Genomic DNA, 56,171 nt, shown 5'->3' on the forward strand with positions numbered 1-56,171 from the left:
CCGTCTACACGAACATCGCGTTCATGGAGTCGGTGCACGCCAAGAGCTACTCCTCGATCTTCTCGACGCTCGCCTCCACCAAGGAGATCGACGAGGCGTTCCGCTGGTCGACCGAGAACGAGAACCTGCAGCGCAAGGCCTCGATCGTGATGGATTACTACCAGGGCGATGACCCGCTCAAGCGCAAGGTCGCCTCGGTGTTGCTCGAGTCGTTCCTGTTCTACTCGGGCTTCTACCTGCCGATGTACTTCTCCAGCCGGGCCCGCCTGACCAACACGGCCGACCTCATCCGTTTGATCATTCGTGATGAAGCGGTGCACGGCTATTACATTGGCTACAAGTTTCAGAAGGGTCTCGAGAAGGAGACGCAGGAGCGTCGCGACGAGATCAAGGACTACACCTTCAACCTTGTGTTCGAGCTGTACGAGAACGAGGTGCAGTACACGCAGGACCTGTACGACGAGGTCGGCCTGACCGAAGACGTCAAGATGTTCCTGCACTACAACGCCAACAAGGCACTGATGAACCTCGGCTATGAGGCGATCTTCCCGAAGGACGTCTGCGACGTGAACCCGGCGATTCTCTCCGCCCTCTCACCGAACGGCGACGAGAACCACGACTTCTTCTCGGGCTCGGGATCGTCGTACGTCATCGGCAAGGCTGTTGTTACCGAAGACGACGACTGGGACTTCTAGGGACACGCACAAGGACCCCGTTGCCACCTATCCAGTGAACCTGGCTGCTGGCAACGGGGTCCTCGGCATCTCTCGCCCGATGCAAATGATGCTCCAGTTTTGTCACAGACAGCGAACAGCTCGGGACGTCGGCACGAACCTCCGGCCGCAGCGGCTGACGGAGTAAAGGAAGGCCTACTTGCTTGACAGCTTGAGGAGGCCGCAGAACCGTGCATAGCCTTGGTTCGTTAAGTCACAGGGTGAGTCAACCATTTCATGCGAGAGCGCTTCGCTCAGGCTGGAGCGACTGAACGATGACAGAGCCCAACCCAACGGGGGGACGATTGTGGGACGGGTGGATGGTGCGACGACAACGACACCATCGGGAATTACATCGTGGAGGTCTTTCTGAGTTTCAGCGCACTTCGTTTCGCCGTCCACAGCGGTCTGCTGCTCCGCCGGCGTTCCCGCGTGCGAGCCTCCTGGTGTCGGGCAGGATGCCGCCAGGCTCGCGGTGATGCGCTGAACCCACGCGTTCTGGTCAGATTGCTTCCCTTTGGCGCTGAATCCGACGATGGGCACCAACGGTTCTGCGGTAATTTCTGACACCTTGTCCGCTAGGTCGAAGCCAGCTCCATTTCGAAGGAAGAGCAGGATCGGCATCGCATAGGCACCGACTTCGGGGTCTACCGTGGCGTTGTAGCCGCGAATCGCGTTGGCGATATCGGGTGCAATGTCGGAAATTGTGCCGAGCCCGGAACCTTCCGCATATCCGCCGTCGATGAGCTGACTGTCGGTGCCCGCTGTGCACTCAGCAGTACCGCTCGGCAGTCGACCAGCAGGCGTGATAATGGGAAACCGCCCGGAGAGCATCGCCGCAGCCGCCCAATCGAGGGAGAGTGAGCATTGGTCACCGTGCATGAGGTCCAGAGATCCGCTGGCAGCTGGTTGGCTGGCGGACGACGAGCAGTCCAGGGGAGGATCGACCTCCAATCCAGTGGAGTCACCTGCTTTCGGAGTGCCCGTGGCCGCAGACTCGTCTGGCGCTGTCAATTGGCTGACCAGAACGCGGCACTTCGACCTGGCGTCCGTCGAGTTGAGAATGATGAAGCCTGTCCCATCCCGAGGGTCCCGGTCGAACCGGTCGCCGAGTTCAGGGACTGAACCAATCCAATTCGCTTCGATGAGCGAAGCGCGGTCCCGCCACATACCACTGCCAATGCCTCCCGCAGACGGAATGTGGATTCCGAGAGTGGAGGCAATGAGATCGCTCGAGAGAAGACCGGACACCGCTGTCGCTACGGTAGCTGGGCCGCCGAGCTTCTGGAGCTTGGTATCCCATTCTTTCGAATCGCGCACGACGTGAGTGAGAGCGAGTCCGACGGAACCACCGCTCACGCCGCTGGAGACGAGCACCGCCTCAGAGAGGCATCCGCCGTGAGCGTCCAACTGAGCGAGCACTTCGGTCGTCCAGAACGCGGCGCGGATGCCCCCGCCCTCGGCCGCAACGACGACGACTGGTTTGACTACTCTGCCATCAGGCGTGGTTGCCAGACATTTGGTCTTTATGAGCCGTTTCAGCAAAGGGGACGGTTCATTGGTGGCGGTCGCGACCGCAGCTGCTGCACCTGCGGCAGGAGGGCTCTCGGCCATGGTGCGGACGGCATGTACCGTCGGGTCTGCTCCCCCAGTCGTGTACAGGGCCGAAAGCGCGAGCGGGATCGTAATGGCAAGGGTGAGCACCGGAGCAGCCCGCAGCCGCAGCAATTTAAACAGTGGGTGAAGTTGATAGTCCTGCAGCACCACGGTGAATGCTCCCAGGATCGCAACCCACGCACTCAGGAGCAGCACGGTGACACCGACGCCTCCGAGGATGCGAGGAATGTCGAGGGGAAGTACGGTGACCGCCAGGATAATTAACGCCCCGACGCAGAGAATGCCGAATAACCACCAGCGCGCGGTTTGGAGGTGCTGCTGTGACCGCACGGGCACTGGGTTGTTGTGAGCGGCAAGGCTCTGTAACCACTGTCGCGGGTTGAGGTTGGACCTGACCCACAGTGCCTGACGAGCCGTGAAATATTCTGGATTGAGACTATTGAGTAACCGCGGTGAGTAAACCGCGACCAGGATTCCGACCACAAACAGCAAAACGGAGAAGGGCCACTTGTCAGGCTCCAGCCCCAGGAAGACCGGACCAGTGAACGAACGAACGAGTCCGAGGCCGCCGACAGACAGCACGACGACAGCGAGAACGTCGCCGACCAGCCAGGTGTAAATTGCCCGTTCAGGATCGGAAACCGCATTCGCTTTGCCCCGGGAATTTGGGAAACGCTTCATCAGCAACACGACTACGAGCACGAGAGGTATCGACAGGAAAGTGATCGTCATGTGCGGGTTGAATTGGGCCAGCCCTGCCGACCATGCGAGGCCCTCGACGAAGGCGACTGTCCCCGTTATCATCGCCGCGACGGCCCAGGCGCCGACAGGGATAAGCCACCACAGCCATTGCCGGCCTGGGGCCTTGTTGCTGTCGAGAATCATCCGCACCCTCGTGTCGATGCTGGCACGGGTGCGTTGCCGACCGAGCACGAAGCTCACCAGTGATGCCAGCATCAGGGCGGCTGCGGCAACGATCAGGTGGACCAAACCGGTGCGCCAATCGTCAAGCCACTGGCGCTGCAGGTCAGGAAGCTGGTCGAGGACACCATCCGAAGGGACGCAGGACAGGCCGATGAGTACGACGACCACTACTGCCGTCAAACGATGCACCCAGATTGCCTGTAGGACGCGGGAACCAATACGCGAAAGCGTTGAGCGCGTTCCAGAATTGCGAAGAATTGCAACTGCGAGCAGGATGGCAAGCGCCCACTTTATCGTCGCGACAAGGGCCACGGTAAAGGGTATAACTGTGAACGAAAGGGCGGGAAAATAGATAAGTATCAGCGCGCCACAGAGGACCAGGATTAGCTCCACAAGCTCGGCCACAACGAGCCAGCCGAGGAGGAGCCCGGATATTCGAACGCCGTCCCCGACTGCGCGGTGCAGTAGTCGCTTCAGCAATTGCACGTAGGAGAGCACGAAGACGGCGTCAATCACCAGTGAAGCGATGATCCAGCTGCCCGTCCCAGCGGGAAGTTCACTTGATGCCCAGCCCGCCCAGGCCGACTGCTCGGTAAACGCAAGGGGACCGATCACCACGTTCAGCTGATGGCTTCGGCCGTCAGAGCCCATCACGCCCGCAATGAGACGATCAATCTCCCCGAGAGCGATCAGGGTAGCCAACGCCACCATCGCCCATTTTAAGAAGACCACCCCACGTCGAATCCGGCCCCTCACGGGAGTCGCCATTGGGGCCATGACTTGCGGCCCATAAACTCGTGGCCCGTTGACTTGCGACACCTGCGGCTCCTTTGCTCACGCGCCGATGTCGGGCACCAACCGGGTGCGACAGACCCGCGTATTATCGTGTCTGGTTGAGTCAGAGTCCAGCTGGTAAAGCAGCTCATTGGACATCCGCTTGATTTTTCGTGACCACGCCCTGCATAGCTACAGCCGGGCCTATTCCCCGCATGCCGGGGCGTACGAACGAGATCCCAAGAACTCCGCCCAGTCCTGCTGGGTGAGTACTCGTCCGGCGATCTGACACGTACGTTCCTCCCGCACCGCCGGTTCGGCGACGACCTTCTGCCAACGCCCGTCGGACTGTTCGAGGGCTACGGTGCGCTCATTGCACACCCGTTCTGTCTTCACGCCGGCGCGCGAACGCGGCGATGCCGGCCTCGCGCATCCGCCCCTCTGCGGTGAGCTTCTCGACCAACGCAATGTTGACGCTCGACCAGGTGCTCGCGGACTTACGCGGAGTCCAGCGCTGGCGCCGCGCATCTTCGTCGATGTGCTGGGCTACGGAATCGATCCAGCCGAAGCACGACGCTTCGAGAACGGCCTGCTCCCAGGTGAGCCCGCCGTCGGGCACGTGCTTCTTGTGAAGGCCCCTCCAGAGTTTCGCCGCGGTGGCATGGTTCGCCTCAAGCCAGTTGCGAAACTCCTCGGGCGTGGCGAAGAAGATCGCCGGCCGCTCTGGCGTGCCGCCCGGGGTGGCGATCGTCGTGGTCATGGCCTGAGTCTGCCAGAACGCACCAGATTGTGGCTCACACCATTGTCCAGCGATGAAGTGAAAATGGGCACTGGTGCGATCGCGCCGACCGAGACTAACGTGAGGGCGTGCCCGCTGCTGTGGTTGACGCCAAGAGCGCTCACGCCGCCGGCGTGCAGCGCCTTCTGCAAAGCTATCGCGCCGTTCCCGCGACGGCACCGATTCGACTGGCCAAGTCCACCTCCAATCTGTTCCGCACACGCACTAAGAACAGCGCGCGGGGCCTCGACACGTCTGGTTTGACCGGCGTCATCGCCGTTGATGTGGCGGCGCGAACGGCGGATGTGGCCGGCATGTGCACCTATGATGACCTCGTGGCTGCGACGCTGCGCCACGGGTTGGCGCCTCTGGTCGTGCCGCAGCTGAAGACCATCACCCTCGGCGGCGCGGTGACCGGTCTCGGCATCGAGTCGACGTCGTTTCGCAACGGTCTGCCGCACGAGTCGGTGCTGGAGATGGATATTCTCACCGGCGCCGGGGAGATGATCACCGCGTCGCCCGGCCAGAACGCCGACCTGTTCCGCGCCTTCCCCAACTCCTACGGGACGCTGGGTTATGCGGTGCGCCTGCGCATCGAACTCGAGCCCGTCAAGCCGTTCGTCGCGCTCACGCAGGTGCGGTTCCACTCGCTCATAGACCTGGTCGCGGCGATGGACGGCATCATGGCGACCGGCCGCCTCGACGGCGCTGCCGTCGACTACCTCGACGGCGTGGTGTTCAGTGCCGATGAAAGCTACCTCTGCGTGGGTCGTCAGACCAGCGCGGCCGGCCCAGTCAGCGACTACACCGACCAACAGATCTACTATCGCTCCATTCAGCATGAGCGCGGGGCGACGGATGACCGCCTCACCATCCACGACTACCTGTGGCGCTGGGACACAGACTGGTTCTGGTGCTCCGAGGCGTTCGGCGCACAGCATCCGCTGATTCGCAGGATCTGGCCCGGGCGCTACCGGCGCAGCAGCACCTATGCAAAGCTGATGAAGCTCGAACAACGGTTCCACATCGGCGAGCGCATCGAGAAACTGAGCGGCAGGCCGCCCCGCGAGCGAGTCGTACAAGACGTGGAGATCCCGATCAACCGGTGCGCGGAGTTTTTGGACTGGTTTCTGAACACCGTACCGATCGCGCCGGTCTGGCTGTGCCCGCTGCGCTTGAAAGACGATGACCGTTGGCCGCTCTACCCGATCCGGCCCCAGCAGAGCTACGTCAACGTCGGCTTCTGGTCGACGGTACCGGTTGGATCCAGCGACGGGGCGACGAACCGGCTGATTGAACGCAAAGTCGGCGAACTTGACGGGCACAAGTCGCTGTACTCCGACTCCTACTATTCCCGGCCGGAGTTCGACGAACTCTACGGCGGGGACAGCTACCGAGCCCTAAAAAATCGATACGACCCCGAATCACGTCTCCTCGACCTCTACGCGAAGGCGGTGCAACGACGATGACCACGTTTAAGGATCGGGCAACGGATGCAGCGGATGCAACGGATGCGGCGGCGGGAAGGCTCAGTCTCGCCCAGGTGCTGGAGATTTTGGCCGGGGGCCGCCTGCCGGTGCGATTCACCGCCTACGACGGGAGCGCAGCCGGACCGCAAGGCGCGCCGTTCGGGCTGGATCTGCTGACGCCGCGCGGCACGACCTACCTCGCCACGGGTCGCGGCGACCTCGGACTGGCCCGCGCCTATATCGCCGGCGACCTCGAGATGCACGGGGTACACCCCGGTGATCCCTATGAACTGCTCAAGGCGCTTGCCGACAGCCTGGTCTTCACTCGGCCACCGGCGCGGCTGATGGTGGACATCATCCGTTCTATCGGTGTGGGGCAGCTGCGCCCGATCGCGCCGCCGTCGGAAGAAGCACTACCGCGCTGGCGTCGCGCCATCGGGGGGATCCGGCACAGCAAGGGCCGCGATGCCGAGGCGATCCACCACCACTACGACGTCTCGAACCGGTTCTACGAGTGGGTGCTCGGGCCATCGATGACGTACACCTGCGCCTGCTACCCAGGCGACGAGGCCTCCCTCGATGAGGCACAGGAGAACAAGTATCGGCTCGTGTTTGAGAAGCTTCGGTTAAAGCCGGGCGACCGGTTGCTCGACGTTGGGTGCGGCTGGGGCGGCATGGTGCGTTACGCCGCACGCCGCGGTGTGCGGGCCGCCGGAGTGACGCTGTCGAGCGAGCAAACCGTGTGGGCGCAGCGCGCCATCGCCGAGGAGGGCCTGAGCGATGTCGCGGAGGTTCGCCACGGCGACTACCGCGACATCGCAGAAACCGGCTTTGACGCGGTGTCGTCCATTGGGCTGCTCGAGCACATCGGAGTGCGCAACTATTCGTCGTACTTCGGTTTTCTGCGTTCCAGGCTCCGCCCCGGCGGTCTGCTGCTCAACCACTGCATCACGCGGCCAGAGAATCGAAGCGAAGCGGCGACCCGCGGGTTCATCGATCGCTACGTCTTCCCCGACGGGGAGCTCACCGGCTCGGGCCGGATCATCAGTGAAGCGCAGGATGCGGGGCTCGAGGTGCTGCACGAGGAGAACCTGCGTCAGCACTATGCGCTGACGCTGCGCGACTGGTGCACCAACCTCGTCGCGCATTGGGACGAGGCGGTCGCCGAGGTCGGCCTCCCCACCGCGAAGGTGTGGGGGCTGTACATGGCGGGCTCACGGCTCGCGTTCGAGAGCAATGGGATCCAGCTGCATCAGGTGCTGATGGCCAAGCCCGACGGGGGTGCCGGTCTCGGCGAGCTGCCGTTGCGGCCGTGGTGGACGCCGTAGCCCCCGATCCGTGAAGCAGTGGGGATGCGCCGGCCGCGGCCTGATCGTTTCACCGATCCGACCGTCGTGATGACCGTTTGGCGCAGCACGAAGACGCTCGTCGACCAGTCCGTGAACCCGCAGGATACTTGGTCAGATGATGTTTTACGAAATGGGTACTCAATATCAAAACGGGACCCAAGAGCGAAATGTCGCCGGTCTGCTCATCGAGCGGGACCAGCCGCGTGTCGTCCAGGCCTGGTTTCAGGGGATGAACCCTCAGCTTGAAGACACGACGCCGGCGCGGCGCGATGGGCGTCCCGCTCGATCAGTATTGGGCCATGGTGGTCGCCGACTGGGATCAGACCGGAACCATGCGCGCCAGATGGCTATCGAAAACGTGGCGCGATGACCGCGTTCTTTATCGCCCGAGCCGGCACTGAGTGGCAAGTCTCTACTGTCAGAAAACGCGGATCGCGATCTCGGCCGGTGCTGCGAGCAGCGATTCGATTTCCTCGTCGAGCTTGACGAGGGTGATCGACGCGCCTGCCATGTCAAGCGACGTGCAGTACTCGCCAACGTAATTACGCCCGATGGTGATGCCCGCGCTGACTAGTTTCTCGTGTGCCAGGCCGTACAGCAGGTAGAGCTCACTGATCGGCGTGCCGCCCAGGCCGTTGACCATGACTGCAACACGATCGCCGGACGTGAACGGCAAATCCGTGATGACGGCTCCGAGAATGTCATCCACGATTTCGTCTGCCGAGACGAGATTGCCGCGCCTGCGCCCGGGCTCACCGTGAATGCCGACGCCGATCTCGATCTCGTCCGGGCCGAGATCGAAAAGGGGTGACCCTTTCGAGGGCGGTGTACAGGCCGTCAGCGCGACGCCCATCGTACGCGTAACCGAGTTGACCTTCTCGCCTATCCGGATAATTTCATCAAGGTCGGCACCGGCTTCCGCGGCCGCGCCGACTGCCTTCATCACGAAAAAGTTGCCGGCAACACCGCGACGACCGATCGTGTAGAGCGAGTCCTTGACCGCGACGTCGTCGTCAATGAAGAGCGTCTCGACCCTGATGCCGTCGGCGCGTGCCATTTCCTGCGCCATCTCAAACGCCATTCGGTCTCCGGTGTAATTGTTGACAAGCAGCAGCACTCCCTTCGGTGAGGCGAGCAGTTTCGTCGTCTCGTACACGTAGTCGACGGGAGGCGCAGCGAAGACATCTCCGGGGCAGGCAGCGTCGAGCATTCCTCTGCCAACAGTCATGACGTGGGCGGGTTCGTGGCCTGACCCGGAACCCTGGATGATGGTCACCTTATCTGCGTTGGGTGCATCGGCACGGTGGATGAGGTTGTACTCCGGGACGTACCTCAACGTGTCAGGATTTGCGAGTGCAAGGCCCTTGAGCATGTCCGGGACGAAATTCTTCGGATCGTTGATGAACTTCTTCATGGTTTCTCCACGTCTTTGTGATGTTGGATGGGGTTTGGGTTCTAGTGGGGCAGAAAAGCCTATGGGTTAGCGGGCTCGCGGTAGTGTGGAGAGCCGCTCGAGGATGACGGCCACGGCGATCGCACCGGCATCGGGCGAGCCGATACTGCGCTCACCGGTGTAACTGGCGCGTCCACGTCTTGCCTGTAAAGAACTGGTCGCCTCTGCTGCTTCGCGTGCGGCTTTCGCGGCTTCCTCGACTGTCTTTTCGAAAGACGAGCCCTTTGCGACGGCTGCCTCGACAGCGTCAGTCGCCGGGACGAGCGCGTCGAGCAGCGTCTTGTCGCCGACATCAGACTTGCCGCGTTCCTTGATGCCCTCGATCGCCGCTCGCAGCATTGCGACGACATCGGCTCCGCCGACCGTATCGAGACCGCGCACTGCGCTGGAGGCGCGAAGGAAGGCGGTACCCCAGAGGGGGCCGGAGGTCCCACCAAGACGGCTCGTGATTGTGCGCGCGATTTTCTGGAGAAAGACGCTCGAGTCGGTGCGGTCGTAGACGTCCCATTCTTCGAGTACTTTCTCGAAACCGCGCGCAAGCGAATATCCGAAATCGCCGTCTCCCACGACGGAGTCGAGTTCGCAGAACGCGGCTTCGTTTTCGATCGCGGTTTCGGCGATTGATCGGACAACGAATTCGGTGTCGATGATGCTGCGCGTCTTCATTGGGTCTCCTGAGGTTTGGGGCGAGAGAGCGCCGCCACATGGGCGAGATCGCGCAGCGTAATGAACGGCCCTGGATCGATGTTGTACGGGTCCGCGATCACCCGGGTCATCTCGCCGGGATTCGGGTCGCCCAGTGAAGAGACCACGAGGGAAGCGGCGGAGAAGTCCTCGCGAAAGGTGTAGCTGCTTACCGTCACGACGGTTCGCAGACCGGCCGTCGTCGCGGAGCGCAAGCCGTTTTCGCTGTCCTCTATAACGATTGCTTCTTCTGGCGAGATTCCAAGCTCAGCGAGAGCGTGCAGATAGATGTCGGGCTCCGGCTTCTTCTTCGCCACGATGTCGCCCGCAAAAACCGCGAACTGTGACGCGTGCTCGGGACCGACGGCGTGTGTGAGGACTGCGCGAACGGATGGCTCCGCCGATGTGGACGCGACCGCGAGGGTCCATCCTGCCGCACTCGCCTCCCGCACGATTCGATCGATACCGGGTCGTGCCGGAACGACACCGCCCTCAATGAGATCCGTGTAGATCTCGGTCTTCCGGCGATGCCATGCCGCTACGAGAGCGGTGCGTGCCGTCGGGTCGTCGGGGATTTCTATCAGTTCAGCAAACTCGGGCGTGACCAAGCTCATCAACCGTTCCTTGCCTCCACTAATTTTTACCTTGTCGGCGTAGTCCTGGACACTCCACTGCACGGGCAGCCCGAATTCGCGAAAAGTTTGGTTGAACGCGGGTAGGTGACCGTACTGCTCCGTGTCGGCGAGTACGCCATCGCAGTCGAAAATCAGAGCCGGCATCGCTTCACCACGCCTTATTAGCGCTGCCGAATTGACCTGCCAGATCGACGACGAGGTGCATGATGTCGGCCCGAGTGCTTGCAAAGAGCGACGGCGGATCCCATTTGTCGCGCTTCTGCGCCTCAGTGAGGAAGGCGAAGCTTGACTTCATGAAAGTTTCCTTGAGGGAGGTCGATATGTTGACCTTCGCGCAACCTCGCGCGATCAGATCACTGAACTGTGCTGAGGTGAGACCGCTTCCGCCATGTAAGGCGATTGGGATTGGATGGCTCCTCACAATGTCACTTACCCGACCGAAATCGAGGACGGGTGTGGCCTTGTACGTGCCGTGCGCATTACCAATCGACGGGGCAAAGACGTCAACACCAGTCGCCTCGATAAAACGCAGCGAGACTTCGAGCGACTGTCGCGCCGTTTCCTGGTCGGATCCGTGGTCGTCTTCGACACCCGTGATGGCCTCGATCTCGCCCTCGACGTGAGCGCCGTAGAGCCGGGCCTCTTTCACGACTTCGATCGTCTGCCGCTGATTCTCTTCGACGGGTAGTGCAGAGGCATCAAAGAGCACTGAGTTCCAGCCCTGCTTGAGGCACTCTGTCACCACTGCGCGATCCGGGCAGTGGTCTAAGTGTAATGAGACCGGAACCTCTATTCCCTCGGTCAGCGACCGCCAGAGACTGGCGAACACGCCAGACCCGATACTCCGAACGGTCTTCACTGAGGTCTGAACAATCACTGGCGACCTGGCCTCCACGGCCCCAGCGAGCACTGCTTCCAACGTTAAATCGTTGAAGACATTTATGGCAGGGACACCGTAGCGCGCACTGAATGCGCGATCGACGATGTCTTTCATTGGCACGACACTCACAGCAACCTCCGTGTTTTGGGTATCTTTACGATAGGGCAGGTCGGACGTGATAAGCCATACAGGATTCCCCCTCCTTTTCGAGGTGGGGAATCCTCTAATGCTCGGCGATCGCGGCTTCCGAAGCGTGCGCCCTGTTCATGTGCACGAGCATCGTGCGATTGTGGGCGCCGGTTTTTCGGAGCAATGATCCGACGTGCTTTTCGACCGTCTTGACCGAAATGAACAACATGCTGGCGATCTGCTTATCTGCCATGCCCTGCTCGACAAGTGGGCGCACCTGACGCTCCCGTGGAGTGAGAGTGTCATCGTCGGATCCGTGTGAGGAGAGTACTGTGAGGTGGTCGAGAATGTCGTTTTGAAGCAGCGCTTCGCCACGACATGCGGCAATGATTACGCGTGAGATCGTTGCCGCGTCGGATTTGAGGCTGAGGAATCCGCGCACGTTTGCTTGCGTTGCTGAACGGATTTGGTCAACGGTCGGGTTTTCTGTGAGGACAACGATTGTGGCGTTTGGGTCGAATTCACGGATCTTCGCGAGCGTGCCGAATAGTTCTCCGTTGAGCGCCCGGAGGTCGACGATGAGCACGTCCGGGCGGAGCATCTCGTAGGCATCGACCAGCTGACGGCCTGAACTCAACTCCGCGGTGACCTGGATTGCAGGTTCGCTCAGGTGCAGCAGCCGAACGAGTCCGGCGCTGATAATCGGCTGGTCGTTCGCAATGAGAACCTTCCAGCGCGGCTGCGGGACGATTTCGCCGGTTCCGGAAATATACGGGATAGTCGCTCGGATCTTCGTTCCCCATCCCGGAGTCGTATCGATGACGAGCTCGCCATCAAGGTGACTTGCGCGCGACATCATCCCGTGGAGCCCGAGGCACCCGGAAGACAACGACGAGAAGTGCCCGCCGTGGGCCTCGGCGAGGTCAAAACCTCGCCCGTCGTCATCGATTAAAACTGACAGCACCTCGGTGTCGTAGACGAGTCCGACTCGAGCGCTTCCGGCACTGGCATGCGAGACAACGTTGCTGAGGGCCTCTTGGACGATCTTGAATGTCTGGTGTGCAATCTCTGGCGCGAGAGGTCGCGGCGTGCCGACGATAACGAGTTCAGTCGTTGTCATACACATGGACTCCACCCAGGCAAGCTCTGTATCGATCGCTGCGTCGAGCGTTCGGCCCTCCAGCGATGCCGGGCCAAGGCCGAGTGCCGTACGGCGCGTCTCGGTCAAGGCGTCATGGGCGACCGTGCGGGCGCTGCTGATGAACACTGCGGCAGGTTCGCCGTTGCGGTTCGCCCTGTCCGCCTCGTCGAGGTGGAGGAGCAACGATGCAAGCGACCTTCCGACTGTCTCATGGACGTCCCGTACGGCCCGTTCTCGTTCTGCAGCCACGGCTGCCTCGCGAGTGCGGTCGGCGGCCTTTGCATACAGTGTTGAGTTCGCGAGTGCAATCGCCGCGTGATGCGCGAAGAGTTCGGCGAGTTTGGCGTCTGTCGTCGTGAACACACGCCCAGGAGTGGCGCTAAAAATGACGCACGTTCCAACGATGCTGTCATCCCATTTAATGGGTACTCCGATGACAGCGCAGTGCAACCGCGGGTCATCTGCTGCAATGTGACCGGCGCGCAGTACCGACGCGTACTCGTCGAGGATGACGGTTCCACGACTATGGACGACTTCGCCAGTGACGCCCTCGTCGAGCGAAAATGTCTGCCCTTCGTGACAGCCGACCCCGAGGTCAACTTTTTTGGTATACATTCTGCTGGCCTCGTCGTCCAGCGAGATCGAACCACTCTCACAACCCAGGAGCGCAATCGCATGACCGAGGATGCGTTCAAGCAGCGGCGCCAACTCGAAGCGTCCCGCAAGGTCCCGGGCGAGATCTGTCACAGTGTCCAGCTGGTCGCGCAACCCGACTGACGAATCGATTACGAGGTTCTCGGGAGTGTGCATATTACGTCCTCTCTGACGAATGGCAAACAGCCCGACTAGGCATCAAGGACAACATGTGTCACTGCACCTGCGTGCCGGGGCCACTGCCAAGTAGATCATGTTCGATGCTGGTTTTCCCTACGTCCTTTCCCTACGCCGACGTGTGGGAAGTCCTCATAGTCTGTTTGAGGGGCGCATGGTTGCCTAGGAAGTGTCGGTGACGGCTCCTGATGGTGAGCGTGGAGGATCAGGTATTGCATCATCGCACCACATGAAAAGGAGACGCGACGTGGTAGGTGAAGCGCAGTGGCCCACATCGGAATTCTGACCAGCGGAGGTGACTGTCCCGGTCTTAACGCTGTCATCCGTGCGTGCGTACTTTGCGGTATCCGCCGGAGTGATGACACTTTCATTGGGTTCGTCGATGGCTGGCGTGGCGTGCTCGATCGCAACACAATCGATCTGGATTGGATGAGCGTACGCGGAATATCGAAGCTCGGCGGCACGATCCTCGGTACGTCCAGGACGAATCCGCTGGGCGAGGGAGGGGGCATCGAGCACGTTCGAACGAACCTGAAGGCGCTCGGAGTAGACGTCCTCATCGCGATCGGTGGTGAAGGAACGCTCGCCGCCGCGAAAATTCTCAGTGACGCTGGTATTCCGATTATCGGCGTGCCCAAGACGGTCGACAACGATCTCTCGGCGACCGATTACACGTTCGGCTTTGACACCGCGGTCGAGATCGCCACGGAGGCGATCGACCGGCTCAAGACGACCGGTGAATCACACCACCGGTGCATGATCGCCGAGGTAATGGGTCGAAACGCCGGATGGATCGCCTTGCACGCCGGAATGGCAACTAGTGCACACGCGATTCTCATTCCCGAGCAGCGGTCCAACCTTGCTGAGATCTGTGAGTGGGTGCAAAAACCGTTTCGGCGTGGCCGCGCGCCGCTCATCGTCGTCGCGGAAGGTTTCATCTCAGACGAGATGGCACAGCCGCACTACGCGCGAGGACTTGACGCGTTCAACCGCCCACGGTTCGGCGGGATCGGCGAGCGCCTCGCGCCCATCATCGAAGAGCGAACCGGTATTGAAACCCGCGCAACAACGCTTGGGCACATTCAGCGTGGCGGCGTCCCCAGTGCTTCCGATAGGGTCCTTGCAACCCGTCTCGGCATCGCTGCGGTTGGGGCCGTTCACGACCGCGATTGGGGCAGCATGGTGGCGGTGCGCGCGACGGACATCGTTCGCGTCAACCTCGCGGAGGCGCTCGACTCGCTCAAAACAGTGCCGCAGCAACGCTATGACGAAGCCGCGATTCTGTTCGGGTAGCCCACGGCAGGGCAATGGTAACTACGAAACTCCAACAGGGGGAATCCGCCGACTGGTGGCCGGTGGATACCCCTGCGCTGGTATACCTGGGTATGTCGTGAGCCTAGTGGTGGGCCTCGTACTTGACTGGTTCAGGCAAGCCTGCCTCAGCACGGATTTGACGAGACAGGCGCTCGACCGAGATGAGCGCGTACATGACGCTCTCCGCCGTGACCTCGAACGACATGTTGTGAATCGTCTCGCCTTCTGCCGTGGCCGCCTCGGCGACGATGCGCAGTGTTTCCGCGTCGTCAACGTCGATACCAACCTCAGTCAGGGTGGTCGGCAGTCCGACGCGGGTTGTGAACTCCACAAACGCCCGAATGTCGGCGAACGGTGCTCCCTCAAGGACGAGCTGCGTCACCGATCCAACATTCACCTTGTAGCCGTGCTGAACACCCCTGGTCTGCGGCACGGCAGTGAGACCGTTGTGGATCGCGTGCGCTGCCGCCAGACCGCCGGACTCAAACCCAAGACCGGAGAGCAACGTGTTCGCCTCGATGACCTTCTCTAGAGCCGGTGTGACGACATGATCGCGCACGGCGGCGATAGCCGGAATGGCGTTTTCCCACAAGACATCCCACGATAGACGGGCGAGCGCCGTGCCGGTGAGGGTGGGAAGATCTCCCGCGATCGTGTCGGAGAAAGACCCTGCGACAGCCTTCGCCTCAAGCCAGGTAGCGAGCGCGTCACCGACGCCGGCGATAAGGAACTCGGCCGGGGCGTTCGCGACAATCTGCGTGTCCACCAGCACCAGATCAGGGTTGCGAGGAAAATAAAGATACTCAAGGAATGCGTGGTCCTCGGTGTAGATGACACCCAGCGTCGAGGTCGGCGCGTCGACCGATGCTGTGGTCGGTACGGTCACCCAACGGATACCAGCGTCATGGCCGGCGGCCTTGGCCGTATCGTGCGTGCTTCCTCCACCGACAGAAACGTCAATGTCCGCGTTGTGCTTTTTGAGGAGCTCTACGAAGCGCCCGATTTCCTTCGGGTGCGGGATACCGTTAAATTTCTCGCGGAACAATCTCCTTTGACTGAATACTCCAGGTAGCGAGTGGCGACCTGTAGCCGACGCTACGCCCGGCACCACACACGGAACAATGGGGAATTCCTCGTTGTACGTGGGGAGTTTCCCCCGTCATCTCCCCATAGCTGGGCGCGAACTTCTGACGGAGGCAAACGCGATTCACCTGCAGGGCGCCGAGGGGGCGAGGTCTGCGCAGTTGTCCGGGCTACGCGTGCGGGCTCGAGTCGGATGGCGTCGGCCTACCGCCGCTGGATCCTGCAGCGCGCGATCAGGCCGGGTCCCAGGGCAGGGCCTGATCGGCCGGAACCGGGGCGAGCGGAATCACCACCACCGGACGATGCTGACGGTGCGCCAGTTGCGCCGCCACCGAACCGTTGATGAACTCCTGCAGGCTGGCCCGCAACGTCGCCTCCCGGGTTCCGACTACGATCATCGCGGCATTGAGAGTATCGGCCAAGTCGCCGAGGGCCTGGGCCGGATTGCCTGCCAATGCCCGGGTGCTCCAGGGGAGAGCGCCTCCGTCGAGGAGCGCGGCCAGGCGCGATGCGAGATCCGGGTCGAATTTGTCCTCCGCAATTTCGGGCGAGTCCGCGCTGAACGGCAGACTCGTCATCGTGCCGTCGCCCAGGTTGTAAACCCGGTACTGGCTGGCGTCCACGGAGGCGCACACCAGTTCCGCATCGAAACGTGCCGCGAACACGGCCGCCCGCTCCACGACGGTATCCGGCTGGCCGGGCACCACCCCAACAATCACGTACGCGCTCATGCTGTACTCCTTTGATTTCGGCGCCCGGCAGACCGACAGGATCGACGGTCGTCTCGGCTCACGGCCAGCATGGCAGATTCCGCCCCCAGACGCCGTTTGCCAATGCGGAGACTCTCATTCATCGACGAAGAAAATGTCACGTTCAGGTGTTCGGCAGGGCGGACGTTTCTGTTTGGCGTCCGAACAGGTCGACCAGGGCGAACACCAGGGCTACGGCGAGGAGTACCAGCGCGACCAGGATTCCGTTGAGAAAGCCGTCACGAAACACCTGCACACGGTCAGGCTGGCTCGCCTCCGCATACAACGTTGCGTAGAAGGTCGAGATTATCGCCGCGACTCCAATCGCCGTTCCCACCCGCTGACCTACCTGCGCCATTGACCCGGCGACGCCTCCCTGAGTGACCGGAACCTCGCTCAGGGTGAGCGTCTGGTTTGGCGAAATGACGAGACCACCGCCGGCACCGGTCATTGTCATGGCTGCGGCGATCAGCCATGGTGCGAGGTCCACCGAGGCGAACAATCCCGCTAGTAGAACGAGCACAAAACCGATCATGACGGTGACCAGGCCGAGGGCAACGAGCTGGCGGCCCCAACGAAAGACCAGACGACCGCCGATCCACGACATGACCGCGGAGGCGAGGGCAAACGAGATGCTCACCATTCCGGCGAAGACGGGCTCAAGCCCGAGGCCCTGCTGCAGAAAAAGGGTGACCAGCAAAAAGTACGGCGGAATTGCCGCAAAATAGGCCGTCGAAATCAGGATCCCGTTGCGATAGGACGCCGTGCGAAAAAGCGCGAAGTTCACAACGGGTGATTTACCGATTTGCTGGTAGCGCCGTTCCCACTTGAAGAACGCGGCGCCGGAAAGACCGAACACAATCAGCCAGAACCAGCGGCGGGGGTCATCCGTTGGAGCGCCGGTTGTCAGCACGAACGGAAGCATGAGGCCGAGAGTGGCAATGCCCAGAAACAGGATGCCGACGAGGTCGAGCCCCGTGCGTTCTCGCTCATGAGTCTGGCGTTTAGGAAGCACTCGCATCGCAAAGTAAAGCGCCAGAAGGCCCAGTGGCACGTTCATCCAGAACGATAGACGCCAGCCGATATCTGGGCCGCCGACGGCGATCAGGAGGCCGCCGAGGGTTGGTCCGAAGGCCGTCGAAACGCCGATGACCGCTCCAAACAAGCCGAAGGCGCGCCCGCGTGCCGCGCCCTGGTACAGCTGTTGGATTAGCCCGAGAACCTGCGGCATCTGAATTCCCGCAGCAATTCCCTGCACGATACGCGCCACGATCAAAAATTCGATCGTGGGCGCGAGCGCGCACAGGATGCTCGCCGCAGTGAACGAGCTGAGGCCGACGATGAACATGAGTCGCCGGGAATGAATGTCGCCCAGCCGACCGGACGGTACCAGCGCCAGCCCGAAGGCGAGTGCATAACCCGCGACGATGAGCTGGAGTTCGGTGGTGCCGCCGCCGAGCGACTGCTCGATGGCCGGCAAGCCAACATTGATCTTGGACAGGTCGAGGATGGTGAGTGAAGCAACTCCGACGCACACCCAGAAGGCTTGCCGCTTTAGCCTGTCGGCATGTTCGGAGGAGGCAGGAGTGCTGTTCGGCATGGTCCAATGATTCTAGATGCGGGGCCACAGGCCACCACGGTATTCGGCACGCGGACTGCCTTGACTGGCTCCTAGGTGCCGCCGCGCAGGGCCGTGATCGGCTCGATGTTGGAGGCGCGCACCGCGGGATAGGCGCCGGCGGCGAGCCCGACGACGGTTCCGAGCAGGGCGGCGCCGATGGCCACGAAGGGGTCGAGTATGGGCGTCCAGCCCTGCAGCAGCGACACAACGACGACCGCGAACACCCCGACTGCCGAACCGATCAGGCCGCCGAGCAGGCCGATCACGGCTGACTCCACGATGAACTGGCGGGCAATATCGCGCTTGGTCGCGCCGAGCGCGCGGCGCAGGCCGATCTCCCCGACCCGTTCCAGTACCGAGAGCAGGGTGACGTTGGCGATGCCGAGACCGCCGGCGAGCAGGGCGATAATACCGAGCGTGAGGAAGACGATGTTGATGTCGGCCTGGATATTGTCTTGGAGCGACGACGCGGCGGCGGGCGCCTGCACCGTGAAGTTTTCGGGCGCGTTCGGGTCGAGTGCGATCGGTGCTTGCCGGGCCACGAGCGTGCCGGCGCCGACATTGATCTGCACGTGCAGTTCGGTCGGGGCGCTGAGTCCGAAGTCGGCGCGCGCGGTGCCGAGCGGCACAATGACGGCGTCGAGCAGGTTGGCGCGGCGCTCGACGCCGTCGATGATGCCGATGACGGTGTACGGCACCTCGCCGATGAAGATCGACGGCTGCGAGTCGACCCGGTTGATGCCGAGCGTTTCCGCGGCCCGGGCCCCGAGCACGACGACCCGGTCGGCGCGCTCGTCGTGTCCGACGTCGAAGTAGCGCCCGGTGATGACCTGCCCGCGCACTGCGGCGAGCAAGCCTGGCGAGGTGGCGATTACGGCGGGGCTCAGGGTTTGCGCGGCCGAGGGGTCATTGACGGGAACGGAGGTCACGAGCTGGTCTTCGACGTCGACCTCGGCTACGAGACCCGCGCGTTCCACCCCGGCAAGGCGATTCACCCGCTCCGGGGCATCCCACGGCAGCCGCCCGGCCGCCTGTTCGTTGCCGCTCGAATTGCGCGTTGAGGCCGGCTCGATCATGACCTGGGTCGCCGAGACGGCGTCGAACTGGTTGGAAATCTGCCCGGCGGCGGTCTGCGCGAATCCAATGGTGACCACGAGCGAGGCGATGCCGAGCACGGTACCGAGGGTCGTCATCACGAGTCGGCTCGGGCGGGCGCCCACGCCGTAACTCGCCTCGACCATCAGGTCCTGCACCGAGAACCGGTCGGCGCGACGAATGACCGGAACGATGCTGGGCGTCAGTTCAGCGGATGCCGTCAGCTCGGTATCAGGGACCGCGGCGACGCGGGAACGGCGGCGCAGCATCCGCTTGAAGAAGGCCTTCATGACAGCTCGCTCAGGCGGCCGTCGGTGATGCGCACGCGGCGTTCGGCCCGATCGCTCACGGCGTGGTCGTGCGTGATGACGATAAGCGTGAGGCCGTCGGCGTGCAGCTCTTCGAACAGGTCCATGACCTCGCCGCCGGTGGTCTCGTCGAGGTTGCCGGTTGGTTCGTCGGCGAGCAGCAGTTCGGGCGAAGCAACGACAGCGCGTGCCACGGCCACGCGCTGGCGTTCGCCGCCGGAGAGGGTGCCGGGCAGAAAATCCAGCCGATGGTTGAGGCCCACCCGGTCGAGGGCGGCGCGGGCGCGGTCCTCGCGTTCGGCGCGCGGCACACCGCTGTACAGGGTGGCGAGCAGCACGTTGTCGAGCACGGTGCGGTGCGGCAGCAGGTGGAAGGCCTGAAAGACGAAGCCGATGGTGCCGCCCCGCACGATCGCGCGCTGCTTCTCATCGAGCATGCTCGTTGAGGTGCCGTCGAGATGGTACTCGCCGACACTCGGCCGGTCGAGCAGACCGAGCAGGTTGAGCATCGTGGATTTGCCCGAGCCGCTCGGGCCGACGATCGACAGGTAGTCGCCGCGCTCCACCCGCAGGTTGACCGATTTGAGCGCCTGCACCTCGGGCGGGCCGGGAAACGACCGGGTGACGTTGACCAGTTCGACGACCGGGGCTGTCATCACCGGCCCACCACGACGAGGTCCCCGACGCCCAGCGAGCCGTCGACGGCCGTGATCTCGACGAAGCCTTCGGCGGCGAGCCCGGTCGTGACCTCGACCAGCACCGTGTCGGCGGAGCCGCCGGGAGCAAACTCGACGCGGGATTCGCCGCCGGGCCCCGCAGTCAGCGCGGCGAGCGGGACGGCGAGTACATCGCCCTCGGTTGAACTGACCGGGATGCGCACGCGCACGTTGCTGCCCTGCACGGCCTGGATCTGCTCGTCGGTGAGGGCGTCGGGAGCGAACAATACGGTGAAGCGGCCGCTTGCGGCTTCGCCACTGGCCGGTTCGGTGGGGAGTACCGAGGAGATCGTCGCGGGCTGGTCGCCGTCGGGCATAGCGAGTATGGCCGGGGCGCCGACCGTAAGCAGGGCTGCATCGCTCGCGGTCGCCGAGCCGGAGATCACGAGCGTCGCGCCGGAGACCCGCATGACCGGCCCGGTGATACTCGATCCACGTTTGACGCTGATCTCGTCGACCCGGCGGGGGAGGCCAGGCAGGTAGAGCACTTCGCCGGACGGAAGATACGCGAGTGCGCCGTCACGGGCGTCGCTCAGGGTCTCGTTTGCACGGGTCAGTTCGGCCTTGGCCGCGGTGACGGCGGCTTTTTCAGCGCTCGCGTCGCGTGGCGCGAGAGCCTGGGCCTGGCGGGCGACGGCCAGGGTGACAGACTCCTCGGCATCCGCTATCGCGTTGGGGGTTCCCTCGGTTCTGGCCAGGGCAAGCGCGCGCTGCGCGCTGCGCACGAGATTGCCCTGCTCGACCACGTCAACGTTTGACGCGGCGCCCTGCACGGTGGTGAGGGCGCCAGCGGCGCTGTCGACGGATGCCTGCGCGCTCGTGACTCCGGCTTCGGCACCGCTCACCGCGGTCGCAACGTCGGTGCCGCCGGTGGGAGCCGGGTAGCCGACCTTGGCGTAGAGCGCTGTGACGGCACTCGCTGTTTGCGCGTCGAACACGTCGGAGTCGAGCGCGCCGGCATCGATTCCGGCCGCGTTCAAGCCCTGCTTGAACTGCAGCACGTCGGGGCCGGAGACGCCGACGCGAAGGGTGCGGTAGACCGGCAGGTCGCCGGGCAACACGATTACCGGGCGGCCGGTGACTTCGAGCGCGATCGAGGCCGTGTCGAAGATGGCGGCGACCTCGGGCACCTGACCGGTGACGATGGGAGCCCCGGCGAGTTCGCCGGTTTCAATGCTGACCTCCACCGAGTCGGCGTAGGTGGCGTCGCCGCGCATGGTGACGTCATTAGCCAGTTGCCGGTTTTCGATGGGGACCGTGATGAGTCCGCCGGCGGGAGCGTCGGCATCCGCTGCAGCCTGCCCGGGTGAGACGATCAGCTGGCCAAGCCCGAGACCGGCCACGAGCGCGATGATGGCGACCGTGGCCATGACCCAGATCACGCGGTTGCCGGCGAACACGCGACGCCAGCCTTGACTGCGTGAGCGGGTGGGCGGGGCGACAGCGTCGAGGTCGATCACCTCGGTTGCGTCGGGCTCGCTCTTTCGTCGTCCGAACAGGCGCGGCACCTACTTGCCTTGCTCGGAGTCCGCGATGAGCGCGTCGAGCTCGGACTTGTGGTCGGTGATGAACTGCTCTTCGAGCTCGAACTGCACCTTGGTCGTTGCTTCCGTGTAGTCAACATCTTCGGCGCAGGTGTAGTCGGCCATGGCCAGTGCGAGTTCCTTTTCGCGGAGGTCGGCGAGGATCGTTTCGTCGGGGGCAGCGCCCGTCTGGTCTTCGTAAAGCGCGTTTTGCTCGTTCATGACCGACTCCTGAGCGTCTGCCTTCTTCGCGAAGGTCGCGTATCCGTCGTCGGCCATGCAGGCCGCCCATTCGGCGTCTAGCTTCACGATCGCGGGGGAGGCCTGCAGGTCTTCGTACAGGGCGCTCATGGCTTCGTACAGCGCGGCGTGTTCTTCCTGCGACGGCTGGTCGCCGTTGATTTCCTGAAGGGCCGCGCCGTAGCAGCCCTTGGTTTCGTAGCTGTCGGTGTAGGAACCGTCGGCAAGCTCCTCCTCAGTGGGCTGCGGACCGTAAAGTGCTTCGTTGTAGGCGGCTTGCTCGCTCTCGGAGAGTGACGCCAGGTAGTCCTGGTTTGGGTCGACGATTTCCGCGCTCTGCGCCTCCTGCTCGGCGATCTGCTCCGGGGACTGGCTCATTCCGTAGCCGTTCTCGGCCACCCACTTCTCGGTGCCGTACTCTTCACCGTCATCGCTCATCATGCCGCTGTACTGCGAGGCGTTGACGGGCGTGTAGTCGAAGCCTTCGTCGGACATGCAGGTGGCCACGAGTTCCTCCTGGTCGTTCTGCGCGGCGATCGCCGAGTCTTCGTCGTAGCCCTCGTAGATCCCCGACATGTACTTCTGTAATGGGCCCTCGGCCGGGTCGAGCTTCTCGGCGGCCTTCTCGCCGCTGCACCCCGCGAGCGTCAGCGATAAGAGAGCGGCGGCGGCGATGGCAGTGAGCAGTGAGCGATGGCGCATGAGGTTCCCCTTTTAGCATTGTCTGGGCTGCGCCACGAACCGATCGCCGCCCCCGATCTCCCCATACGCTAGCGCACCGCGAGAACGGATGGGGGTGGACGCCCCGTTGCAGCGCTACATGAACAATACTGCTTGGTCTGTTTTGCCTGCAACTTGTCGGGTCTGCCTGTGCTTGAGCGGGAGGCTGCTGGGAAAGCCTCAAGGTCGCGGGCATAACTCCTGCAATTTCTCAACCTTGATGAGCAGATCCGCGTGATGACGGGAGAGTTGAATACCGTCAAGACAGATTGCAGGAGTTATGGGGTGTGAGGCACGGATAGGGTTTATCGAGGAGTCTCCTCCCAGTTTCACGTGATTGGAAAATGCACCATGGCCCAAAACCCCAAACAGAGCAATAAGGTCGCCCGAACCGCCAGCTCGGGGATCAGAAATGCCCGGTTCAGCGCTGCAGCAGACACAGCCGCTGTCAGGGCCCGGGCCCTGACAGCTCGGGCCCTGACGGCCCGGGCTCTGGCGGCCCGCGCCCCGGAGGAAGAGAAGCCCGGCACGCAAGCTTGCGAGCTCGGTTAGAGCGGGTCGCGCAGGTAGGCCAGCTGCGCGCGAACGGATGCTTCCGCGGCGAACCGCACCGCGGCATCCGTTTGCGCGTAGACCATGTCGGTGACCTGCGCCACGGTCGCCGCCGAACCGAGGGTGTCGAGCGCCGCGCGCACCTGGTCGAGACGCTCGTGGCGGTGCGCGAGGTAGGCGGAACAGATGGCCGCGAGGTCGGGCAGCACCGGGCCGTGCGCGGGCAGCACGATGGCCGGCCCGCGCGCGCGCAGGGCCTCGAGCGAAGTTAGATAGTCGGCGAGGGCGCCGTCGATGATCGACGTTCCGCGGCCGAGAATGGTGTCGCCGGTCAGTACAGAGCCGGTGGCGCCGTCGCCGGGCAGGTGCAGGCAGATCGAGTCGTCAGTGTGCCCGGGGGTAGCTAATACCCGGATGCTGGTGCCGGCGGCCGCAATCAGCTCCCCGTCGGTGAGTGGGTCGCCATTCACGCAGAAGGCCGGATCGAAGGCCCGCACCGGGGCCCCGGTGAGCTCCGCGAATCGAACCCCCGCCGCCGTGTGATCGGCGTGTCGGTGTGTGATCAGCACGAGCTCGACCCGGCCGGCAGCGGCGAGCGTGGCAAGGTGGCCCACGTCGAGCGGTCCCGGGTCGACGACGACCAACGCTGGTGCGTCGGGCGCCCCGATGAGGTAGCTGTTGGTACCGTCGAGCGTCATCGGACCGGCATTTGGCGCGAGCAGGCTGCGGGTGAGCGGGCTCGTGCGCAGGATGGCGGGCATGAAGGCAGCCTACTGCCGCGATCGGCGGCGCCCCGAGCGGAGGTGCCGCCGGTTTACGCGGGTTAGGGGTGAACGATGATCGTGACTGCGGTCTCGTTGTGGTTGATCAGGGTGTCGAAGCCCACGGTAATCAGGTTATCGAGTGCGATGCGGCCGGTGATGAACGGCGCCAGTTCAACCCGGCCGTCCTGAACGAGCTTGATGGTCGCGCACGTCAGCGATCGTTCCACGCAGGTCGATCGCCTTGGGCACGGCGGCGACGAGCAGGCCGGGCGATACCCGGCGTTAGTGTGGACGAGACGGCACGACCCGACACCCAAAGGACCAGAGATGACGCGAGATACCGAGGCAGCGCGACCACTACTAGGGGTTGCGGCGACCGTGGTCTTGCTGCGTGACGGTGCCACCGGGCCCGAAGTGCTGCTGCTCGAACGCCCCCGTCATCGTGGGTCTTTCGCCGGCGCGTGGGTGTTTCCCGGTGGCGGCGTCGACCCGGGCGACAAGCGGGCAGCGGATGCCGCGGCGCCGGCTGGCCCCGCCAGCGCGGGTGAGCCGGCGGCCGGCCGCGGCTCGGCGGGCCTGCCTGGCGGGCCTGGCCCCGCGGCGGAGGTTGTCGAACAGCTCGCCGCCCGTCGGGCTGCCGTGCGCGAGTTGCGGGAAGAGACCGGGCTCGTGGTCAGGCCCGAGGCGCTTATCGCGACGGCGGTGTGGGTGCCGCCGCGCAGCGCCCCGAAGCGTTTGCGCACCTGGTTCTACGTCGCGACGGCACCGCCCGGCACCATCGTGCTCGCCGAGGATGAGGTCATTGACTACGCCTGGCTGCGGCCGGAGACGGCGCTGGAGCGGCACGCATCCGCTTTGATGATTCTCGTAGCTCCGACCTGGGTGACTCTGCACGGTCTGCAGGGATTTGGGGCCGTAGCCGACATCGTGGCGAGTGCCGGGCAGCGCCCTCTGGCACACTACGAAACCCGGCTCGGTACGAGCGAGCGGGGGCCGGCGCTGTTCTGGGCGGGGGATGTCGCCCACGCCGATGACGCCCTCGCCGAGCAGGCAGGCGGTCGGCACCGCCTCGAGATCGGCCAGGTGCCCTGGGTGTTCAATGTTCGGGCGTGAGCTTTTACCGGCGGTTCAGTACCAGTTGTGGCTCTCCGAGTGCGCCCAGGCCGCACAGGGGGTGCCGTAACGGGAGGCGATGTAGCCGAGGCCCCAGCTGATCTGGGTAGCCGGGTTGGTCTGCCAATCATCGCCAGCCGACGCCATCTTGCTTCCGGGCAGTGATTGCGGAATTCCATACGCGCCGCTGCTGGCGTTGTAGGCGTTCACTCGCCAGCCAGACTCGCGCTGCCACAGGGAGACCAGGCAGGTCAGCTCGGCGTCGTTCCAGCCCCTGGCTGCCACCTGGGCCGCTGCAATGCGCTGGGCACCGGGGCGGTCGACCGTGCCGCCGCTCGGGGGAACGCTCGGAACGTTCGGAACGCTTGGAACGTTCGGAACGTTCGGAACGCTTGGAACGTTCGGAACGTTCGGAACGCTTGGAACGTTCGGAACGTTCGGAATGTTTGGAACGCTCGGAAGGTTCGGAACGCTCGGTTGTGCGGCCGCATCTCCGGCTGCGGCGTTCTTCGCTGCCTGCCGCTGCTGCGCCTCGTAATCGCGCTGCGCCATCACGCCGCTGTGGTGCTGCCGTTCCACCTCGGCGGACGTGTTTTTAAGGGAGGCCAGCTGGGCATAGAGCACATCGCCGGCGGCCTGTTTAAGGGCAACTTCGGCGTCCGCTGCCTGCTGTGCTGTCTCGGTGGACGCTAGAGCCGACCGAGCCTCGTCGTGCAGGCGGTCGCGCTCGCGCGCCTTCATCTCGGCCTGGGCCGTGAGGGTTTCGGCCGCGTTGCGCTCGGCATCGGCCTGCTCGGTGATGAGTCCGGCCTGTTCCGTGAGCCGGGACATGGCACCGAGCTGAAACAGCAGGTCGTCGGCCTCCCCGCCATCGAAGAGGGCGCCCACCGCGAGGCTGTTGCCGCCGGCGCGGTAGAGCTGGGCGCCGAGCACACCTAGGCGCTCACCGCTCGCGTCTGCCCGAGCGGATGCTGCATCCGCTTGCGTAGTCAGTACAGTTTGCTGGGCGGTCGCCTTGGTGAGCTCGGCCTGAGCCCCGGCGGCGAGCGCGGTCTCGGTCACAGCCGTGTCTCCGAGCTCGGCCGCGTGCGACTGCAAGCTATCGAGCACCGACTCGATCTGGTGCACCTCGGCTGCCGTGGCGGCCGCGCTCGACCGGGCGGCGTCGACCTCGGCCCAGGTGGGGTAGTCGTTGGCTGCCGACGCCGAGGACGCAGCGATGACGGGCGCTGCTACAACGGTCGCTGCGAGGACAACAGCGACGCAAGTCACTCGCGCCAGTTGCCCCATGCTCGCACCCCACGCACCCAAACCGCGTTCAGCGGCGACCGGACTCACGGTGTGGGAAGGAGCGTTGGAGCACGGCAGCCCTGGCCGCCGACATAGTTGAGGCAGTCGTCGAACATCACGGAGAACGGTTCGAGGGTCGAATCCCCGAACCAGTCGTTGTAGAACAGCCAGAAATTGAGGTTGCCGTAGGTCGAGCATCCGTCGCCCTCGTCGCCGGCATTTGCGACGGCAACCGCATTGGGCTGGTAGGGCGTGTAGTTGTACAGGTTGGCGGTGCCCTGGTTCTTGATGGCGACGGCGGAGGCCCCGCATTCGGCGTCGGGGTTGAAGCCCACGTCAACCTTGCCTATTTTGAACGCCCGGTCGGGCTCCTGGGTGTACTGCCGAAACTGCCAGGCCGCGTTGTAGACCTGGTTGAAGAAACCGAAATACTGGGCGTCGCAGTCCGCGGTGTCCGGGCAGCCGTAGCCGGTGGCACGTAGATAACCGGATGCGCTCGGTCGGGTCAGCAGGGACTGTTCTTTCTGCAGCAACACCAGTAAGACCTCGGGGCTGATCGTGCAGGCTGCCGCGATCTTAGCGATGATCCGGGCGGCCGTTTCCTTCTCCGCGCCGGTGTAGGGCAGGCAGTGCCCGTCACCCTTGGCCGGCTGGCTGGTCGTCGTTTCGCGGAACTCCCAAAGGCAGGGCACTCCGTCGCTCGGCCGGCAGGAGCGTTGTTCGAGAAAATCCTGGATGCCGCTCTCGGTCAGGGCGTCCGGGTTGAAGAAGTTGAAATCGCTGATGATGAGACCGGGGTTGAAGGTCGCCGGGTCGATCGGTGCCGGGTCGGTCGCGGCTGCCGACAGCGGCGCGGCGGCTACGGCGGCCGTGGCCGGGAGGGCGATGAGCGTCGCCGCAAGCCCGATGAGGGCCGCTCCGGTGGCCAGGCTGCGCAGGGAACGACGGGTCTGCGCGAAAAGGCTCATACCAAAACCCTAACCGGGCGGGGCCGGCTCGTGGCACCTCGCCGCGGGACCGGCCGCTGGCTCAGGGGGCACCTCCGCAGGAACGGAACACGTTGGTCGACGTGGCACCGCGCCGAGAGGTGGGCACCCGACCCTCGTGGCACCTCTACGAGAACCGGGCACTCCTTCCTAGGGGTGCCGCCATCTTCAACGAGTGCCGCGAGCTCATTTGGCCGCTCCGGCCGACTCCGGCGACGCGATCTGGACCATTCACGATCATCGGGGTGCGGTGGCGACACCTGGCATGAACCGAGGAGGCCCCGTGACCATCAATCATCTGCTCGCCGTCGTGCCGGTGACCGATTTTGATGCTGCACACCGCTGGTACGAACGACTTCTCGGGCGCCCAGCCGACAACGCTCCAATGGCCGGCCTGCTCGTGGAATGGCAGGTGACCGATAACGGATGGCTGCAGCTCACGCACGATGAGACCCGCGCCGGCACCGGTCTGCTGAATTTCGCCGTCGATGACCGGCCGCCGCACCTCGCCGAATTGAACGATCGCGGGTTGTACCCGGGCGAGATCGTGCAGGCGAACAAGGGCGTTCAGCTCTCTACCATCGTCCTCCGGAGGGCAACAGGATCACCTTCATCGGTGACTTTCGGGTCGTGTATTAGCGGCAAAGTCCAGCGGTTACGACTAGCCAGTACGGCTAATGCTTCGCCTCGCGCGCGTGCCCCGCGATGTCTACGCCCCGTCCTCAGGGCGTTTCCGCCTCGCGCGGGACTTGCGCCGCTGCGCGGGAGGCGCAACTCCCGCGTACTGGCGCAGATCCAGCGGGTCGTGTCACGCCGGTGTTTCGTACCGGCGTGCATCCCGCTTACTGGCGCAACACCCGCGCAGCGGTCTCGGCAGGAGTGGCCCCGAGGCCGTACCTCCCGCGCAACGGCCCACCAACCGCGCAGCGCGATGCGACCCGACGGATGCCTGTTGCCGTACCTCCCGCGTACCGGCGCACCTCCCGCGCAGCCGCGCGACAACAGCGGGGGGCTCGTCGCGGCACCCGTTAGGAAAGCTGGCACGCGTTCCTCGGGGTGCCCGCTTCCCAAACGCGTGCCGCGAACTCACCAGCCACTTCGTGGGACACGCAGTGGCCTGCAGGCTGTGCGCGGGCGCAGGTTTCGCGCGGGGCGACCCGCGCGGGGCGACCGGTCAGGTGGTCGGGGCGGGGATAACCACCATGGGTGACTGGATGTTCAGCACGATCGAGTGACTCACCGAACCGAGCAGCAGTTTCGAGATGCCCTTCTGCCCGTGGTCGCCAACGACGAGCAGCGCGGCCCCCCGGGCTGCGTCGAGCAGCGCCGATTGCGGGGCACCGCGCACCAGCGAGGCCCGAATCGAGGGCCGGATAACGGCGGGCCACGGTGAGTAGTGATTCATCGAGGATGCGCCGGTGGGAGTTTTCCAGCGTCTGCAGCAACCGAGCGTCGGGTTCGGTCGTATCGCGCCAGACGAGCGGCTCTTGCCACGCGTGGATGGCGTGAAGTTCCTGGCCGGTGCGGTCGGCCTCCGCTGCGGCGAAGTCCACGGCGGTGTTCGAGGCCGCAGATCCGTCGACGCCGACCACGACCCCCGCGTGGTGTTTGCTGTCGCTCTCCGGGATAATCGCGATCGGTCCCCGAGCCGAACCGGCCAGCCGGGCGCCCATCGACCATTCGTAGCGCAGGGTCGAGCCGCGGCGACGGTGCGTTCCGACCACAACGATGGTGTCGCATCCGCTCAACGCGCGCAGTTCGGTGATCGGGTCCCCGGAACGCAGGTCGGCGTGCACGGTGAGATTGGGGTATTGCGCGCTCACCCGATCGGCGTCGTCCTTGAGTGCCTCGCGGGCGCGCGCGTTGGTGGACTCCTCGGTGAAGTAGTCCGCCGACGACACCGTGCGGTCAAGGATGCGCACCAGAGTGAGCTCGCCCTCGTTGCAGCGGGCGAGTGACCAATCCAGGGCTGCCCGAGCGGGGTCCGACCCATCCCAGGCGACCACCGTCTGGTTTCGTGTGAGCGTGTTGGTCATGAGCTCAATCCCTTCTCCGGTGGTGGGCCACGAGCGGGAATGTCGTGTGAGGGTCACCAGCGAGTGTTCTTCACGTTAGCCATCCCCAGCACCGCCGAGTAGGGCCTTAAGTCACGTCACGCCCAATGATTCAAACGGATGCCGCAGCCTGCGTGCGCACCCGCAGCATGGCGCCCCACGCCTCGGCGCGCCGAACCTCGCCCGGTACCAGGGTCACCTTGGCCGGGGCCAGGCCACGCCCGATCACCTCCGCGACGAGACGGGTGTTGCCGTACATCGATTCGTAGACGATCAGGGCGCGCATGAAAACCTCCAGGGAAAACGTTGTTAGCGTGTGATGACGACCTTGAGTGCTTTTGTTTCGGCGGCACGGCTGAAGGTGTCGTAGGCCTCGAGGAACTGGTCGAAGGTGAAGTGGTGCGTGGCTAGTTTTTCGGCCTGCAGCTTCTTGCTCGCGACGAGCTTGAGCAACATCTTCGTGGTGTTGGCATTGACCAGCCCCATGCTGATGTTGATGTTCTGAATCCAGAGGTTTTCGAGGTGTAGGTCGACCGGCTGGCCGTGCACGCCGACGTTGGCGATGTTGCCGCCCGGGCGCACAATCTCGGTGGCCATGGTGAAGGTCGCCGGAATGCCGACGGCCTCAATCGCGACGTCGACGCCGGCACCGTCGGTCAGGGCCAGAACCTGTTCTTTCCAATCGGCGGCCCCGGAGACGACGGTGTCGGTCGCGCCGAAGTCGCGCGCGCGCTCGAGACGGTTCTCGTCGAGGTCGATCGCGATGATGTTGGCTGCGCCGTACAGGCCGGCAGTGGCAATGGCGGCCAGGCCGACCGGGCCGGCGCCGATGACGGCGACGACGTCGCCGGGCTTGACCCGGCCGTACTGCACGCCGATTTCAAAACCGGTCGGCAGAATGTCGCTGAGCATGACACCCTGGTCATCGCTGACGTCCTCCGGAAGCTTGTGCAGGGAGTTGTCGGCGTAGGGCACGCGCACGAACTCGGCCTGGGTGCCGTCGATCAGGTGGCCGAAGACCCAGCCGATGCCGGAGGCACCCTCGTCGCCGAGGCAGTGCGAGTAGAGACCGTTGCTGCAATTACCGCAGTGTCCGCAGCTCTTGATGCAGGAGATGATGACGCGATCGCCGACTTTCAGGTTGCTGACCGCTGAACCGACCTCAGTGATGGTGCCAACGCCCTCATGGCCGAGGATGCGCCCGACAGCCACAGCAGGAACGTCGCCCTTGAGAATGTGCAGGTCGGTGCCGCAGATCGTCGTCGTGTCCACGCGCACGATGGCGTCGGTCGGGCTGTGCAATGTCGGGTCAGGAACGTCGGTCCAGCTCTTCTGGCCGGGGCCACCATAAACGAGTGCCTTCACGGGTTTCTCCTTGATTCTTAGAATATGGGCGGGCAAAAAACCTGTCAGGGCTACGGTACGACCGAGCGGTCGCCGCCGACTAGGGCCAAAAGTCCCGCCCAGACGGGGCCGCAGATTAGTCACCTAATCGGGACTTCCGGCCCTACGTGTTGGCACGGGCGGCTGACAGAATAGGCGTGAGGCGATGGGGCATCAGCTCCTCCTTCGTGGCGGAGGACTCCACTGCTGCGACCTGCGACCTGCGATCAAGAACGAGGTAGAGCAATGAACCGGATGATTGTGGTTGGCATCGATGATTCGGCCGCCGGCGAGACCGCCCTCGTGTGGGCCATGGCCCGGGCCGACAGTGTCAAAAGTCCGGTGACGCTCATGCACACCGTGTATGAAACCTGGCTGGCCGACGGATACGGCTACTACGACAGCATTCTCGACGCTGAGAAGAAGCTGCTCACCAAGGCCGGCGCCCGCGCCGAGGCCCTCGCGCCCGCGGTCACCACCCACACCGAGCTGCGCACGGGGAGTGCGCCGCGCGTGCTCAGCGAGCTGTCGAAAGACGCGGCCCTCATCGTCGTCGGCACCGATCGCAAGGGCCGGGTTGAAGGGGAACTGTTCGGGAGTGTGAGCCTGCAGGTCGCGGCGCTGTCAACCTGCCCGGTCGCCGTCATCCCCTCGCTGCCCGAAACCGAGCGAACCGGCGTCTACGTCGGCGTCGACGGCTCCGCGGACTCGGTCGTCGCCGTGGCGTTCGCCGCCGCCGAGGCCGACCGCACCGGTCAAGAACTTTATGCCCTCTACGCCGTGCATCTGCCGAATCGCCGGGTATTGCGCAGCATTCCAGCCGACGCTGTGACCGAGCGCATGGAAGAGGAACGTGTGGTGCTCGCCGAGTCCGTGGCGGGTCTGACAACTCAATACCCCGACCTGGTGGTGCATCAGGTTCTCGAGACCGACGAGTCGCCGGCCAGGGCACTCGTTGCGGCCGCGAAAAACGCCCAGTTGCTCGTCGTTGGAAGCCGAGGCCGGGGCTCGCTGCAGCGCCTGCTGATGGGGTCGGTCAGCCACGAGGTGCTGCTGCACATCCCTTGCCCGACGATTGTCACCAGAACCACCCATAAGTAGCTCTGCCGCTACGAAGTCGTGCCAAGGTTAGAGCACCAGATGGCATGAGGGCGGGGCAACGATGACGGATCAGACCGCCGCCGAACTCGCCCGCACCCAGGACCGCATGCGCGGTCTGCTCGACGCTGTCGTTTCAGTGGCCGAAGACCTCAGCCTGGAGGCCGTGCTGGAACGCGTCATCACCGCGGCCTGCGAGCTCGTGCAGGCGCGGTACGGTGCCCTGGGCGTGATCGGCACTGGTCAGGCCCTGAGTCACTTCGTCACCGTCGGCTTCGACGAGGAGACCGTTCGGCAGATCGGGGCGCTTCCGGTCGGGCACGGCGTGCTCGGGTTGCTCATCCGGGAACCGCACCCCATTCGTCTGCATGACCTGCACGACCACCCCGACTCCTTCGGCTTTCCTGCCCATCACCCGCCGATGAAATCGTTCCTCGGCGTTCCGGTGCGGGTGCGCGACACTGTCTTCGGCAACCTGTATCTCACCGAGAAGGAGGGCGGCGGCGACTTCACGGACGAAGACCAGGAACTCGCCGTCGCGCTCGCCGCGGCCGCCGGCGTCACGATCGAGAACGCGCGTCTCTACGATGAGTCCCGCGCCCGCTCCCGTTGGCTTGAGGCGGTCGCTGCGATGGGTCGCGACCTGCTGCGCCCCGTTGACGGCGAGGGCAACGGCCTCGACCTTGTCGTTCAGCGAGCACTCGTGGCGTCCGGCGCCGACCTGGCCGTGATTGGGTTTCCCACCGACGACAGCCTGTACTGCGCCGCCGCAGCCGGCACGGCGGTGACCGGTGCTGCCGCGTCAGCACTGGTCGGCACGACCGTGTTGCTGCAGGCCGGCGTGCTCAGCGAGTTGCAGGCCACCGGCCACTCCGCCACGCTCGTCAAGCCGCCCCTGCAGGGTGCGGATTCCGCAGCCGGCTCGGCCGCCGCGTGGTCGCGCCTGGGGTCCACGCTCATTGCTGCCCTGGGCCCAGCTGGGGAGGGGCAGGGTGTGATTCTGCTGTCGCGGACACCGGCATCCGCTGAATACAGCCTCACCGATGTGGAGATGAGCGCGGTCTTCGGTACCCAGATGTCACTCGCCCTTGAACTGGCCTCGGTGCATCGCATGCGCGAAGAGCAGGCCGTGCTCGGTGACCGTGATCGTATTGCCCGTGACCTGCACGACCTGGTCATTCAGCGGCTATTCGCCGCCGGTCTCAGCATGCAGAGTCTACGGCGGTTCACCAATGATCCGATCGCGCTGGATCGCATCAACGCGGTCACAAACGAGCTCGATGACACCATTCGGGAGCTGCGCGACACGATTTATTCGCTGCGCGGAATGGCGCAAGACACCGGCACGCTGAGCAGTCGCATTCTGGCCGTGATTAAAGAGGGGGCGGCGAGCCTGCCGTTCGCGCCGCGCATCCGCTTGTCCGGGACGATCGATGCGCCGCTCGCCGATGATCTCAGCAGCAGCCTGCTGGCCGTGATCTCGGAGGGGCTCAGCAACGCGGCGCGGCATTCAGAGGCGAGCACGATCGACATTTCGGTTGACGCTCAGAATGATCGGATCAAGTTGGTCATCGCCGATAACGGCTGCGGTTTCAGTAAACTCAACCGGCGCAGCGGCCTGGACAACCTCAAAGAGCGGGCGATGCTCCTCGGCGGAAAATTCTCGGTGCGCAGCGTTGTGGGGGAGGGAACGCGGCTGCGCTGGTCCGCACCGGTTCCGGAGGTTACCGTTGGTGTTCGTCTCCACGTTTCGCAACGTACACGGCAGCCTGGGTTCGGCGCTGAAAATCCAGTTTCGCCAGCATCGAAGACACGTAGTTCTTGACCGTCTTTTCGGCCAGAAACATGGTTTGCCCGATCTCACGGTTGGTCAGGCCCTCGCCGATCAGGTCGAGCACCTTGCGCTCCTGCGCGGTGAGGGAGGCGAGGCGCACGTCTTGTGGATCGGCCAGGCCCGCGATGATGCCCGCCTTGACCGCGGGGTCGAACAGGGATTCACCGGCAGCAGCGCGGCGGATCTTGCCGAGCAGGTCGGTGCTGCGGATCTCTTTCAGCACGTAGCCAGCCGCGCCCGCCAGCACCGCGCCGCGCAACGCCTGCTCGTCGTCGTAGCTCGTGAGAATGAGGCACTGCAAGGCCGGATTGACCGAGCGCACGTCGCGACAGACCTCGATGCCGGTGCCGTCGGGCAGGCGGGCGTCGAGAATGGCCACGTCGGGGCGCAACTTCGGGATCAGGACGGTGGCTTCCGCGGCCAGGCCGGAGTCGGCGACGACGTCGAAACCTTCACCTTCGAGCAGTTCACGCAGGCCACGCCGCACCAACTCGTGGTCGTCGAGAATGAAAACGCGGATGGGAACGGCGGGCGCTGCCTCGATGGTCGGTCGCGGCGCGCTGTGCGGCAGGTTCATGGGGGTCCTTCCCGCACGGGCACGCTGGCCCGATACGTCTTAACAGTGTTGCGGGCGGCTAGGCCCGGCGACTAGGGCCAAAGGTCCGGTCCTTTACGAACGCACCAGCCGCGCAATGGCCGCCGAGGCCTCCTTCAGCTTGGCCTCGGCTTCGGTGCCACCGGCCATGGCCGCGTGCAGGACACAGTGGTTGAGGTGATCATCGAGCAGGCCGAGAGCGACCGATTCAAGGGCGCTCGTCATGGCGGAAATCTGGGTCAGAATGTCGATGCAGTACTTGTCGTCGGTGACCATGCCCTGCAGGCCGCGAGCCTGGCCCTCGATGCGGCGCAGTCGCTTGAGATAGGCGTCCTTGTTCGAGATGTAGCCGTGCGGGCCGTCGTGGGTCTCGGAATCGCTCATAACACTGTCCTCTGCGTTGCTCGTGAACCCCATACCCAAGTGTACCCCCTCGGGGTATAGTGGGGAAAACGGTACCCCCAAGGGGTATGCTCGAATGAGTACCCGTTCGAGGATACAAGACAGTGAGGAACGACCATGAGCATAACGACCGCGTACGGCGTTGACGGAATGACCTGCGGCCACTGTGTCGCGAGCGTGACCGAAGAGATCGCAGCTCTTGCGGGCGCCGAAAACGTCACCGTAGAACTCGTCAAAGGCGGCACCTCTCAGGTCACCGTGACGAGCACGTCGGAACTCGACCGAACCCTGGTCGCCGCGGCCGTTGAGGAGGCGGGCTACCAGCTGGTAGCCGCTGCCTGATGACCGCCGGCCAACAGGTTGACCTGCTCGTGGGGGGCATGACGTGCACCTCGTGCGCTGCCCGCATAGAGAAGAAGCTCAACCGGATGCCCGGGGTCGAAGCCAGCGTCAACTACGCCACCGAGAAGGCGAGCGTGTTCGTGCCAGAGGGGACCAGCGTCGACGACGCCATCAAGACCATTGAAGCCACCGGCTACACGGCCGCGCTGCCGGCCCCTGTTGTCACTGCGGATGCCGGCTCCCTCGAGGTGTCTGCCCTGCGCCAGCGCCTGCTCGTCTCGGCCGCGCTGACCCTGCCGGTTGCCGCCCTGTCGATGATTCCCGTGCTGCAATTCACGAACTGGCAGTGGCTGGCCCTCACCCTGGCGGCTCCGGTCGCCATTTGGGGCGCCTGGCCGTTCCACCGCGCCGCCTGGGTGAACGCCCGCCACGGCGCCGCAACCATGGATACCCTGGTCAGCGTCGGTGTGCTCGCCGCCCTCGGCTGGTCGCTCTACGCCCTGTTCTTTGGCATGGCCGGCATGGCCGGAATGACCATGAGCTTCACCTTCTCGGCCACCCCTGGTAGTGGCGCCGACGAGATCTATCTCGAGGTCGCATCTGCTGTCACGGTGTTTATTCTGGCTGGTCGCTATGCGGAGGCACGGGCCAAACGCAACTCCGGCGCGGCCCTCACGGCGCTGTTGGAGCTCGGTGCGAAGGAGACCACCCTGCTGAGGGACGGCGTGGAGAGCAGCATTAGCACCGCTCTGCTTGTGGTTGGTGACCAGTTTGTCGTGCGACCGGGGGAGAAGGTTGCGACCGACGGGGTGATCGTCGATGGCTCGAGTGCTATCGATGCGAGCCTGCTGACCGGCGAATCGGTGCCCCTAGAGGTGGGGCCCGGCGATAGCGTTGTGGGTGCCACGTTGAACTCCGGCGGAAGGCTCGTCGTGCGGGCGACGCAGGTCGGCGCCAATACCGAGCTGGCCCAGATCGGCCGACTGGTCGAGCAGGCGCAGACCGGCAAGGCCGAGGTGCAGCGCCTGGCCGACCGGGTTTCCGGCATCTTCGTGCCGATCGTGATCGGCCTCGCCCTGGCCACGCTGGCCGGCTGGCTGCTGGTCGGCGCCGGGCCGGCCATGGCATTCACTGCGGCCGTGGCGACGCTAATCATCGCCTGCCCGTGCGCGCTCGGGCTCGCCACGCCGACCGCCCTGCTGGTGGGCACCGGGCGCGGCGCGCAGCTGGGCATTCTGATCAAGGGTCCGCAGGTTCTCGAGTCCACGCGCCGTGTCGACACGATCGTTCTCGACAAGACCGGCACGGTCACGACCGGGCGCATGACGCTGTCGACCGTAGAGGCGTACGAATCTGGTTCTGAAGACGAGCTGCTGCGGCTGGCCGGGGCTGCGGAAAGTGGGTCGGAGCATCCGATTGCCCGGGCGATCACGGCGGGCGCTCGTTCGCATTTGGGTGCGGTGCCGTCGTCTTCGGCGTTCCTGTCGGACCAGGGGCTTGGAGTGCAGGCCACGGTTGACGGCCGGCAGATTCTGGTCGGGCGTCCGGTGTGGCTCATCGATCGGTGGGGACTAACCGTTCCGATCGCGATGCAGGCCGTGATGGGTACCGCCGAGGGGCTCGGCAAGACCGCCGTCATGGTGGCGTGGGACGGTCAGGTGCGCGGCGTGATCACCGTCGCCGACACTGTGAAACCTACGAGCGTCGCTGCGGTTGCTCGGTTTCGCGCGCTCGGGCTGACGCCCTTGCTGGTGACCGGTGACAATGCTGCCGCCGCGCAAAGTGTCGCGGCTGAGGTCGGCATCACCGACGTGACCGCCGGGGTGCTGCCCGCCGATAAGGCGCGGGTGATTCGTGAGTTGCAGGCGAAAGGGCACGTGGTCGCGATGGTCGGCGACGGCGTGAACGATGCCGTCGCTTTAGCCACCGCTGACCTCGGCATTGCGATGGGGTCTGGCACCGACGTCGCCATTGAGGCGAGCGACCTCACGCTCATGCGCAGCGATCTGCTCGCCGCAGCAGACGCCATCCGCTTGTCGCGCCGCACCCTCTCGACGATCAAAGCCAACCTGTTCTGGGCCTTCGCCTACAACGTCGCGGCGATACCGCTCGCGATGGCCGGTTTGCTCAATCCCCTGATCGCCGGCGCTGCGATGGCCCTGTCGTCGGTCTTCGTGGTGACCAACAGCCTGCGCCTGCGCGGGTTTCGGGCGCTGCCGGTAGCCTGAGCGTTTCTCGCGTCGGGAGTGTGTGGTTTCTTTTGCAGACGGGGCCCGGGCCCGGAACGTGGGCCCAGTTTGTAGACTGGGCCCACGTTCATAAGGTGGGCCCAGCGCGAGCGGGTGCCGCGGATGCCGCGCCCGCCCCCACTCCGCCGTCACCCCGTCACCTTGCGCGTGGATACCCTCTGGGGTATATTTGCTTTGGAGGCACACGTGAAAATCATTATTGTAGGCGGAGTTGCGGGCGGAATGTCGGCGGCCACCAGGTTGCGCCGGCTCGACGAGAGTGCCGAGATCATCGTGTTCGAGCGCGGACACTACGTATCGTTCGCGAACTGTGGCCTGCCGTATTTCGTGGGGGGAGTCATCCGTCGTCGCGATGAACTGCTGTTGCAGACCCCCGAATCCCTCGAGGCCCGCTTCGCGCTCGACGTGCGCATCGACACCGAGGTCGTGCACATCGACCGAACGGCCCAGACCGTCTCCGTGCGCAACCTGCTCACCGATGAAGAGAGCGTCGAGCACTACGACCGCCTTGTGCTCGCCGCCGGTGCCTCGGCCCGCTCGGGGGCGACTGAAAGCACGATTCCCACCCACACGCTGCGCACCGTCGACGACGTCGACCACATCAACGCGGTGCTGACGAGTGTCGCAGCGGCATCCGCTGTCGTGATCGGCGGCGGATTCATCGGCCTCGAAGCCGTCGAAAACCTCGTGCAGCGCGGCGTTCAGGTAACCCTCGTGCAGCGCGGGCCGCAGATCTTCACCCCGCTCGACCCTGAAATGGCCGCGCCAGTGCTTGATCGCCTGCGCGAGCGCGGCGTCGACGTGCGCCTGAACACGACCGTGACCGGTTCCGTCGCATCAGGCACGGTCGCCCTGAGCGACGGCACGACCGTGCCGGCCGACCTCGTGATCGACGCGAGCGGCGTGCGCCCCGACGTGACCCTCGCCCAGCAGGCCGGCCTCCGCATCGGCGCGAGCGGCGGCGTCTGGGTCGACGGCACGCAGGCCACCAGCGATCCGCTCATCTTCGCGGTCGGCGACGGTGTCGAGAAAACGGATGCTGGAAACGGCTCCGGCACCCTCGTCACCATGGCCGGACTCGCCAACCGCCACGGCCGCTCGGTCGCCGACAGTATCGCAGGCACCCCCGAGCAGGCCGCCCCGGCCCTCGGTACTGGAATCCTCGGGATCTTCGGCCTCACCATAGCGCTGGTCGGCTGGAACGAGAAACGCCTCGTCGCCGCCGGGCGCGCCCACCGCATCGTGCACACGCACCCGGCCAACCACGCGGGCTACTTCCCCGGCGCCGAGGGAATGTCGATCAAGCTGCTCATCGATGCTGAGACTGACGCCATTTTGGGCGCGCAGATTGTGGGCGGCGCTGGGGTGGACAAGCGCATCGACGTGCTGGCGGTCGCGATGGCGGCGGGGCTGGGGGCATCCGCTTTGACGCGTCTCGAACTCGCCTACGCGCCGCAGTATGCCTCGGCGAAAGACCCGATCAACCAGCTCGGCTACGTCGCTTCAAACCTCGCCCAGGGCACGAGCGTGAACCTGCAATGGCACGAATTGGAGGCGGCACGCGCGGCAGGCGCCGTAATCGTCGACGTGCGATCGGCCGGGGAATTTGCCGCTGGCAGCATCCCGGGCGCGATCAACCTGTCGCTCGACGACCTGCGCGAGCGGCTCGTCGAGCTGCCGCGGGTGCCGCTGATCGTGCACTGCCAGGTCGGCCAGCGCGGCCACACCGCCGCGCGCATCCTCACCCAGCACGGTTTCGACGTGCAGAACCTCGACGGCGGCTACCGCACCTGGCTGGCCGGAACTGTCACTTCACCCATTTTGGAAAGAGCCCTCGCATGAAAGAAATCACCGTCACGGAGCTGTCAGCCCTCACCGAACCCGTCGTCATCGACGTGCGCGAACCGTGGGAGTATGAAGCCGCCCACGTGCCCGGAGTCGTGCATATTCCGATGGGCGAGGTCGTGGCTCGAATCGGCGAGATTCCAGCGGATGTTCCGGTGCACGTCATCTGCGCCCTCGGCGGTCGCAGTGCGCAGGTGGCCGAGTACCTCGCGGCCCGCGGCCATGATGCCGTGAACATTGCCGGCGGGACGACGGCCTGGCAGCAGGCTGGGCTTCCGACCGAGCAGGGGGCCTGAAGTGGACGACGTTCGGGTCGCCGAGCAGAAAAAGGTTCTCAACCGGTTGCGCCGGGCGCAGGGACAGCTGACCGCTGTGATTGCCGCGGTCGAGGGTGGCGGCAACTGCCGCGACGTCGTCACGCAGCTCGCCGCCGTGTCGAGTGCGCTCGACAAAGCGGGTTTCGTCATCGTGTCGACCGCGATGCGCGACTGCCTGGAGAACCCAGACGACGAGAACTCGCTCACGGTGGCGGAGCTCGAGAAGTTGTTCCTGACGCTAGCGTAGCGGTGGGGGTGTGGGGCATCCGCTCCCCGGGGGTGGAACGGGCGGGACTCAGACCGCGGCGGGCACTCCGAGGCCGGCAAGCATCTCGATGACATTGCCCTTGACCTGGTCGCGGATGCGCCGCACCTCGTCGATCGGCTGACCCGCCGGGTCGACGAGTTTCCAGTCCACGTAGCGTTTGCCGGGATAGATCGGGCAGGCGTCGCCGCACCCCATGGTGATCACGACGTCGGCCGCCTGCACGACATCGTCGGTGAGGGGCTTCGGGAACGACTCGTCGAGCGACAGACCGAGCTCGGTCATGACCGCGACCATTGTGGGGTCCAGCTCCGACGACGGCATCGATCCCGCCGAGCGCACGTGCACGGCGCCACCGGACAGTGTGTTGGTGAACACCGCAGCCATCTGCGACCGGCCGGCATTCTGCTCGCAGACGAAAAGCACTTCGGGTACCGCACGCTCGATGGCGCCCTTGGCCTGGGCGAGCGCGGTGAGGCGCTCGAGCGAAAACCGCGCCGTGCGGGTGGTGAGGTGTGCCTTCACGCTCGAGGTGCGCAGCAGCCCGGTGTAGGACTCGAGCACGTAACGTTCAACGGTTTCGGTGGCGAAAACGCCGTGAAAGCGCTCGGCCAGGTCGCCGGCGAGTCGCTTGAGGGACTCTTCGGGATAGCTGAGGCCGGGAAGCATGGTCTAAGCCTCGACCGGAAGAATCTCGGCGAGGAGCGCCTCGACGCGCGCCTTGATTTCGTCACGAATGGGGCGCACGCTCTCGATGCCCTGGCCGGCCGGGTCGTCCAGCAGCCAGTCCTCGTAGCGCTTGCCGGGAAAGATCGGGCAGGCGTCGCCGCAGCCCATCGTGATGACCACATCGGACTGCCTGACGGCCTCGGTCGTGAGAATCTTCGGCACGTTGCCCGCGATATCGATGCCCTCCTCGGCCATCGCGGCGATCGCCACCGGGTTGATCTGGTCCTTCGGCTCGGAGCCGGCCGAGAACACGTCGACGCGTCCCTGCGCGAGTGCGGTGAGGTAGCCGGCGGCCATCTGTGAGCGGCCGGCATTGTGCACGCAGACGAACAGTACGGAGGGTTTCATTGGGGTCTTCTTTCGTTTAGACGTGGGTACGAACGGATGCGGCGGCCAGCGTCGGCAGGTCGGCCGCCGGAATCCGCTCGGGAAACAGGCGGGGCTTCAGCCACAGGGAGACGTAGACGAGGGCGACGAGGGCCGGAACCTCGATCAGCGGACCGACGATGCCGGCCAGGGCCTGGCCGCTGAGCGCGCCGAAGGTTCCGATCGCGACGGCGATGGCGAGTTCGAAGTTGTTGCCGGCGGCGGTGAAGGCGAGCGTCGTGGTGCGCTCGTAGGTCATACGCAGCAGGCGTCCGGTGAGAAAACCGACCAGGAACATCACCGCGAAGTAGACCAGCATCGGAAGTGCGATCCGCGCGACATCGCCGGGGTGGTCGATGACCTGCTGGCCCTGCAGGGCGAACAGCATCACGATCGTGAACAGCAGCCCCCAGAGGGCGAACGGGCCGACCCGGGGCAAAAACTTAGCCTCGTACCAGGCGCGGCCACGGCGAGCCTCGCCGATGCGACGGGATAGGTAACCGGCCAGCAGCGGGATGCCGAGGAACACCAACACGCTCACGGTGATCGCCCAGATCGAGAACTCGGCGCTCGTCGTCGGCAGACCGAGCCAGCCCGGCAGTATTTGCAGGTAGAACCAGCCGAGGGCGCCGAACGCCACGACCTGAAAGACGGAGTTCACGGCCACGAGGAAGGCCGCAGCTTCGCGGTCGCCGCAGGCCAGGTCGTTCCAGATCAGCACCATGGCGATGCAGCGGGCGAGGCCGACGATGATGAGCCCGGTGCGGTATTCCGGCAGATCGGGCAGAAAAATCCAGGCCAGGGCAAACATGAGCGCGGGCCCGACCAGCCAATTCAGCAGCAGGGAGGAGACCAGCAGGCGCTTGTCGGCGGCGACGGCACGGGCATCCGTGTAGCGCACCTTGGCGAGCACCGGGTACATCATGATGAGCAGTCCGATGGCGATCGGCACGCTGATCGACCCGATGGTGAATGCGTGCAGTACGTCACCGACGGCCGGCACGAACACGGCCAGCAGCAGGCCGAGGCCCATGGCGGCGAGAATCCAGACCGGCAGCAGCCGGTCCATCGCGCCGAGCCGGGTGGGGGCGATAACTGTGCTGCTCACGAATCTCCAAGTGTCGACGACAGCGATTCGCGGTAACATTGATCGTTGTCGATGCTAACGCTAAGACATTACATCGACTAATGTCAATCCAAGGAGGATGTGCTCAGATGATGGTGACCCAGACCCTGCCCCTGACCGACATTTCAGCGGATGCCTGCACCTCCTCGTTGGCTCGCGCGGCCATCGCCCCCGAACACGCTGAGACCCTCGCGCGCTCGCTCAAGGCGCTCGCTGACCCGGCGCGGCTGCGCATCATCTCGATTGTGGCCGCCCACGCCGCCGCCGAGGCCTGCGTGTGCGACCTGACCGACCAGCTCACGTTGAGCCAGCCGACCATTTCGCACCATCTCAAGGTTCTCGTCGACGCGGGGTTTCTCACCCGGGTTAAGCGCGGCACCTGGTCGTACTACAGTCTGGTGCCCGGTTCGCTGAACTCCGTCGCCGGGGTGCTTGCTGCGGTCTGACGCACGGTTTGGTCTGCTCGCTCCGCAGCATCCGTTCGACCTGCACGATCATTCGAGGCCGCTGGTCTTCGATACGTGCACCGGTGGGGCGTATTCTGGCCACGGCGATGGATCCCGCCCGAGCATCCGCTCAAACTGCCCGCGCTGATGGTTCCTGCTGAGTGCAACAGGTAGGTGAACCATCGCCACGAACAGGCCACGAGCCGTACACCTGCGCTGGCGCTACCTCGGCCTCGTCTTTCTCGGCGGAACCGCGGGCACCGCCCTCCGCCAAGCGCTCGGGCTGCTGTTGCCGCCGGTCGATCTTGCCGCGGGCGCCCACCTGCCGCTGACTATCCTCGGTATCAACGTACTCGGAGCCCTGCTGCTCGGGTTGCTGCTCGAGGCGCTCGTGCGCCCCGGACCCGACGCCGGCGGCCGCCGTACCGCGCGTCTGCTGCTCGGTACGGGCCTGCTCGGCGGATTCACGACCTACAGCGCCCTCGCCACCGACAGCGCCCTGCTCCTTCACGGCGGCGCCATCGGAGCGGCCATTGGCTATGCGCTGGGCACGGTACTGCTTGGCGGGCTCGCTACCTGGCTCGGAATCGTGCTGGGCGCGGCGTTGCACCGGCGCGCGGTCGGTGGCGGCGCACCCGCTCGAGGGGAAAACGGATGACCCCGCTCCTGTTCCTGGCAGTCGCTGCGGCTGGGGGCCTGGGTGCGTCCGCCCGGCTGTTTCTGGACGGCCTCGTGCGCGCCCGTCTTGGTGGCGCGTTTCCGTACGGCACAACCATCATCAATGTGAGCGGCTCGCTGCTGCTCGGCCTCGTCACCGGCCTCGCGATGAACCACCTGATCGCGCCGGAATGGAGCCTCGTGCTCGGCGTCGGCCTGCTCGGCGGGTACACGACGTTCAGCGCGGCTAGTTTCGAGACCGTTCGGCTAGCCCAGCAACGGCGGTATCTGGCCGCGCTGGCCAACGGGATCGGCATGCTGGCGGCATCCGTTGTCGCGGCGGCGTTCGGTCTGTGGGCCGGGCTCACGCTCGGCTAGCTTCTCGAACAGCGGGGCACGGCGCTGCCGGCCGCCCCGGTCAGCGGAAGCACGGACTTTTGGTGGCTCCTCGCGAGGGTGGGTGCGCACACACCGAGATGTCATATTCAGCCCCTTGGTCAACACTCATGGGGCCGAACGTGTCGTCTCGCGTCGGGTAGCCCGTGTTCATGGGGCTGATTGCGTCGTCTCGCAGAAGCTGGTCAGCATTCACTGGGTCGAACGCGTCGACTCCCGGTAGGTGGGCCGGTCACCCGGCGGACTCCTCGAAATAAAGGTGGGCGTGCAGCCGGCAGCCGGGGTTGAATTCGGCGGCGCAGTGCAGACAGCGTTCGACCCGGCGATACTCAGCGATGCTGAGCTCGCGGTGGCAGGCTCCGCATAGAATCGCAAGCTCCGACCACTCGGATTTCGGCCACCGCCGAGCCGCATGCGGAACGGACTCTAGCCGCACGGCCTCATCGTGGCACTGAAAGCACGGGTAGTAGCGCCGGCAGCAGGCGAACCTGATCGCCACGATGTCCAGCTCCGAATGAAAGTGGATGCACCGGGTCGCCAAATCGAGAACCGCCCCGAACACGTGCGGCGCAGCATCCGTTCCGGTGGACGCCACGCCGCCATTCGTCGGGGTCGCCCTACCGGCGGCCGCACTCATCGAGCGTTCGGACGGCTTAGGCACCGCGCTGTCTGCAGGCATCCCCAGGGTCGCTATTCTGCCGTTCCTGCAGCGATCATCTGCTCAGTGACGAAGGCTTCGAAGGAAGCGGCATCGCTGTTGGAGCCCGAGTACTTCACGCCGTTCACCAGCACCGTCGGGGTTCCCTCGACTGCGTCAATGTTGGAATTAGGAATCGGGCCGTCGAGCGCGCGCTGCGTCGAGGCGTCGACCCAATCGGAGTAGGTCTGGTCGGCGATGCAGCTGGCGACGTTGCTGGAGGTCACCCCGGCTCCCTGGGCGAGGCTGGTCAGCTCGGCATCGGTCCGGCCGGTTGTGTTCTCGGCGGGCTGATCGGCGAACATGGCCGCGTTGAAGTCGAGAAAGTTGTTGGGGTCATAGTTGGCCACGCAGGCGGCCGCGTTTGCGGCGCGGGTGGCGTATTCGGTGCCCGACGACAGCCGGTCGAGAATCGAGATCGGGTGGATCTCGACCGTGGCGTTTCCAGCGGTGACCCAGCCGGTGATCTGTTCGCCGTTGGTGGACTCGAAGTCGCCACAGATCGGGCACAGGTAGTCGACGTACATCACGATGTTGGCCGTGTCGGAAAGTGCGCTCTGGTCGGTGGCGATGGGGTCGGCGTCAGCCTCGAGGGCGGCCGTCGTGGCGGCGGATACCGTGGTGCCGTCGCTGCCGAGCAGGATGCCGTCGCTGGCCATGTTGGCCGGGCCCGGCGCCGCCTTGGCGGTGACGTTGTTCACGATGACCACGGCAACGATGGCCACCACGGCGAGTAGGCCGATGCCGATGCCCCCGCGCAGAAAGAGTCGTCGGCGTTTGTCCCGCTTGACCTGCTCGGCGCGCATGAGACGCGCGGTCTCGCGGGCGTCTTCGCGGCGGTCTTTCTTGGGCGGACGGGCCTGGCCGGAAGCGCTCATGCGGAAGTTCACCATTCGTTCGTCGCTGCTGTTACCTACGACGTTAGCGGCCCTGCCTAACGCTGCGGTTCAGACGGGCTGGGAACTGGGTGGGAGCAGACCCGCACGCGGGCGGTTCCGGATGACCGTGGCCGGCCGGGAATCCAGCAAACGAGCAACGTCTTGCCATCGCCAAGGACCTGACTAGTTACTTTGAGTTTCATCAAACATCGACCCAAGACTCCATTGTTGGATCCCTGACGCTCCGTTGTCGCAAACAAATCAGCTTACGGATGCGCCACTCATTTGTGCCTTGTTGATTTGTTCGGGGGCAAGTGCGTATTCGATCGCCATGATGCCGGCACCGATCGCTCCAGCGTTTGTCCCCGCTCGGGATGCTGCGATAGTGAGGTTCTGGGTGGCCAACGGCATAAAGCGGGAGTACACGACTTCGCGGATGCCGGCAATCAACTGGTCACTGAGCTCGGACAGCGCGCCGCCGACTACGATGACGGACGGGTTGAAGATACTCACGCACATGTTGGGCACTTCGCCAACGTCGCGACCGGCTTGTCTGATCGCTCGCATCGCACTCAGGTCGCCGGTTTTGGCCAGAGCAATGAGCTGGTCGACGGATGACAGCTCGATCCCCGTTGCGCGAAGATTGGCCATGACCGCCGGGATCCCGGCGACGGCTTCGAGGCATCCGGAGTTTCCGCAGCGGCACATGATGCCTGCCCCACGAGTTATCGCGATGTGACCGATATCGCCGGCGCTTCCGTCTTCTCCTCGCTGCAGAGAACCGGCGGAGATGATTCCTGCGCCGATTCCCGTCGAGATCTTGACGAACATCAAGTTGCGGACCTCGGGCCAGCCCTTCGACTGCTCACCCAGGGCCATTACGTTCACGTCGTTGTCGACCAAGACAGGGACGTCGAAGGCCCGCTGCAGGTGGCTCGGAACGTCATAGCCGTCCCAGCCAGGCATGATCGGGGGGCTCGTCGGCCTACCGGTCGAGTGTTCCACCGGACCAGGCAAACCGATCCCTATCGCGATGGTCTTTGCTGCGATGACTCGTCTGTTCCAGCAGGGCAGCGATGGTACCGGTCATCCAATCGAGTGATTCTGCAGGACCGGATGCGATATCGCGTTGTGAGCGCTGCGAGATGAGCGCTTCCCCTGACAGATCCATCAAGGCCACTGTCGCGTGACTCGCCCCAAACTGTGCTGCTGCGACGACGCGCGCGCGTTGAGCGCAACCCGAGCGGACGGTCTACCGCCGGTGGAGGCAGCCGACTCCAAGGGACGAGCCCAGGTGAGCTATCAGCTTTGCAGAACTACACGTGGTCGCGCCAGCTGTGCTCGGGGGTGAAGCCGAGCATCCGCTTCGCCTTGTCGATCGATAACAGGGTCTCGTGTTCGCCGACCGCCCTGGCGACTTTGACGTTCGGAAAGACCTCGGCGGCCAGGCTCGCGCTCGATCGGCTCATGACCGTGTCGGCGGCCGCGATGATGAACGTCTCGAAGCCCGGCTGGGCCCGTTCGAGCGCCCGCAGCACGGCCTGGGCGCCGTCGCGACCGTCGATGTAGCCCCATAGGTTCCACTTGCGCAGGGTGGCGTCGTCGTTAAATGCAGGGAAGGCCGCGTAGTCGTCCTCGTCCATCACGTTGGAGAAGCGCAGCGCCGTGATGCTCAATAGTGGATCCCAGCGCACGAACTGGATAGCCATCTGCTCCTCGAGGTGCTTCACCAACGAATATGTGCTCTCCGGCCGGGCCGGGTACTCCTCGTCAACCGGAATGTACGGCGGGTCGATGTCGAATGGCAGACCGAGGGTCGTCTCACTCGAGGCATAGACAATGCGCTTGATGCCCGCCCGCCGCGCCGCCTGGAACACGTTGAACGTCGCGAGCATGTTGTTGTGGAAAGTGGCTACATCGGGCAGAAGGCCAGGGGCCGGGATGGCCCCGAGATGCACGAGCGCGTCAAACCCGTCTGTGCGGTCGTCGATGCCGAACATCACGTCGATAACCTGACCATAATCGGTCAGGTCGATCGTAGTGAAGCCATCACCGCGAGATCCCGCGCGGTCGAGGTTGGTGACGGCGTGACCCTCGTTGGCGAGGCGCGCAACAACGCTGCGGCCGAGCTTGCCACTGCCACCGGTGACGGCAATTCTCATGAGTACTCCTTGATTTTATAGCGGATGCCGCTGGCTTACACCTCGCGCTGCTCCGGCGAGGTGGTCTTGCGCGGGTCGAACTCGGCCAGGTCACGCACGGCAGCATCGATCCTCGCCAGCACGTCGGCGTCGAGGTGCACACCGGCGGCCTTCACGTTGTCGGCGACCTGCTCGGGCCGGGATGCCCCCATGATGGCGGATGCGACGTTCTTATTCGCCAGCACCCAGGCGAGCGCCAGCTGCGCCATGGTGAGGCCGAGCTCGTCGGCGATGGGGCGCAATTTCTGCACGCCGGTGAGCACCGGCTCGCTCATCCAACGCTTGATCATGTTGGCGCCGCCCTGGGCATCCGTTGCCCGGCTGCCCGCGAGGGGCGCCTGACCCGGCAGGTACTTGCCGGTGAGCACGCCCTGAGCCACAGGGGACCAGACGATCTGCGAGACGCCGAGTTCTGCGGCGGCCGGAACCACCTCGGATTCAATCACGCGCCACAGCATCGAGTACTGCGGCTGGTTGGAGATCAGCTGAATGCCGAGGTCGGTGGCGAGGGCGTGGCCGGCGCGCAGCTGCTCGGCGTTCCACTCGCTCACCCCGATGTACAGGGCCTTGCCCTGGCGCACGATGTCGGCAAAGGCCTGCATCGTCTCCTCGAGCGGGGTCTCCACATCGTAACGGTGGGCCTGATAGAGGTCGACGTAATCCGTTTGCAGCCGGCTGAGCGAGCCGTCGATCGACTCGAGGATGTGCTTGCGGGAGAGGCCGGTGTCGTTGTGCCCCTTGGGGCCGGTCGGACCGAAGACCTTGGTGAAGATTTCAAGGGACTGGCGGCGCTCACCGCGGAGGGCATCGCCCAGCACCTGTTCGGCGACGGTATTGGCGTAGACGTCTGCGGTATCGAACGAGCTGATTCCGGCGTCGAGGGCCGCGCGCACGCAGGCCGTTGCGGTGTCATTCTCGATCTGGGACCCGTGGGTGAGCCAGTTACCGTAGGTTATTTCCGAAACTTTCAATCCACTGTTGCCGAGATATCGAAACTCCATGACGTCCCTATCTGGCGCCTCGTGCCTGTCAGCGCCCTTGGTGATTTGTTGACATTGGCAACGTATCACCCGTCGGGCTTGTTCGGCGCAGTAACCTGACTTCTGACTAAAAAAAAGCGAGCGGGAAGCCGAGGGCAGTGGACGCCATTCAGGGCAATAACCATGACGATGTGCGCAGGCACAACCTGTCGATCATCCTGCGCCTCGTGCACCGCGATGGCGCAGCGTCGCGCGCCCAGCTCACCCGCCTGACCGGCTTGAATCGGTCGACGATCGGCGCTCTGGTCGCGGAACTGGTCGAACGCGGCCTGGTCGAGGAACGCACTCCCGACCCCACGAAGCTCGCCGGGCGACCGAGCCCGATCGTGGCGGCAAGCGACCGCGTCGTGGCCATTGCGGTGAATCCTGAAATCGACGCGATCACTGTGGGCGTTGTCGCCCTCAGTGGCGTCGTGCACCGGAGCATCCGCTTCGCGACGCCAACCACGCCGACGGCCGCCGAGGCGGTCACTATTACGGCGGGCATCATTGCTGACCTGCGCCTCGGCCTCGGTGACTATTCCGTAGTCGGGCTGGGCGTGGCCGTGCCGGGCCTGGTGCGCGCCCACGACGGTCTGGTTCGCGACGCTCCACACCTCGGCTGGGTTGACGTACCTCTGTGCGAGATGCTGGCCGCGGTCACCGGTCTGCCCGTCGTGGCCGCCAACGACGCGAGCCTCGGCGTCACGGCGGAACGCTATTTCGGAGCGGGCCAGGGAATGACCGATCTCATCTACCTCAATGGCGGCTCGAGCGGCATCGGTGGCGGTCTCGTCGTCGGGGGAGTTGCGGCCGGCGGACGGGCAGGCTACGCGGGGGAATTCGGGCACACCTGGGTCAGCGCGGGCTATCGCACCGACTCAGCCGGTATCGCCGGCACTCTCGAAGCCGAGGTAGCCCGCGGCGCGCTCCTGGAGGTGCTCGGCCTCTGCGCCGGTGAAACGGATGCGGACACCCTCGAACGCGCACTGCTCGCCTCCGACGTACCCGCGGTACGCGCCGAAGTGAATCGGCAGCTCGATTTTCTGGCCGTCGCCCTGGCCGGCGCTGTCAACATCCTCAACCCAGAACTCATCGTGCTGGGCGGCTTCCTCGCCGCGCTGTATGCGGTCGACCCCGGGCGCCTGACGCGCGCGGTAGGCGCACTGACGCTCGGAGCTGCGTTCGACGAGGTCAAGATCGCCCCCGCGATCCTCGGCTCGAATCTGCTCCTGATCGGTGCCGCCGAACTGGCCTTCGAAACGCTGCTTCTCGATCCACAGTCCGAAAGTGGGAATAGTTCGGGCCTATCCCCGCTTAGCGTAAGGGCGGCCGGGAGTGCCCCCGCAGCCGTGTCGCCCGAAATCGCACCGCCCGCCGCCATCCAGCCTCTCTAGACCAGCCAAGGACATCCGTTTTCGTGATTACTGCCAGTATCCCCGTGGTTAGCGCCGCGCAACTCGCCTCCACCGCCGCGCACCCCGGAGACAAACTGACTCGGCGCCAGCGCATTGTCTACATTCTTATTCTCGGGGCGCTCACGGCGCTCGGCCCGTTCACCATCGACCTCTATCTGCCGGCCTTTCCGACTCTGGAAAGCGAATTCGGCGTGTTGCCATCGGTCATTCAGCTCACCCTGACGGGAACCATGATCGGTTTTGGTTTCGGCCAGCTGGTTGTGGGGCCCTGGAGCGACAAGATCGGCCGACGGCTGCCGCTCATGCTCGCGACCGGTCTGCACATTCTCGCCTGCGTCGGCGCCGCCCTGTCGAACGACATCATCGTGCTCGCCATCTTCCGTGTGCTGCAGGGCTTCGGCGCCGCGGCCGGCGCGGTCGTTGCCATGGCCATGGTGCGCGATCTGTTCGGTGGCAAGCCGCTGGTCAAGATGCTCTCCCGCCTCGCGCTGGTCAGTGGCCTCGCGCCGGTGCTGGCGCCGGTCATCGGTTCGCAGCTGCTGCTCGTCATGAGCTGGCGCGGCATCTTCTGGGTACTCGCCGCCTACGGCGTCATCGTGATTATGGCCGTCGCCTTCTGGATCGTTGAAACCCTGCCCGAAAGCGCACGCCACGCGAACGGCCACAGCACCCTCGGCCAACGCTACAAAGCGGTACTGAGCGACCGCACCTTCGTGGGCGTCGCGATCATCGGGGCGATGACGTTCACCGGATTGTTCTCGTACCTGTCGGCTTCGCCATTTCTGTTCCAGGACGTTTACGCGTTCAGTCCGCAGGAGTACGGCCTGCTGTTCGCCGTCAACTCCCTCGGCGTGGTTACCGGGGTGCAGCTGAGCTCGCGCCTGATGCACCGGTCCAACATTGGGCCGCAGTGGATTCTTTCCGTCTCCACGGTTGTGCTGGTGATCACTGCCGGTGCGATTGTGCTGCTCGACCTGGCTGGCGCTGGGCTGTGGGGCACCCTGGTACCGCTCTGGTTCTTCATCGCGGCCTGCGGCTTCACGCTGCCGAGCGTGCAGGTCATCGCGCTCAATGCCCACGGACACGAGGCCGGAACCGCAGCCTCGTTGCTTGGCGCAGCCAACTTCGGTGTGGCCGGTCTGATCTCGCCGATTGTGGGACTGCTCGGAGTGGGCACGGCGATACCGATGGCATCCGTGATGGGCGTCACCGCCGTGATCTCCATACTTTCGCTCTGGCTGATTGTGCGCCCGCGCACCGTTCCGGCGCTCGACCGCTAGGCCGAGGCGCTCGCCTTTCGAGGTATTCGCCGACCGGGCCCATGGTGTGACGCCAGGGCGATGGCACGCCGGGGTCCGATTGCGGGCCGCTCCTCTACGATGGCGAGATGACTAACCCGGAACGCGCCGCAGACCCCAAAGCTCGCCGCATTTCCCGTCGCTGGCCTGTCGTCAGCGGGATCTCCGCCATGGCGTTGGCCGCCCTCCTCGGCCTCGTTGTGGTCGTGCGGGCCAACGGCGTCGTCCTCGAGGTTGACACCGAGTGGATGGGCGAAATCGTCGAGCACCGCTCACCGATCTGGGAAATTCCGTCGCTGTTCATGAACGCGCTCGGCGGCGGCCTGTTCGGCGTTCTGATCGTGCCGCTCCTTATCATCCTCGTGATCGTGCTGATCAAACGGCCGTGGGCAGCCGGGTATTACCTCGTGGCCACGGTGCTGAGTGCGGGCTTCGTGCAGCTGCTCAAACAGGTCTTTGGACGGGCCCGCCCTGAAGACATGCTGGTCATGTCTGATTTCGGGTCGTTTCCTTCTGGCCATGTCGCCAATGCCGCTACCATGGCGGTGTGCCTCGCCATCATCTTTCCGCGGCTCTGGGTGGCGCTCGCCGGCGCCATATACACGATCGTGATGCTGCTCAGCCGCACCTACTTGGGAGTGCACTGGCTCACCGACACCATCGGCGGGTTATTGCTCGGCGCTGGTGTCGCCATCGTGCTGTGGGCTCCGGTCGCCGCCAAACTCGATGGCGAACGGGACCTCGCCGCCCGGCGTCGACTCGAACGGCAGAGACAGAAAGAAGCCAGGTCGTGACGAAAGTCCGGCGCAACGGTGAGGTGTCGTTCTGGTGGGACCAGCTCGGTCGGTCAGCCCCGCGCGCGCCCCTGCCCGGATCGACGCGAGCCGATGTCGTCATCGTCGGCGCCGGATACACCGGACTGTGGACGGCCTACTACCTCAAGAAGGCGGCACCGCAGCTGCGGGTCGTCGTATTAGAGGCGCGCTTTGCCGGCTTCGGCGCCTCCGGCCGGAACGGCGGCTGGCTGACCAACTCGGTCACCGGCGGCCGCGAGCAATACGTGAACAGCCATGGTCGCCCCGCCGCCGAACAGTTTCAAGCCGCCATGAACGACACGGTCGATGAGGTCATCCGGGTGGCGGTCCTCGAGGGCATTGACGCTGGAATCGTCAAGGGCGGTGAGTTCACGGTGGCCTACGACCCGGCGCAACAGCGTCGGCTGGAGCAGGTCGCCCGCGCCGAGCAGTCGTGGGCGCACACCGACGTTGAATTGCTCTCGAAAACCGCGGCGCAAAACCGCATCAACGTGGCGGGCACCACCGGCGGAATGTGGCATCCGCACTGCGCCCGCATCAACCCCGCCGCACTCGTCGCCGGACTGGCCCGCACGGTTGTGTCCCTCGGCGTGGAGATCTACGAAAACACCCCGGTGAGTGAGATCGCGCCGCATCGGGCAGTGACCACGGCCGGAACCGTCGACGCTTCGTTTGTTGTGCGCGCAACAGAGGGATTCACGACCAGCCTCAAAGGGCTGCACCGAACGTGGCTGCCCATGAACTCGTCGCTGATCGCGACGGAGCCGCTCGCGGCATCCGTTTGGGAGAGCATCGGCTGGTCGGGCCGGGAAACCCTCGGCGACATGGCACACGCCTACATGTACGCGCAACGCACGAGCGACGACCGCATCGCCATCGGCGGACGCGGCGTGCCGTACCGATTTGGTTCCCAGACGGATGCCGACGGCCAGACCCCGCAGGTCACCATCGACGCGCTGCGCGAAATTCTGGTGCGATTCTTTCCGGCGACGGCCAAAGCACGCGTCGACCATGCCTGGTCTGGTGTGCTCGGCGTGCCGCGAGACTGGGCTGCGACCGTGGGTCTCGACCCGCAGACCGGACTGGCCTGGGCCGGCGGCTACGTGGGCACCGGCGTGGCCACCACGAATCTGGCCGGACGCACTCTGACCGATCTGATCCTCGGTCGAGACAGCGGCCTCGTAGCTCTGCCCTGGGTCAACCACCGGGTACGAGCCTGGGAACCCGAGCCGTTGCGTTGGCTCGCCGTCACCGCCCTCTACCGCGCCTATTCACTGGCCGATCGAGCCGAGCTTGCCGGGCGTCGCACCACGTCACCGCTCGCGCGCGTGGCCGACGTCGTGTCGGGTCGGGGACACTAGCCGACCAAACGGGCCCGGAAGTCGCCGGGGAAGCGTGCGTGGGGTACTAGATTCCCAGACGAGCGGCGTGTCGAGTCCAGCCATGCACCAGCTGCGGGCGGAGTCGCCCCAGTTCGGCCACGGTGAGCGGGTCCGGTGGTCGCAGCACGGTCACCCCGAGAGTGTCGATGATGTTCTCCAGACCGGAGCGGGGCCAGACCTGGCCCCGCAGGCGGAGCAGCACATCGCCGGCGGAGTCCAGCAGGTACAGATGAGGGAGGGTATCGACCATTCCGCTCTGATACAGATCGACGAGCACGACGCTGGCAATTTCAGCCGTGCCAAAGGTGGTCACGCGGCCCAGCAGGTTTCGGCTTTCCAAGCGCCCAGCCGTCACGGTCACGCACACTTTGCGGGCTTCGAGTACCGCGATCACGCCGAGAATGGTCAGACCGAACTGGACGGCAGCAACAAAGATCCAGGTGTCGCGAGGGATAGTGAGCCAATACAGCACGATCAAAACCGGGACCAGCAACGACAGTGCAGCGATAATCGACCGCGCAACCAGCTTGCGCCGCGGGCGCAAAACATGCCGAACAGCCGGCTCAGACCCCTCGCGCATCATGTGATTCGTTTCACCCCTCAGGTTGAGTATCCCGTACATCGACCATGTATCGCGCTGCTAATTCGAGGGGGTAGACGAATCTGTCCAGAGCGAGTAGTTTTTTTCATCGACGAATCAGGGGTAATCCGCGGGGAGCGCGCCCGGCGTAGAGTTGGCTCCGTGCACTCACGGGCCATCATCCGCGAACGCGGCAACACAACGAAGCGGCACCGGCTGCATCCGGCGCAGGTCGTCGTTTCCGGCTTCGCCCTGACCATTCTCGGCGGCACGGCGCTGTTGATGCTGCCGAACGCCCGGGTCGGGCCGGGCGGCGCATCGTTTCTGGAGGCCCTGTTCACCGCGACGAGCGCCGTGTGCGTCACCGGGCTGACCGTCGTCGATACGGCGGTGTACTGGACACCGTTTGGTCAGGTCGTAATTCTGCTGTTGATTCAAATCGGCGGGTTCGGCATCATGTCTTTCGCTTCGGTCGTCGGGCTCGCGATCGCCCGTAAGCTCTCCCTGCGCTCGCGCATCACGGCCGCCGCCGAAACCAAGAGCGTCGGTCTCGCAGACGTGAAAGGACTGGTGCTCGGCGTCGTGCGTATCTCGCTCGCCATCGAGGTCACCGTGGCGATGCTGCTCGCGCTGCGCTTCATGTTCGGCTACGGCGAGCCCGTCGGCCGGGCCATCTGGCTGGGGGTGTTCCACTCGGTGTCGGGCTTCAACAATGCCGGCTTCGCCCTGTTCAGCGACAATCTCATGGGGTATGCAACGGATGCCTGGATCTGCCTGCCGATTGCCGCCGCGGTTATTCTTGGAGGCCTCGGCTTTCCGGTGATCGTGCAGCTGTGGCGGCAGCTGAGGCAACCGGGGCGGAATCCTCGGCACTGCTTACAGCGCGCATGGTCGATTCGGACCTGGACTATGAATACCCGCATCGTGGTAGCCGGCACACTCGTGCTGCTCGTTCTCGGAACGGCATATATCACCGCCGTCGAATGGTCGAATCCGAATACGCTCGGCCCGCTGGATGGGCCGGGCAAACTACTGGCCGGATTCTTTCAAGCGGTGCAGACCCGCACCGCCGGTTTCAACAGCGTCGACATCGGCCAGCTCGACTCCGCCACCCTTCTCGGCATGGACATTCTGATGCTCATCGGTGGCGGTCCGGCCGGCACCGCCGGTGGCATCAAGATCACGACGTTCGCCGTGTTGTTCTTCATTATCTGGACCGAGGTGCGCGGCCAGGTTGCCGTCAACGTGTTCGGCAAGCGCCTATCCCGGGCGGTACACCGAGAGGCCATCACGATCGCGCTACTGGCCGTCGGTGTCATCATCGCCGCGACGACAGCGTTGATGCTCATGACGGACATCTCTCTGGATGCCCTGTTGTTCGAGACGATCTCTGCTTTTGCGACGGTGGGACTATCGACCGGGATCACTGCGGGGCTGCCCTGGGGCGGGCAGGTCATCCTGATTCTGCTCATGTTCATCGGTCGTCTCGGCCCGATCACCTTCGCGTCGGCCATCGCCCTGCGCGAGCGCCACAACACCTACGAACTTCCCAAGGAAAGGCCGATCATTGGCTAAATATTCGTTGTTCGGGCGTAGCGACCCAGCGCGCCTCGCCGAAGCTGAATCGGTCGTCGTGATCGGTCTCGGCCGGTTTGGCAGCGCGCTCGCCCTTGAACTCATGAACAGTGGTACCGAGGTGCTCGGCATCGATGGGGACGAAGAGGTGGTGCAGATGCACAACCGGCTGCTCACTCATGTGGTGCGTGCCGACTCCACCAAGGAGGCAACGCTGCGGGAGCTGTCGGTGCCCGACTTCTCGAGCGTGGTCGTGGCGATCGGCGGCGATATTCAGGCGAACATCCTGACCGCTTCGCTGCTGCTGAAACTGGGCATCGCGAACATCTGGGCCAAAGCCGTCAGCGACCCGCACGGCGAAATTCTCACCCAGCTCGGCGTCAACCATGTCATCTACCCGGAGAAAGACATGGGGAAGCGGGTTGCCCACTTGGTGCGCGGCGCCATGCAGGACTACATCGAGATCGGCGAGAACTTCGCGCTGGTCAAAACGGCTCCGCCGCGCGCGCTCATCGGCGTCCCCCTCGGTCAGGCCAAGGTGCGTGCCCGCTACGGCATTACCGTCACCGCGTTTCACCGCCCCGGTGCCGGTTGGAGCTACACCTCGCTCGATACCGTGATCGAAGACGGCGACATCATTCTCATCGCCGGAGAGTCGGCGCGGGTCGAAGAATACAGCCTGATGCGATGAGTTCCCCTTTCGCTTTTCTTGCGGATGCCCCGCTCGGCACCCGAGTCGTCGTGCGCACGCGC

At 64.7% G+C, this 56,171-nt stretch carries 55 protein-coding genes, 2 pseudogenes and 1 riboswitch (2 of these 58 running past the window's edge); of the genes and pseudogenes, 22 read left to right on the forward strand and 35 right to left on the reverse strand.

Translation table 11 applies throughout. The features are described from left to right. On the forward strand, positions 1-695 hold the 3' portion of the coding sequence (nrdF, locus tag CXY70_RS11490; protein WP_104192505.1) for a class 1b ribonucleoside-diphosphate reductase subunit beta. 280 nt of this gene lie to the left of the window's left edge; 695 of the gene's 975 nt are visible here — the last part of the coding sequence; the start codon falls outside the window, past its left edge; its stop codon occupies positions 693-695. Positions 696-869: 174 nt separating this feature from the next. Here the strand turns inward: nrdF and CXY70_RS11495 are convergent, their stop codons facing one another. Beyond that, entirely contained in the window at positions 870-3,965 is a 3,096-nt protein-coding gene (locus CXY70_RS11495; RefSeq protein ID WP_104192506.1) for a hypothetical protein, read from the reverse strand. 433 nt (positions 3,966-4,398) lie between these two features. After that, positions 4,399-4,788, reverse strand: coding sequence for a YdeI family protein (locus CXY70_RS11500; RefSeq protein WP_233205900.1), 390 nt, complete (start codon positions 4,786-4,788; stop codon positions 4,399-4,401). Positions 4,789-4,895: 107 nt separating this feature from the next. Here CXY70_RS11500 and CXY70_RS11505 point away from each other — a divergent pair, with 107 nt between their 5' ends. Both CXY70_RS11505 and CXY70_RS11510 read left to right on the forward strand, forming a co-directional pair. Then, complete coding sequence (locus CXY70_RS11505; protein WP_104192507.1) at positions 4,896-6,275, forward strand: FAD-binding oxidoreductase; 1,380 nt, start codon at positions 4,896-4,898, stop codon at positions 6,273-6,275. After that, positions 6,272-7,603 carry a class I SAM-dependent methyltransferase gene (locus CXY70_RS11510; protein WP_104192508.1) on the forward strand — a complete coding sequence of 444 codons (1,332 nt, stop codon included), beginning with the start codon at positions 6,272-6,274 and terminating at the stop codon, positions 7,601-7,603. Before CXY70_RS11505 ends, CXY70_RS11510 begins: the two co-directional genes overlap by 4 nt. Before the next feature lie 439 nt (positions 7,604-8,042). Here CXY70_RS11510 and dhaK read toward each other — a convergent pair whose 3' ends face one another. The 5 genes from dhaK to CXY70_RS11535 form a co-directional block, all read right to left on the reverse strand. Further along, positions 8,043-9,038, reverse strand: a complete 996-nt coding sequence (dhaK, locus tag CXY70_RS11515; protein WP_104192509.1) for a dihydroxyacetone kinase subunit DhaK — start codon at positions 9,036-9,038, stop codon at positions 8,043-8,045. Between the two features lie 66 nt (positions 9,039-9,104). Then, positions 9,105-9,743 (reverse strand): dihydroxyacetone kinase subunit DhaL, encoded by a 639-nt coding sequence (gene dhaL / locus CXY70_RS11520; protein WP_104192510.1) that lies wholly within the window; start codon positions 9,741-9,743, stop codon positions 9,105-9,107. Continuing rightward, positions 9,740-10,540 carry an HAD-IA family hydrolase gene (locus CXY70_RS11525; RefSeq protein WP_104192511.1) on the reverse strand — a complete coding sequence of 267 codons (801 nt, stop codon included), beginning with the start codon at positions 10,538-10,540 and terminating at the stop codon, positions 9,740-9,742. The genes dhaL and CXY70_RS11525 overlap by 4 nt, the downstream gene beginning before the upstream one ends. Positions 10,541-10,544: 4 nt before the next feature. Continuing rightward, positions 10,545-11,390: a class II fructose-bisphosphate aldolase gene (locus tag CXY70_RS11530; protein ID WP_233205901.1), complete on the reverse strand. Its 846-nt coding sequence runs from the start codon at positions 11,388-11,390 to the stop codon at positions 10,545-10,547. Positions 11,391-11,499: 109 nt separating this feature from the next. Further along, positions 11,500-13,356: a LuxR C-terminal-related transcriptional regulator gene (locus CXY70_RS11535; protein ID WP_104192513.1), complete on the reverse strand. Its 1,857-nt coding sequence runs from the start codon at positions 13,354-13,356 to the stop codon at positions 11,500-11,502. Between the two features lie 285 nt (positions 13,357-13,641). Between CXY70_RS11535 and CXY70_RS11540 the strand changes: the two genes are divergently transcribed. Next, positions 13,642-14,670 carry an ATP-dependent 6-phosphofructokinase gene (locus tag CXY70_RS11540; RefSeq protein WP_104192514.1) on the forward strand — a complete coding sequence of 343 codons (1,029 nt, stop codon included), beginning with the start codon at positions 13,642-13,644 and terminating at the stop codon, positions 14,668-14,670. A 103-nt stretch (positions 14,671-14,773) separates the two neighbouring features. On the opposite strand, the gene CXY70_RS11545 is transcribed toward CXY70_RS11540, so the two are convergent. The 9 genes and pseudogenes from CXY70_RS11545 to CXY70_RS11590 all read right to left on the reverse strand — a co-directional run. Beyond that, positions 14,774-15,736 (reverse strand): glycerol dehydrogenase, encoded by a 963-nt coding sequence (locus CXY70_RS11545; protein ID WP_233205902.1) that lies wholly within the window; start codon positions 15,734-15,736, stop codon positions 14,774-14,776. A 271-nt stretch (positions 15,737-16,007) separates the two neighbouring features. Further along, positions 16,008-16,505, reverse strand: coding sequence for a universal stress protein (locus CXY70_RS11550; protein WP_104192516.1), 498 nt, complete (start codon positions 16,503-16,505; stop codon positions 16,008-16,010). A 142-nt stretch (positions 16,506-16,647) separates the two neighbouring features. Continuing rightward, complete coding sequence (locus CXY70_RS11555) at positions 16,648-18,123, reverse strand: MFS transporter (RefSeq protein ID WP_104192517.1); 1,476 nt, start codon at positions 18,121-18,123, stop codon at positions 16,648-16,650. A gap of 71 nt (positions 18,124-18,194) precedes the next feature. Then, positions 18,195-19,529 carry an ABC transporter permease gene (locus CXY70_RS11560; RefSeq protein ID WP_369852478.1) on the reverse strand — a complete coding sequence of 445 codons (1,335 nt, stop codon included), beginning with the start codon at positions 19,527-19,529 and terminating at the stop codon, positions 18,195-18,197. Next, positions 19,526-20,203 carry an ABC transporter ATP-binding protein gene (locus tag CXY70_RS11565; protein ID WP_104192518.1) on the reverse strand — a complete coding sequence of 226 codons (678 nt, stop codon included), beginning with the start codon at positions 20,201-20,203 and terminating at the stop codon, positions 19,526-19,528. The genes CXY70_RS11560 and CXY70_RS11565 overlap by 4 nt, the downstream gene beginning before the upstream one ends. Next, entirely contained in the window at positions 20,203-21,771 is a 1,569-nt protein-coding gene (locus CXY70_RS11570) for a hypothetical protein (protein WP_233205903.1), read from the reverse strand. Before CXY70_RS11570 ends, CXY70_RS11565 begins: the two co-directional genes overlap by 1 nt. Further along, positions 21,772-22,728, reverse strand: a complete 957-nt coding sequence (locus CXY70_RS11575; RefSeq protein ID WP_104192519.1) for a hypothetical protein — start codon at positions 22,726-22,728, stop codon at positions 21,772-21,774. Between the two features lie 566 nt (positions 22,729-23,294). Next, positions 23,295-24,059: an MBL fold metallo-hydrolase gene (locus tag CXY70_RS11585; protein ID WP_104192521.1), complete on the reverse strand. Its 765-nt coding sequence runs from the start codon at positions 24,057-24,059 to the stop codon at positions 23,295-23,297. A gap of 62 nt (positions 24,060-24,121) precedes the next feature. Continuing rightward, positions 24,122-24,311 (reverse strand): annotated as a pseudogene (locus CXY70_RS11590) (2,3-butanediol dehydrogenase); the annotation flags it as partial. A gap of 78 nt (positions 24,312-24,389) precedes the next feature. Here CXY70_RS11590 and CXY70_RS17820 point away from each other — a divergent pair. Beyond that, entirely contained in the window at positions 24,390-25,175 is a 786-nt protein-coding gene (locus CXY70_RS17820) for an NUDIX hydrolase (protein WP_158250968.1), read from the forward strand. Positions 25,176-25,190: 15 nt separating this feature from the next. Here CXY70_RS17820 and CXY70_RS18360 read toward each other — a convergent pair whose 3' ends face one another. The 7 genes and pseudogenes from CXY70_RS18360 to CXY70_RS11625 form a co-directional block, all read right to left on the reverse strand. Next, positions 25,191-26,465, reverse strand: a complete 1,275-nt coding sequence (locus tag CXY70_RS18360) for a hypothetical protein (protein ID WP_233205904.1) — start codon at positions 26,463-26,465, stop codon at positions 25,191-25,193. 44 nt (positions 26,466-26,509) lie between these two features. Then, the gene (locus tag CXY70_RS11605) at positions 26,510-27,433 is read right to left on the reverse strand and encodes a hypothetical protein (RefSeq protein ID WP_233205905.1); all 924 of its coding nucleotides are present in this window, start codon (positions 27,431-27,433) and stop codon (positions 26,510-26,512) included. A gap of 145 nt (positions 27,434-27,578) precedes the next feature. After that, positions 27,579-27,956 carry a hypothetical protein gene (locus CXY70_RS17825; protein WP_158250969.1) on the reverse strand — a complete coding sequence of 126 codons (378 nt, stop codon included), beginning with the start codon at positions 27,954-27,956 and terminating at the stop codon, positions 27,579-27,581. 669 nt (positions 27,957-28,625) lie between these two features. Beyond that, the gene (locus CXY70_RS18685; RefSeq protein ID WP_369852516.1) at positions 28,626-28,856 is read right to left on the reverse strand and encodes a universal stress protein; all 231 of its coding nucleotides are present in this window, start codon (positions 28,854-28,856) and stop codon (positions 28,626-28,628) included. Between the two features lie 79 nt (positions 28,857-28,935). Next, positions 28,936-29,487: pseudogene (locus CXY70_RS18690) on the reverse strand (universal stress protein); the annotation flags it as partial. A gap of 130 nt (positions 29,488-29,617) precedes the next feature. Then, positions 29,618-29,791 carry a flavodoxin family protein gene (locus CXY70_RS18040; protein WP_199183422.1) on the reverse strand — a complete coding sequence of 58 codons (174 nt, stop codon included), beginning with the start codon at positions 29,789-29,791 and terminating at the stop codon, positions 29,618-29,620. A 23-nt stretch (positions 29,792-29,814) separates the two neighbouring features. Further along, the gene (locus CXY70_RS11625; protein ID WP_104192524.1) at positions 29,815-30,870 is read right to left on the reverse strand and encodes a zinc-dependent alcohol dehydrogenase family protein; all 1,056 of its coding nucleotides are present in this window, start codon (positions 30,868-30,870) and stop codon (positions 29,815-29,817) included. Between the two features lie 264 nt (positions 30,871-31,134). Between CXY70_RS11625 and CXY70_RS11630 the strand changes: the two genes are divergently transcribed. Together CXY70_RS11630 and CXY70_RS11635 are read left to right on the forward strand one after the other, a co-directional pair. Further along, complete coding sequence (locus CXY70_RS11630) at positions 31,135-31,989, forward strand: universal stress protein (protein ID WP_104192525.1); 855 nt, start codon at positions 31,135-31,137, stop codon at positions 31,987-31,989. A 61-nt stretch (positions 31,990-32,050) separates the two neighbouring features. After that, entirely contained in the window at positions 32,051-33,811 is a 1,761-nt protein-coding gene (locus tag CXY70_RS11635) for a GAF domain-containing sensor histidine kinase (RefSeq protein WP_104192526.1), read from the forward strand. On the opposite strand, the gene CXY70_RS11640 is transcribed toward CXY70_RS11635, so the two are convergent. Beyond that, positions 33,711-34,397, reverse strand: a complete 687-nt coding sequence (locus tag CXY70_RS11640) for a response regulator transcription factor (protein ID WP_104192527.1) — start codon at positions 34,395-34,397, stop codon at positions 33,711-33,713. The two genes, CXY70_RS11635 and CXY70_RS11640, sit on opposite strands and share 101 nt — an antisense overlap. A gap of 93 nt (positions 34,398-34,490) precedes the next feature. Next, entirely contained in the window at positions 34,491-34,799 is a 309-nt protein-coding gene (locus CXY70_RS11645; RefSeq protein ID WP_104192621.1) for a metal-sensitive transcriptional regulator, read from the reverse strand. A 135-nt stretch (positions 34,800-34,934) separates the two neighbouring features. On the opposite strand from CXY70_RS11645, the gene CXY70_RS11650 reads away from it, so the two are divergent. The 5 genes from CXY70_RS11650 to CXY70_RS11670 all read left to right on the forward strand — a co-directional run bounded on the left by CXY70_RS11650 (position 34,935) and on the right by CXY70_RS11670 (position 39,817). Continuing rightward, positions 34,935-35,159 (forward strand): heavy-metal-associated domain-containing protein, encoded by a 225-nt coding sequence (locus tag CXY70_RS11650; protein WP_104192528.1) that lies wholly within the window; start codon positions 34,935-34,937, stop codon positions 35,157-35,159. Next, positions 35,159-37,387, forward strand: a complete 2,229-nt coding sequence (locus tag CXY70_RS11655; RefSeq protein ID WP_104192529.1) for a cation-translocating P-type ATPase — start codon at positions 35,159-35,161, stop codon at positions 37,385-37,387. The genes CXY70_RS11650 and CXY70_RS11655 overlap by 1 nt, the downstream gene beginning before the upstream one ends. 207 nt (positions 37,388-37,594) lie before the next feature. After that, positions 37,595-39,250, forward strand: coding sequence for an FAD-dependent oxidoreductase (locus CXY70_RS11660; RefSeq protein ID WP_104192530.1), 1,656 nt, complete (start codon positions 37,595-37,597; stop codon positions 39,248-39,250). After that, on the forward strand, positions 39,247-39,549 hold the full coding sequence (locus CXY70_RS11665) for a rhodanese-like domain-containing protein (RefSeq protein ID WP_104192531.1): 303 nt from the start codon (positions 39,247-39,249) through the stop codon (positions 39,547-39,549). Before CXY70_RS11660 ends, CXY70_RS11665 begins: the two co-directional genes overlap by 4 nt. Position 39,550: 1 nt before the next feature. Then, the gene (locus tag CXY70_RS11670; RefSeq protein WP_104192532.1) at positions 39,551-39,817 is read left to right on the forward strand and encodes a metal-sensitive transcriptional regulator; all 267 of its coding nucleotides are present in this window, start codon (positions 39,551-39,553) and stop codon (positions 39,815-39,817) included. A 48-nt stretch (positions 39,818-39,865) separates the two neighbouring features. Here CXY70_RS11670 and CXY70_RS11675 read toward each other — a convergent pair whose 3' ends face one another. Genes CXY70_RS11675 through arsB form a run of 3 tightly spaced genes read right to left on the reverse strand, consistent with a single transcriptional unit; the run spans position 39,866 to position 41,999 of the window. Then, entirely contained in the window at positions 39,866-40,504 is a 639-nt protein-coding gene (locus tag CXY70_RS11675; RefSeq protein ID WP_104192533.1) for an arsenate reductase ArsC, read from the reverse strand. A gap of 3 nt (positions 40,505-40,507) precedes the next feature. Next, positions 40,508-40,912 (reverse strand): arsenate reductase ArsC, encoded by a 405-nt coding sequence (locus CXY70_RS11680; RefSeq protein WP_104192534.1) that lies wholly within the window; start codon positions 40,910-40,912, stop codon positions 40,508-40,510. Positions 40,913-40,928: 16 nt separating this feature from the next. Beyond that, on the reverse strand, positions 40,929-41,999 hold the full coding sequence (arsB, locus tag CXY70_RS11685; protein ID WP_104192622.1) for an ACR3 family arsenite efflux transporter: 1,071 nt from the start codon (positions 41,997-41,999) through the stop codon (positions 40,929-40,931). Positions 42,000-42,145: 146 nt separating this feature from the next. Here arsB and CXY70_RS11690 point away from each other — a divergent pair, with 146 nt between their 5' ends. The 3 genes from CXY70_RS11690 to crcB all read left to right on the forward strand — a co-directional run bounded on the left by CXY70_RS11690 (position 42,146) and on the right by crcB (position 43,537). Then, positions 42,146-42,502 carry a helix-turn-helix transcriptional regulator gene (locus CXY70_RS11690; RefSeq protein ID WP_104192535.1) on the forward strand — a complete coding sequence of 119 codons (357 nt, stop codon included), beginning with the start codon at positions 42,146-42,148 and terminating at the stop codon, positions 42,500-42,502. A gap of 94 nt (positions 42,503-42,596) precedes the next feature. Next, a riboswitch (Fluoride riboswitch) is annotated at positions 42,597-42,666 on the forward strand. 47 nt (positions 42,667-42,713) lie between these two features. Beyond that, a complete protein-coding gene (locus CXY70_RS11695; RefSeq protein ID WP_255412035.1) occupies positions 42,714-43,160 on the forward strand; it encodes a CrcB family protein in 447 nt (148 codons plus the stop codon). Beyond that, positions 43,157-43,537, forward strand: coding sequence for a fluoride efflux transporter CrcB (gene crcB, locus CXY70_RS11700; RefSeq protein ID WP_104192537.1), 381 nt, complete (start codon positions 43,157-43,159; stop codon positions 43,535-43,537). Before CXY70_RS11695 ends, crcB begins: the two co-directional genes overlap by 4 nt. A 250-nt stretch (positions 43,538-43,787) precedes the next feature. Here crcB and CXY70_RS11705 read toward each other — a convergent pair whose 3' ends face one another. From CXY70_RS11705 to CXY70_RS11725, 6 genes are all read right to left on the reverse strand, one after another. Beyond that, positions 43,788-44,234 carry a CHY zinc finger protein gene (locus CXY70_RS11705; protein WP_233205907.1) on the reverse strand — a complete coding sequence of 149 codons (447 nt, stop codon included), beginning with the start codon at positions 44,232-44,234 and terminating at the stop codon, positions 43,788-43,790. A gap of 11 nt (positions 44,235-44,245) precedes the next feature. Further along, positions 44,246-45,130, reverse strand: coding sequence for a thioredoxin domain-containing protein (locus CXY70_RS11710; RefSeq protein ID WP_104192624.1), 885 nt, complete (start codon positions 45,128-45,130; stop codon positions 44,246-44,248). A gap of 261 nt (positions 45,131-45,391) precedes the next feature. Next, positions 45,392-46,135 (reverse strand): ROK family protein, encoded by a 744-nt coding sequence (locus CXY70_RS11715; RefSeq protein ID WP_158250970.1) that lies wholly within the window; start codon positions 46,133-46,135, stop codon positions 45,392-45,394. Next, entirely contained in the window at positions 46,116-46,301 is a 186-nt protein-coding gene (locus CXY70_RS17830; protein ID WP_158250971.1) for a hypothetical protein, read from the reverse strand. The genes CXY70_RS11715 and CXY70_RS17830 overlap by 20 nt, the downstream gene beginning before the upstream one ends. Before the next feature lie 145 nt (positions 46,302-46,446). Next, complete coding sequence (locus tag CXY70_RS11720) at positions 46,447-47,292, reverse strand: NAD(P)-dependent oxidoreductase (RefSeq protein WP_104192539.1); 846 nt, start codon at positions 47,290-47,292, stop codon at positions 46,447-46,449. A 35-nt stretch (positions 47,293-47,327) separates the two neighbouring features. Beyond that, complete coding sequence (locus tag CXY70_RS11725) at positions 47,328-48,332, reverse strand: aldo/keto reductase family protein (protein ID WP_104192540.1); 1,005 nt, start codon at positions 48,330-48,332, stop codon at positions 47,328-47,330. A gap of 137 nt (positions 48,333-48,469) precedes the next feature. On the opposite strand from CXY70_RS11725, the gene CXY70_RS11730 reads away from it, so the two are divergent. The 4 genes from CXY70_RS11730 to CXY70_RS11745 all read left to right on the forward strand — a co-directional run bounded on the left by CXY70_RS11730 (position 48,470) and on the right by CXY70_RS11745 (position 53,242). Then, on the forward strand, positions 48,470-49,747 hold the full coding sequence (locus CXY70_RS11730; protein ID WP_104192541.1) for an ROK family transcriptional regulator: 1,278 nt from the start codon (positions 48,470-48,472) through the stop codon (positions 49,745-49,747). Positions 49,748-49,770: 23 nt separating this feature from the next. Further along, on the forward strand, positions 49,771-51,048 hold the full coding sequence (locus CXY70_RS11735; RefSeq protein WP_233205908.1) for a multidrug effflux MFS transporter: 1,278 nt from the start codon (positions 49,771-49,773) through the stop codon (positions 51,046-51,048). A gap of 107 nt (positions 51,049-51,155) precedes the next feature. After that, the gene (locus CXY70_RS11740) at positions 51,156-51,860 is read left to right on the forward strand and encodes a phosphatase PAP2 family protein (protein ID WP_233205909.1); all 705 of its coding nucleotides are present in this window, start codon (positions 51,156-51,158) and stop codon (positions 51,858-51,860) included. Beyond that, positions 51,857-53,242 carry an FAD-binding oxidoreductase gene (locus CXY70_RS11745; protein ID WP_104192543.1) on the forward strand — a complete coding sequence of 462 codons (1,386 nt, stop codon included), beginning with the start codon at positions 51,857-51,859 and terminating at the stop codon, positions 53,240-53,242. Before CXY70_RS11740 ends, CXY70_RS11745 begins: the two co-directional genes overlap by 4 nt. 46 nt (positions 53,243-53,288) lie before the next feature. Here CXY70_RS11745 and CXY70_RS11750 read toward each other — a convergent pair whose 3' ends face one another. Further along, positions 53,289-53,846, reverse strand: a complete 558-nt coding sequence (locus CXY70_RS11750) for a hypothetical protein (RefSeq protein ID WP_104192544.1) — start codon at positions 53,844-53,846, stop codon at positions 53,289-53,291. 159 nt (positions 53,847-54,005) lie between these two features. Between CXY70_RS11750 and CXY70_RS11755 the strand changes: the two genes are divergently transcribed. The 3 genes in view from CXY70_RS11755 to CXY70_RS11765 are tightly spaced (each overlapping or abutting the next) and all read left to right on the forward strand, a layout consistent with a single transcriptional unit that may run on beyond the window. Continuing rightward, on the forward strand, positions 54,006-55,418 hold the full coding sequence (locus tag CXY70_RS11755) for a TrkH family potassium uptake protein (protein ID WP_104192545.1): 1,413 nt from the start codon (positions 54,006-54,008) through the stop codon (positions 55,416-55,418). Next, a complete protein-coding gene (locus CXY70_RS11760; RefSeq protein ID WP_104192546.1) occupies positions 55,411-56,109 on the forward strand; it encodes a TrkA family potassium uptake protein in 699 nt (232 codons plus the stop codon). The genes CXY70_RS11755 and CXY70_RS11760 overlap by 8 nt, the downstream gene beginning before the upstream one ends. Then, positions 56,106-56,171 carry the 5' end (the start) of a ferrous iron transport protein A gene (locus CXY70_RS11765; RefSeq protein ID WP_104192547.1) on the forward strand. The gene runs 162 nt beyond the window's last position, so only the first 66 of its 228 coding nucleotides appear in the window; it begins with the start codon at positions 56,106-56,108; the stop codon falls past the right edge of the window. Before CXY70_RS11760 ends, CXY70_RS11765 begins: the two co-directional genes overlap by 4 nt.

Source organism: Cryobacterium sp. Y82 (assembly GCF_002929495.1).
GTDB classification, from domain to species: domain Bacteria; phylum Actinomycetota; class Actinomycetes; order Actinomycetales; family Microbacteriaceae; genus Cryobacterium; species Cryobacterium serini.

Excerpts from the sequence above, each read along its gene's own strand:
- CXY70_RS11495 (WP_104192506.1), bottom strand. The coding sequence starts at position 3,965 with ATGGTGGCGTTGGCTACCCTGATCGCTCTCGGGGAGATTGATCGTCTC.
- CXY70_RS11500 (WP_233205900.1), bottom strand. The coding sequence starts at position 4,788 with ATGACCACGACGATCGCCACCCCGGGCGGCACGCCAGAGCGGCCGGCG.
- CXY70_RS11510 (WP_104192508.1), top strand. The coding sequence starts at position 6,272 with ATGACCACGTTTAAGGATCGGGCAACGGATGCAGCGGATGCAACGGAT.
- dhaK (WP_104192509.1), bottom strand. The coding sequence starts at position 9,038 with ATGAAGAAGTTCATCAACGATCCGAAGAATTTCGTCCCGGACATGCTC.
- dhaL (WP_104192510.1), bottom strand. The coding sequence starts at position 9,743 with ATGAAGACGCGCAGCATCATCGACACCGAATTCGTTGTCCGATCAATC.
- CXY70_RS11525 (WP_104192511.1), bottom strand. The coding sequence starts at position 10,540 with ATGCCGGCTCTGATTTTCGACTGCGATGGCGTACTCGCCGACACGGAG.
- CXY70_RS11530 (WP_233205901.1), bottom strand. The coding sequence starts at position 11,390 with ATGAAAGACATCGTCGATCGCGCATTCAGTGCGCGCTACGGTGTCCCT.
- CXY70_RS11535 (WP_104192513.1), bottom strand. The coding sequence starts at position 13,356 with ATGCACACTCCCGAGAACCTCGTAATCGATTCGTCAGTCGGGTTGCGC.
- CXY70_RS11550 (WP_104192516.1), bottom strand. The coding sequence starts at position 16,505 with ATGAGCGCGTACGTGATTGTTGGGGTGGTGCCCGGCCAGCCGGATACC.
- CXY70_RS11555 (WP_104192517.1), bottom strand. The coding sequence starts at position 18,123 with ATGCCGAACAGCACTCCTGCCTCCTCCGAACATGCCGACAGGCTAAAG.
- CXY70_RS11560 (WP_369852478.1), bottom strand. The coding sequence starts at position 19,529 with ATGAAGGCCTTCTTCAAGCGGATGCTGCGCCGCCGTTCCCGCGTCGCC.
- CXY70_RS11565 (WP_104192518.1), bottom strand. The coding sequence starts at position 20,203 with ATGACAGCCCCGGTCGTCGAACTGGTCAACGTCACCCGGTCGTTTCCC.
- CXY70_RS11575 (WP_104192519.1), bottom strand. The coding sequence starts at position 22,728 with ATGCGCCATCGCTCACTGCTCACTGCCATCGCCGCCGCCGCTCTCTTA.
- CXY70_RS11585 (WP_104192521.1), bottom strand. The coding sequence starts at position 24,059 with ATGCCCGCCATCCTGCGCACGAGCCCGCTCACCCGCAGCCTGCTCGCG.
- CXY70_RS17820 (WP_158250968.1), top strand. The coding sequence starts at position 24,390 with ATGACGCGAGATACCGAGGCAGCGCGACCACTACTAGGGGTTGCGGCG.
- CXY70_RS18360 (WP_233205904.1), bottom strand. The coding sequence starts at position 26,465 with ATGGGGCAACTGGCGCGAGTGACTTGCGTCGCTGTTGTCCTCGCAGCG.
- CXY70_RS11605 (WP_233205905.1), bottom strand. The coding sequence starts at position 27,433 with ATGAGCCTTTTCGCGCAGACCCGTCGTTCCCTGCGCAGCCTGGCCACC.
- CXY70_RS18685 (WP_369852516.1), bottom strand. The coding sequence starts at position 28,856 with ATGAATCACTACTCACCGTGGCCCGCCGTTATCCGGCCCTCGATTCGG.
- CXY70_RS18040 (WP_199183422.1), bottom strand. The coding sequence starts at position 29,791 with ATGCGCGCCCTGATCGTCTACGAATCGATGTACGGCAACACCCGTCTC.
- CXY70_RS11630 (WP_104192525.1), top strand. The coding sequence starts at position 31,135 with ATGAACCGGATGATTGTGGTTGGCATCGATGATTCGGCCGCCGGCGAG.
- CXY70_RS11635 (WP_104192526.1), top strand. The coding sequence starts at position 32,051 with ATGACGGATCAGACCGCCGCCGAACTCGCCCGCACCCAGGACCGCATG.
- CXY70_RS11640 (WP_104192527.1), bottom strand. The coding sequence starts at position 34,397 with ATGAACCTGCCGCACAGCGCGCCGCGACCGACCATCGAGGCAGCGCCC.
- CXY70_RS11645 (WP_104192621.1), bottom strand. The coding sequence starts at position 34,799 with ATGAGCGATTCCGAGACCCACGACGGCCCGCACGGCTACATCTCGAAC.
- CXY70_RS11650 (WP_104192528.1), top strand. The coding sequence starts at position 34,935 with ATGAGCATAACGACCGCGTACGGCGTTGACGGAATGACCTGCGGCCAC.
- CXY70_RS11655 (WP_104192529.1), top strand. The coding sequence starts at position 35,159 with ATGACCGCCGGCCAACAGGTTGACCTGCTCGTGGGGGGCATGACGTGC.
- CXY70_RS11665 (WP_104192531.1), top strand. The coding sequence starts at position 39,247 with ATGAAAGAAATCACCGTCACGGAGCTGTCAGCCCTCACCGAACCCGTC.
- CXY70_RS11675 (WP_104192533.1), bottom strand. The coding sequence starts at position 40,504 with ATGCTTCCCGGCCTCAGCTATCCCGAAGAGTCCCTCAAGCGACTCGCC.
- CXY70_RS11680 (WP_104192534.1), bottom strand. The coding sequence starts at position 40,912 with ATGAAACCCTCCGTACTGTTCGTCTGCGTGCACAATGCCGGCCGCTCA.
- arsB (WP_104192622.1), bottom strand. The coding sequence starts at position 41,999 with ATGGACCGGCTGCTGCCGGTCTGGATTCTCGCCGCCATGGGCCTCGGC.
- CXY70_RS11690 (WP_104192535.1), top strand. The coding sequence starts at position 42,146 with ATGATGGTGACCCAGACCCTGCCCCTGACCGACATTTCAGCGGATGCC.
- crcB (WP_104192537.1), top strand. The coding sequence starts at position 43,157 with ATGACCCCGCTCCTGTTCCTGGCAGTCGCTGCGGCTGGGGGCCTGGGT.
- CXY70_RS11705 (WP_233205907.1), bottom strand. The coding sequence starts at position 44,234 with ATGCCTGCAGACAGCGCGGTGCCTAAGCCGTCCGAACGCTCGATGAGT.
- CXY70_RS11710 (WP_104192624.1), bottom strand. The coding sequence starts at position 45,130 with ATGAGCGCTTCCGGCCAGGCCCGTCCGCCCAAGAAAGACCGCCGCGAA.
- CXY70_RS17830 (WP_158250971.1), bottom strand. The coding sequence starts at position 46,301 with ATGGATCTGTCAGGGGAAGCGCTCATCTCGCAGCGCTCACAACGCGAT.
- CXY70_RS11720 (WP_104192539.1), bottom strand. The coding sequence starts at position 47,292 with ATGAGAATTGCCGTCACCGGTGGCAGTGGCAAGCTCGGCCGCAGCGTT.
- CXY70_RS11725 (WP_104192540.1), bottom strand. The coding sequence starts at position 48,332 with ATGGAGTTTCGATATCTCGGCAACAGTGGATTGAAAGTTTCGGAAATA.
- CXY70_RS11740 (WP_233205909.1), top strand. The coding sequence starts at position 51,156 with ATGACTAACCCGGAACGCGCCGCAGACCCCAAAGCTCGCCGCATTTCC.
- CXY70_RS11750 (WP_104192544.1), bottom strand. The coding sequence starts at position 53,846 with ATGATGCGCGAGGGGTCTGAGCCGGCTGTTCGGCATGTTTTGCGCCCG.